The following is a 45183-nucleotide window of genomic DNA, read 5'->3' as shown; positions in this document are numbered from 1 at the left end:
GCCGGCCCGGGCCCGGGCCACCGCCGCGGCCGTCGCGTCCAGCACCGCCCGCGGGTCCGTCCCGTCCACCGCGTGCGCCGGGATGCCGAACGCCCGGGCCCGGCCCAGGATGCTGCCCGCCACCGCGTCCGCCGTCCGGGTCGAGGTCGCGAACCCGTTGTTCTCGCACACCAGCACCACCGGCGCCCGCCACAGCGCCGCCAGGTTGAACGCCTCCAGCACCACGCCCTGGCTCACCGCGCCGTCCCCGAAGTACGCCACCGCGACCCGGTCCGAGCCCGCCCGGCGCAGCGCCCAGGCCGCACCCGCCGCGATCGGCACCGCCGCGCCCACCATCGCGTTCGCGCCCAGCACCCCCAGCGAGAAGTCCGCCGCGTGCATCGAACCGCCCCGGCCCCGGTTCAACCCCGGCTCCCGGCCCGCCAGTTCGGCCATCGTCCGGGCCGGGTCGGCCCCCTTCGCCAGCACGTGCCCGTGCCCCCGGTGGGTCGAGGTGATCACGTCGTCCGGCCGCAGCGCCGCGCAACTTCCCGCCGCGATCGCCTCCTGCCCGGTGTACGGGTGGACGCCGCCCGGCACCACCCCCGCCCGGACCAGTTCCACCGCCCGCCGCTCGAAGCCCCGGATCAGCGCCACCGTCCGGTACAGGTCCGCGTCAGCAGCCATCACGGCCCGCCCCGGCGGAACGCCACAGCACCGGGCAGAACTCCGGGTCCGCGTAGTCCGGCCGCCCGTCCGGCAGCCGGCGCACCAGCACGTCGTGGTTGTACACCGCCGCGCCGCCGTCCGAGAGCGGGAAGCGCCGGTACTCGTTCGCCCCGTCCTGCAGGTGGAAGGAGACCGCCCGGCGCGGCCGCCCGCTGACGTTCGGCCCCGAGCCGTGGTACGTGCGGCAGTGGTGGAAGGACACGTGACCCTTCGGGATCACCAGCGGCACCTTCCGCACCTCCGCGCCGTTGTGCGCCGCGTTCAGCGCCAGCAGCCGCTCCAGGTCGCCCCGGTCGCGGTCCGCGAAGTGCCGGGTCACCGAGTCCTCCCGGCCCACCTCCCGCCAGCGGTGGCTGCCGTCCACCACCGTCAGCGTGCCCATCTCCTCGTCGCAGTCGTGGAACGGCACGAACGCCGTCAGCATCCGCTCCGAACTCGACGTCGACCAGTAGTGCTTGTCGATGTGCCAGGGCACCACGTTGCTCGGCTCGCCCGCCACCGCCGGTTTCAGGATCAGCGTCGACTGGAACACCCGGATCTCCGACACCCCCGCCAGCAGCGCCGCCACCGCCCCCAGCAGCGGCTTGCGCAGCACCCGCGCGATCGGGTCGCTCTCGTAGTGCACGTAGTCGTTGTGCCGCTGCACCGGCCCGTCCGCCGGCTTCCAGGCCGCCAGCCGGGGCGGGCGCACCGGCAGCTCCCGGCTGCGCGCGCCCGCGTAGTACGCCTCGGCGGCCGCCGCCAGGGCGTCCACCTCGGCCTCCGAGAACACCGGCCGGCTCAGGTACCAGCCGTGCTCCGCGTAGAACGCGACGTCCGCCTCGTCCGGCAGCAACTCCAGCTCCCCGGCGGTCAGTTCGAACCGCAGCTCACCCGTCCCGGTGCTCACTTCGCCACCACCCCGCCGCGCGCCGCCGGAACCCGCAGGGCCGCCAGCTCGCGCTCCTTGGCCGCGTACAGCGCCGGAATGTTCGCGGTGCCGAAGGTGCGGGCGCCGTGCCGCTCGATCAGCTCCCAGAAGAACGTCCGCCGCACGTGCAGCGAGGTCGCGAAGATCTGGTACAGCTCGCCCCAGTGGTCCCGGTCCAGCAGGATCCCCCGGCTGCGCAGCCGCTCCGCCGGGCGCACCGGCAGGGTGTCGTAGTAGGCGTCCGGCGTCGGGGCGAACCCGACCCCGCGCGCCGCCATCGCGTCCACCGCCCCGGCCACGTCGGCGCAGGACAGCGCCAGGTGCTGCACGCCCGGGCCGCCGTGCCAGGCCAGGAAGTCGTCCACCTGCCCCGGCTCGCGCGCCCCGTCCGGCTGGATCAGCGTCAGGGTGATCCCGCCCGACGGGCTCTGCACCACCCGGGAGAACATGCCCTGCCCGCCGACCTCGATGTACTCCTCGAAGACCACCTCGAACCCGAACGCCGCCCGGTAGTACGCCACCGTGTCGTCCAGGCGCCCGTCCGGCACGCACACCGCCGCGTGGTCGATCGCCCGCACCCACTCCGGCGCCGGCCCCTGCTCCTGCTCCTGAGCTCTCGGCCCCGGCGAGCCGGACGCCTGCGGCACCGCGACCAGGCCCGGCAGGAACCCCCCGCCCGCGCCCCGCCGCTCCACCAGCCGGTGCACCACGTCACCGAAGCCCGACACCACCGCCGTCACCACCCCGCCGCGCTCCCGCGGCGGCTCCAGCCCGAGCGCCCCGCCGGCCACCGCGCCCGCGTACGCGGCCGTCACGTCCGGCGTGCCGAACGCCAGCACGGCCACCCCGTCCCCGTGCCGGGCGACGTACCGCGCCGCCGGGTGCCCCGGCTCCAGGCCCGAGGTCAGCAGCACCCGGCAGTCGCCCTGCCCCAGCAGCAGACTGCGCTGCCCGGGCAGGCCGGTCTCCGGACCGCCCTGCGCCAGCAGGCGGAAGCCGAGCCCCGCGGACAGCACGTACGCCGCCTGGCGCGCGTCCCCCACGTGGAACTCGACGTGGTCGAGATCGAGGAAATCCATCGCGTGCAGTTCCTTCTCTTCTCCGACGGAGCATCAGTTCGCTTGTCATTGGCGGAAGTTGCTCAGACCTGGCGGGCCAGCACCGTGCTCGGCGGGCCCAGCACCAGGCTGACGTTGTGGCCACCGAACCCGAACGAGTTCGCCAGCACGTGCCGGACCCCCGGCGCCGGACGCGGCCCCCCGCGGACGTGGTCCAGCGCGCACTCCGGATCCGGGTCGTCCAGGTTGTGCGTCGGCGGCAGCAGCCCGCGCCGCAGCGCCAGCACCGACACCGCCGTCTCCACCACCCCCGAGGCGCCCAACAGGTGCCCGGTGACCGCCTTGGTCGCGCTCACCGGCGGCCCGTCCGCCCCGAACACCTGCCGGAGGGCCGACGCCTCCGCCCGGTCACCCAGCCGGGTGCCGGTGCCGTGCGCGTTCACGTAGCCCACGTCCCCCGGCGCCAGACCCGCGCAGCGCAGCGCCAGCCGCATGCAGGCCGCCGCGCCCTCCCCGTCCGGGCGCGGCGTGGTCGGGTGGTGCGCGTCGTTGGTCGCCCCCCAGCCCAGCACGTCCGCGTACCCCGCCGCGCCCCGGCCGTCCGCGTGCGCGGCCCGCTCCAGCACCAGCACGCCCGCGCCCTCGCCCAGCACCAGACCACTGCGCCGCCGGTCGAACGGCCGGCTCGCCCCCGCCGGATCGTCGGCCCAACCACGGGCCAGCGCACGGGCGTTGGCGAAGGTGTCGGCCAGCGTCGGAAACAGCGGCGCCTCCGCACAACCCGCCACTACCACGTCCGCCAACCCCTCGCGCAGCAGCCGCCACCCCTCCGCGACCGACTGCGCCCCCGCCGCGCACGCCGTCCCCACCGAGGAGCTGTAGCCCCGGATGCCGTGCCCGATCGCCACCCGGGCCGCCGCCATGTTCGGCAGCATCCCCGGCAGCAGGTACGGGCTCACCCCCAGCCGCCCGCGCTCGGTGCGCGCCACCACCTGCGACTCCAGCGTCGCCAGCCCGCCCGTCCCCGACAGCACCACCGCGATCCGGTACGGGTCCACGTCCCGGCCCGCCACGATCCCGGCGTCCGCCAGCGCGTCCGCCGCCGCCCGCAGCGCCAGCACGATGTACCGGTCCACCACCCGGGTCTCCGGCGCCGGCAGCACCGACACCGGATCGATCGGCGGAGCGAACCCCGCCACCTCCAGCGACCCGGCCAACGGCCCGTCCGGATCCGGCCGGCGCAGCCCCGACCGGCCCGCGCACATCGCGTCGAACACCGCCCCGGCGCTGCCGCCGACCGGCGTCACCAGACCCATCCCGGTGACCGTGACGTCCGTGCCCATGCCCGTGCTCCCTCCAGCTGACGACGTGTTGCGCACCAGCGCCCGGCGGGCCCGGTGTCTCTCCTGCGCGAGCCGGTGCGAGCCGGTGCGGCGCCCCGGCGGGGCCCGGTGACCCCGCCCCGGTCAGTACGCGTCCGGCGGCGCGAGCAGCACGGCGGCGGCGCGCTCCGCCCCGCCCGGTACGGCCGACTGCTCGACCAGCACCAGCAGGACGAGCCCGGCGTCCCCGTCCGCGAGCAGCCCCTCGGCGACCGCCACCCCGGAGCGGGCGTCACCGACGCACACCACCGGACCGGTCAGGTCCCGGCGCGCCGCCAGGTGCCCGGCCACCGCGTTCGGCACGGCCTGGAAGAACAGCAGCGGCCCGAGCCGCTCCCCGCCGTCCACCGCCCCCGCCACCCGCACCGCCCCCGCCAGATCACCCAGCGCACTGGCCACCACCACCGCGGTCACCGGCCCCCCGGCACCGGACCCGGACGGGTGCGCGTCCAAGCAGCGCCGGGCGGCCTCGGCGGCCAGCGGGCTGAACGAGGACGCCACGAACCCCGGCAGCACCGGCAGCACGACGTCCGCCGCCGACTCCGGCCACCGCCCGGCCGCCACCACCCGCAACCCGGCCGCCACCGCCAGCTCCCGCAGCCCGTCGGCGCTCACCGGACACCCACCAGCAGCGCCGTGTTCGCGCCGCCGAACGCCGTGCTGAGACTGAGCGCGTACGCACCCGGCGGCGGTGCCGGGGTGTCGAAGGCCCGCACCAGGTTCAGCGGGCAGTCCGGGTCCGGGCCCAGCAGCCCGGCGTTCACCGGCAGCCGGCCGGCCCGCAGCGCGGCCACCGTCAGCACCAGTTCGAGCAGCGCCCCGGCCTCCAGGGCCTGGCCGTGCACCGACTTGGTCGAGGAGACCGGCACCCGCGCGCCCGCCGGTCCGAGCGCCCGCAGCAGCGCCGCCGCCTCGGCCCGGTCGCCGAGCACGCTGCCCGCGCCGTGCGCGTTCACGTACCCGACCCGCTCCGGTCCCACCCCGCCCCGGTGCAGCGCCGCCCCGATCGCCCGGGCCAGCCCCGCCCCGTCCGGCCGGGGCCGGCAGACGTGGTACGCATCGCCCGCGCGGCCCCAACCCGCCAGCACGGCGGGCGGATCGACGCCCCGGGCCCGGGCCGCGTCCGCCGCCTCGACCACCACCGCCGCCACCCCGTCCCCGAGCAGCAGCCCCGTCCGGCCCGCGCTGAACGGGCGCACCCGCCCGTCCCGGGCCAGCGCCCCGCCCGCGTCGAACACCGCGAACTGGTCCGCCTCCACCAGGTACCCGGCCGCCACCACCACCCGCTCCACCCGGCCGCGCGCCACCGCCGAGGCGGCGTCCGCGACCGCGTCGGCCGAGGCCGTGCAGCCCGAGGTGTACGCCCGGCCGCCGTGGCCCGACAGGCCGGTCCGCCGGGCCACGGCGGCCGCGAACGCGCCCACCGCGTGCTCCGCGCGCCGCTCGGGCACCGCCCGGGCCAGCGCCGGATCGCCGTGCACCGCCAGGTACAGCGGACAGTCGGCCCGCTCCGCCCCGGACAGCCCCGCCGCCCCGCACGCCTCCTCGACCACCCGGTCCAACTCCGCCTCCAGGCGCAGCGGTTCGGGATGCACGGCGGCCCGGTCGGTCCGCCGCCCGGCCACCTCGAACCGCCCCACCGGGCCGAACGCCGCCCGCCCCTCCAGCGCCGCCCCGAGCAGCGGCCCCACGCCCCGCCCGAACGCGCTCAGCACCCCCGTCCCGCCGAGCACCACGGACCGGGGGCCCCGACGGACGGCCGTCAGTACGGTGTCGGTCATCCTCGGTCACCTCCCCTTCGTGCGTCTCGCCCTGTCATCGACTCTTCCGCGTGCGTTCCGTGCGTTCCGTGCGTTCCGTGCGTCCCGCGCCGTCCGGCGGCCCGGCCGTACGGGGCCGCCCACCGGGTCCGGTCGCTCTCCCGCTCCGTCCCGTCCCCCCGCTGCCGCTGTGTCCCGTCCTGCTCTGTCCCGTCCCGCCGCTACCGCTGCGTCCCGGTCCGGAGCCCGTCCAGCAGCAGTGCGGCGTCGGACACCGTGGCGATCCGGGCCAGCGTGTCGTCGTCCAGCCGCTGTCCGTGCCGCTGCTCGATCACGTGCGCCAGCCAGGCCAGCTCCATCGAGTCGATCCGCTCCGGCACCTCCTGCGGCGTCCGCCCGCCGAACTCCGCGAGCAGCGCGAGCACTTCCTCCCTGGCCGTCACCGCCACGGTCAGTGCCCCGCCGTCGCGGACGCGAGCCGGGCGGCCACCGCCGCACCGAACTCGCCGACCGTCATGGTGCCCAGCAGCTCCGCCTCGTCGTCGTCGAACCGGACGCCGAACCGTTCCTCCACCCGGACGCCCAGCTCGGCCAGCGCCAGCGACTCCAGGTCCGCGCCGGCCGGGCCGAGCCGGGTGTCGTCGTCGATGTCGGTGGTGTCGTAGTTCATCTCGCCCAGCGCGGACAGCACGAACGCGCGGATCTCGTCGAGGGTGATCGCCTCGGTGGACATCGCCGCTCCTTCCTCTTCTTCTTCGGTTGCTTCGACTTCTCGGGTCCCGGCCGCCGGGGCCGGGCCGTTCAGGACCATGCCATTGACGCTCAAACGCTCAGGGCGCTCAGGGCCGCCGGACGGCCGCCGCCAGCGCGGCCCGGTCGCGCACCGGCTTCCCGGTGGCGGTCCGCGGCAGCCGCTCCAGCACGTGCAGCAGCCGGGGCCGCTTGTACGCCGCCAACCGCTCGGCCAGCCGTTCCTCGACCGCGGCCGCGGTGCCGCCGGGGGCGAGCACCAGGTACGCCTCGATCGCGGAGCCGTGCAGGACGACCGCGGACTCGACCTCGGGCAGCGCGGCCACGGTGTGCTCGACCTCGGTCAGGTCGACCTTCAGCCCGCCGACCGACACCTGCGAGTCGAGCCGCCCGCGGACCCGGACCCGCCCGGTCCCGGGATCGACCGACCCGCCGTCCCGGGTGCGCAGCCAGCCGTCGGCCCAGCGCTCCGCGCCGGCCGGGTCCAGGTAGGGCGAGCGCTCGGCGGCGACCAGCAGTTCGCCGTCCGCCTCGCGCAGGCCGAGGCCCGGCGCGGGGGTCAGTTCGGGGCGGTGCGCCCCGAACAGGTCGGTGGCGATCACGCCGACCTCGGTCATCCCGTACATGCTGCCCAGCCGGACGCCGTACCGGTCGACGAAGGCCCGGTGGACCTCGGCGCGGACCGGCTCGCCGCCGGTGGTCATGCCGGTCAGCTGGGGGAGCCGGGGCGGATCGGCCGCCCAGCCCAGCAGTTCCAGGTGGAACGGCACGCCCAGCAGGGTGGTCGGTTCGGGGCCGGCCGCCACCGCGGCCAGCACGCCCTCGGCCGTGATCCGTTCGGGGAAGGCCAGCCGCACCCCCGCGTGCAGGCAGTGCAGCAGACCGCCGACCAGGCCCAGCACGTGCACCGGCGAGGCCAGCGAGACCATCCGCTCGCCCGCCCGGGGGACCCCGTCGATCCGCTCGTACCGGCCGAGTTCGGCGACCAGGTCGGCCGCCGTCCGCCCGATCACCTTCGCCGGGCCGGTCGATCCCGAGCTGAGCTGGACCAGCGCGTGCGGCCCCCCGGCCGGCCGGCCCGGCCGGGCGGTGACCCGGGCGAGCTGCCGGTAGTGGCCGCGGGCCGGACCGCCCGGCACCGGGTGCTCCGCGTCGACCAGCACCTGCGGCGCCAGCCGCTCCAGCGCCCGGTCGGTCTCGAACGGGGTCAGCCGGTGGTCGAGCAGCGCCACCCGGGCCCCGGTCCGCCAGCCGGCCAGCAGCTGGACGACCAGTTCGAGCGAGGGCGCCAACCGGATCGCCACCGACCCGCCCCGGCGCAGCCCGGCCGCGCCCAGCGCGGCCTGCCGCTCCCGGACCAGCCGGCGCAGCCCGTCCCGGGTGACCGGTCCGTCGAAGAAGAGGCAGGGCTCGGCGCCCGGGCCGCGCAGGAGCACCTCGTCGACCCATTCGGGTGCCAACGGCCCGGACGGGGCCTGTGGGAGCGCTCCCACGCTATGCGCCGGAGCTGCCGAAACGTCTTTCATGGAGAACCCGAACCTCTTCCTGGCACGGTCGTGGGGAACCTGTGAAATTCCCACGCCGAACTTTCAACGCTGAATTGACCGGGTGTCAAGACCTGTTACCGGAATCCGCGCCCCGGCCGAATTCCGCCGCCCCGAACCCGCCCCGGGCCCGCCGCCGGCCCGCCCCGGCCCCGCTCCCGCCGGTCGCCCCCGTCGGTCGCGTCCGCTGCGTTGACGGGGGAGCACCCCCTCGCTAGTGTGACCGCCGGTTGGCCAACTCGCCTGGTACGGCAGCCTGTTGCCAGCTCCTGACGGATCGTCCGCTGACGACCGGTCAGCTCCACCGCCGCCCCCGCCCGGCATGCCCCGCTGCCGCCGCCGCTGCGGCCGGAGTGTCATCCGCATGCCCACGGGTCGTTTCCCCGGCGGGTCGATCTTGCGATGGACCAGACCAATCCGACGTTATCGCGCGCATTTCCGCGGCATTTCCGGCCGCCATTTATGGGCGCATCCATGTCAACTTTTTGAGGACCGGCCCAGTGGACCCTGCAGTGGAACCAGCCCGCGAACCCGCGACCGACTCCGGCCTGAACACGGCCGTGGAGCGCTACTACGACATCACCCTCGACCTGTACGAGGAGCTGTGGGGCGAACACGTCCACCACGGCTTCTGGGACGAGGGCCAGAGCCCCGCCCTGGACGGCGCCGACCGGCACGCCGCCACCGACCGGCTGGTGCGCGAACTGGTCGAACACGCCGCCGTCCCGGCCGGCTCCCGGATCCTCGACGTCGGCTGCGGCATCGGCGGCCCCGCCCTCCAACTGGCCGGCCCGCTCGGCTGCACCGTCGAAGGCGTCACGCTCAGCGCCCGCCAGGCCGCCCGCGCCAACGAGAAGGCCCGCGCCGCCGGCCTCGACCACCGCGCCCGCTTCCACCAGCAGGACGCCCTCTCCACCGGACACCCCGATGCCGCCTTCGACGTGGTCTGGGCGATGGAGAGCCTCATGCACCTCCCCGACCGTCCCGCCTTCTTCGCCGAGGCCCACCGCCTGCTCCGCCCCGGCGGCACCCTCGCCGTCGCCACCTGGGCCGTCCGCGACGGCGCGCTCGACGCCGACGAGCGCGCACTCGTCCGGCAGATCCTGCAGCACCAGGTGATGCCCGACTTCTCCTCCCTGGAGGAGCACGAAGGACTCGCCCGCGCCGCCGGCTTCACCGACGTCGCCGTCGCCGACTGGAGCGCCGCCGTCGCCAACTCCTGGGACCCCGCCTTCGCCCGCATCCCGCAGATCGACCGCGGCCCCGCCGCGATGCGCGACCTGGCCCGGACCCGGGGCGTCGACGTCCTCGGCTTCTTCCACGCCGGGCCCCTGATGAAGAAGGGCTTCGACACCGGCGTCATCACCTACGGCGCCCTGCGCGCCGTCAAACCCCGGCCATGACCGCGCACCCCCCGCTCCGCGAGGTCGCCGACCTCCTGCGCACCGTCCTCGGCCGACCCGCCGACTGGACCGACACCCTCCGCCCCGACACCCTCCTCGACGGCGAACTCCACCTGGAGAGCCACGACCTGGCCGCCTGGAGCCTCGCCCTCCGCACCCGCTACGGCCCCGCCGCCGACCTCGCCACCCACCTCACCACCCTCGACCTCGACGCCCTCACCACCCTCACCCTCGCGGACGTCGCCACCCTCGCCGCCGGCTCGACGCCCGGCGCTTCGGCAGAAACTGACGGAAAATCAACTCCCGCCAGTAGCACGGCCCCCGCCTCCCCGCCCGGCACCGGGGCCGCGCCCCCCGCGCCCGCCCCGTCCCGGGGCCGACCCCCGCGCGGGCGGTTCCTCTTCGTCTCGCTGCCGCTGTTCGGACACGTGCACCCGCTCGCCGCCGTCTCCCGCGAACTGCTCGCGCGCGGCCACCAGGTGCTGTGGGCCGGCTCCGAAGCGTTCCTGCGGCCGCTGCTCGGGCCGGACACGCCGATCGCCCCGATCCCGCTGCGCGCGCACCGGGGGCAGGCCGACCGGGGGCTGGCGGCAGCCAGGTCGCGCTGGGACGGCTACATCGTCCCGCACGCCCGGCACACCCTGCCCGGCATCGAGCGCGCGGTGGCCGCCTTCCGCCCGGACGTCCTGGCCGTCGACCAGCACGCCGTGGCCGGCGCCCTCGCCGCGCACCGCGCCGGCCTGCCCTGGGCGTCGCTCGCGCCCACCACGATGGAGCTGACCCGCCCGTACCGCACCGCCGTCCCCCGGGTGGAGGAGTGGATCGAGGGGCGGATGGCCGCGATGTGGACCGCCGCCGGACTGCCCGGCGCGCCCGCGCACGACCTGCGCTTCTCCCCGCACCTGCTGATCGGCTTCACCGGCACCGCCCTGACCGGCCCGCTGGCCCGGCCGGACAACGCGGTGCTGGTCGGCCCGGCCCTGGCCGCGCGGGAACCCGACCGGGCCTTCCCCTGGGAGTGGCTCGACCCGGCCCGCCGCCAGGTGCTGGTCACCGTCGGCACGCTGTCCCTGGACCTCGCCGCCGACTTCCACGCCCGGATGGTCGAGGCGCTGCGCCCGCTCGGCGACCGCCTGCAGGCGGTGATCGCCGCCCCGGACGGCACGGTGGCCGACCCGCCCGCGCACGTCCTGGTCCGGCCCCGGGTCCCGGTCCTCGAACTGATGCCGAGGCTGGACGCGGTGGTCAGCCACGGCGGCCTGAACACCGTCTGCGAGGCGCTCGCCCACGGCGTGCCGCTGCTGGTCGCCCCGATCAAGGGCGACCAGCCGATCAACGCCGCCCAGGTCGCCGCCGCCGGGGCCGGCCGCCGGGTCCGGTTCGCGCACGCGAGCCCGCAGCAACTGCGCGCGGAACTGCTCGCCGTCCTGGACGACCCCGCCCACGCCGCCGCGGCCCGCCGGGTCCAGGAGTCCTTCGCCGCCGCCGGCGGCGCACCCGCGGCCGCCGACCACCTGGAGACCCTGCTCCCGGCCCGCCCCCGATTTCCCCGCCCCGCCCCGCCGCCCTCCCCGTCCCGAACAGGAAACGCCCACCCGTGAAGACCCCCAAGCCCCTCCGCGACACCTGGCTGGTGTTCCAGCGGCACCTGCTGCTGATGTCCCGCTCCCCGCTGCAGATCTTCCTCGGCGTCGCCCAACCCGTCGTCTACCTCGCCCTGTTCGCGCCGCTGCTCAAGCCCGCCCTGGCCCCGATGGGCGCGGGCACGATGGCCGACGCCTACCGGATCTACGTGCCCGGCATGCTCGTCGCGCTCGCCCTGGGCGGCGGCCTGTACGTCGGCTTCGGCCTGCTGGCCGAACTCGGCTCCGGCGTGATCGAGCGGGCCCGGGTCACCCCGGTCAGCCGGGTCGCGCTGCTGCTCGGCCGCTCGCTGCGGGACGTGGTGGTGCTGGCCGTCCAGGCGGCCGTGCTCATCGTGCTGGCGACCCCGCTCGGCCTGCTGGTGCGGGTCCCCGACCTGCTGCTGGCCTACCTGCTGCTCGCGCTGATCTCGCTGACCAGTTCCGCGGTCTCCTACGGCCTGGCGCTCAAGGTCGGCAACCCGGACGTGCTGGGCCAACTGGTCAACAACCTCGCCCAGCCGCTGATGCTGCTCTCCGGCACCCTGCTGCCGCTCGCGCTGGCCCCGCTGTGGCTGCGCCGGGTCTCCGACTGGAACCCGTTCAGCTGGGCCGTGACCGGCATGCGCGCGCTGTTCACCGGCCACCCGGACGACCCGGCGGTCTGGCGCAGCCTCGCCCTGATGGCGGTCGTCGCCCTCGCCGCGCTGCTCTGGTCCGCCCGCCGCTTCGCCCGCACCGTCCGCTGAACCCCTCCCCGACCCCCCAGCAGAAGGACCCCGATGATCGAGACCAGCGCACTGCGCAAGTCCTACCGGACCGGCCGCCGCGGCCGGACCACCACCGTGGACGCCGTGGCCGGACTGGACCTGCAGGTGGCCGAGGGCGAGATCTTCGGACTCCTCGGCCCCAACGGCGCCGGCAAGACCACCACCCTGCGGATGCTCGCCACCCTGCTCCCGCCCGACGGCGGCCGGGCCACCGTGGCGGGCGCCGACCTGATGGCCCGCCCCGCCGACGTCCGGCGCGCCATCGGCTACGTCGCCCAGGGCGGCGGCACCTGGGACGAGGTGACGGCCCGTGAGGAACTCGTGCTGCAGGCCAGGATGCACGGCCTGGACAAGACCGAGGCGCAGGCCCGGGCCGCCGCCGCCGTCGACTCCTTCGACCTCGCCGAGTACGCCGACCGCCCCTGCCGCGGCTACTCGGGCGGCCAGCGCCGCCGGCTCGACATCGCCCTCGGCGTGGTCCACCGCCCCACCGTGCTGTTCCTGGACGAGCCCACCTCCGGCCTCGACCCCGCCGCCCGGGCCCGGCTGTGGGCCGAGGTCCGCCGGCTGCGCGACGCGGGCATGACGGTGTTCCTGACCACCCACTACCTGGACGAGGCCGACGCGCTCTGCGACCGGATCGCCATCGTCGACGGCGGCGCCAAGGTCGCCGAGGGCACCCCGGCCGAGCTCAAGCGCTCCATCGCCGGCGAGGTGGTCACCGTCACCGTCGCCGAACCCCACCTGGCCCCCAAGGCCGTCGAGGTGCTCGCCGCCCAGGAGTGCGTCCGCACCGCCGAGGAGCGCGGGGACGGCGCCCTGCGGCTGTCCGTCGACGCCGGGGAGAGCGCGATGCCGCAGATCATGCGGGCACTGGCCGGGGCGGACATCGCCACCGCCACCATCGCCCTGCACCGCCCCACCCTGGACGACGTCTTCCTCGCCCGCACCGGCCGCTCGATCGAGGAGTCCTGACCATGGCACCCGCACCCGACTCCCGGCCCCTGCCCCACGTCCGCCGCGCGGTGGTCACCGGCGGCGCGGGCTTCGTCGGCTCGCACCTGTGCGACCGGCTGCGCGCCGCCGGCACCGAGGTGGTGTGCGTCGACAACCTGCTCACCGGCAGCCTCGACAACCTCGCCGACCGCGCCGACGACCCCGGTTTCACCTTCCGCCGGCACGACGTCTGCGAGCCCTTCGACGTCGAAGGGCCGGTGGACCTGGTCGTCCACCTCGCCTCGCCCGCCTCCCCGCACGACTACGCCCGCCACCCCGTCGAGACCCTCCGGGCCGGCTCCCACGGCACCCAGCACGCGCTCGAACTCGCCCGCCGCAAGGGCGCCCGCTTCCTGCTCACCTCCACCTCCGAGGTCTACGGCGACCCGCTGGTCCACCCGCAGCCCGAGACGTACTGGGGCAACGTCAACCCGATCGGCCCGCGCAGCCAGTACGACGAGGCCAAGCGCTACGCCGAGGCGCTCACCACCGCCTACCGCACCGCCCGCGGCACCGACACCGTCATCGTCCGGCTGTTCAACACCTACGGCCCGCGGATGCGCCCCACCGACGGGCGCGCCGTGCCCGCCTTCATCACCCAGGCGCTGGCGGGCCGGCCGCTCACCGTCGCCGGGGACGGCAGCCAGACCCGCTCGCTGTGCCACGTCGACGACACCGTCGCCGGCATCCTGGCCGCGGCCGCCACCGGGCACCCCGGCCCGATCAACCTCGGCAACCCCGCGGAGCTGACCATCCTCGAACTCGCCCACCGGATCCGGGACCTGTGCGACTCCGCCTCCCCGGTCGAGTTCGTCGGCCGCCCCGGCGACGACCCCGCCAGGCGCCGCCCCGACATCACCCTGGCCCGCACCGCCCTCGGCTGGCAGCCCGCCGTCGACACCGACCGCGGCCTGGCGCAGACCATCGACTGGTTCGCCCGCCGCCCGGTCGGCGCCCGGGCCTGAACCTCCGACGGCCACCCGGCTCCCGACCTCCCGCCCGGCCGCTGCCACCGGCCGCGAACCGCTCGGCCGGGCGGAGGGGAGCACGTCCCGTGCGCCGTCGAGGATCCGGACGACTGCTGCACGCCCGCCCGCTCCCACCCCCCCACCGGCCGGGGCGTCCACCGCCCGGGGGCAGTGGTTCCGCGCACCGGAGCGGACCCGGCAGCCGGGGGAGCGCGGGCGGCACACCGACACGCCCGCCGCGCCCGCGCCGTACCCGGACACCGGCCGGCCGACCGCGGTGAACGCCACGGCCGAACCGCCGGAGCGGTGGAGCCGGTCCGCGCAGGCGCCCGCCCCGCTCCGCCCGCCCGCCGCGCACTGCCTCACTCGCCGCAGTCGCGGCCGCTCACCCCCGGTGGAGCGCGTCGAGCCGGCCGAGCTCGGCCGCGGACAGCCGCAGCGCGCCGGCCGCGACGTTGGCCACCAGGTGCTCCGGGTCCCCGGTGCCCGGGATGGCCAGCACGTGCGGACCGCGGTGCAGCGTCCAGGCCAGGCGGACCTGCGCGGGAGAGACCCCGTGCGCCCGGGCCACCTCCAGCACCCCGGCAGGCCCACCACCACCCGCCCCCGGCCGCCCGTCCGCCCCCGGCCGGCCGCCTGCCTCCTGCGGCCCGTCCGCCGCCCGCCCGCCCACCCCGTACTGCCCGTCCCGGCCCGCGAGCGCGTAGAACGGGACGAAGGCCACGCCCTGCTCGCCGCACAGGTCGACGAACGCGTCCTGCTCGGGCCGCACCCCCAGGCCGTACATGTTCTGCACGCACACCACCGGCGCGACGGCCCGGGCCTCGGCCAGCTGGTGCGGCAGGACGTTGGACAGGCCCAGCTGCCGGACCAACCCGGCGGTGCGCAGCTCAGCCAGCGCGCCGAACCGCTCGGCGACCGAACCGCCACCCACCACCCGGAGGTTGACCAGGTCCAGGTGGTCGCGGCCGAGCTGGCGCAGGTTCTCCTCGACCAGGCCGCGCAGCTGCTCCGGGCGGGCGTGCGGCAGCCACGCCCCCGACGGGTCCCGGGGCTGCCCGACCTTGGTGGCGATCACCAGGTCGTCGGGGTACGGGGACAGCGCCCGGTTGATCAGTTCGTTGGCCGAGCGGAGCGGCGAGAAGTAGAAGGCGGCGGTGTCGATGTGGTTCACGCCGAGCTCGACGGCCCGGCGCAGCACGCCGACCGCCTGGGCGCGGTCGCGGGGCAGCGCGCCGGGCACCAGCGCCGGGCCGCGCTGGGCCAGCCGCATCGCGCCGAAGCCGACCCGGTTGACGGTCAGGTCGCCCAGGGTCCAGGTGCCCGCCGCGGCGGCGTCGACCACCCGCGCGGCCGGGGACGGCGGGACGGGGGAGGGGAGAGAGTCCATGCCGGGAATGGTCGTCCGCCCGCTACAGTGGCGGCCATCGATTCGGGAATGCCCGAATCCGGTCCGGTCCGGTCCGGAGCGGGGAGGGGTGCGGTGGCCGAACTGCTCTTCCCGGCCCGGGACGTGGCCCGGGTCCGGTTCGCGGTCTCGCCGATGTGGCAGCTCACCACCGGCCACCGCCTGTCGGCCTCCGGCACGGCGGACCGGGTGCACCGCAGCTGGCTGGCGCAGGTGCGCCCCCGGACGGCCGCCGCCGGACTCGACCGCGGCTGGCTGGCCGAGCTGCTCCCGCCCGACAGCGGGTACGTGCCGGACTTCCTCAACCCCGCGCCCGCCGGACCGGCCCCGACCCTGGCGGAGGAACTGGCGGCGATCGCCGCCACCCCCGCCGAGCGGATCCGCGCCGACCTCGACCACCTGCGCCACCACCGGGGCGGCGCCGGCCCCCGGGCGCGCGCCCTGCACGCCGACCCGGCCGCCCGGCTGCCGCACCTGCTGCGGGAGGCCGAGCGGTACTGGGAACTGGCGCTCGCCCCGTACTGGCCGCGGATCCGGGCGCTGCTGGAGGCGGACGTCTTCCACCGGGCCCGGCAGGCCGCCCGGCACGGCACCGACCGCCTGCTCAACACCCTGCACCCGCAGGTCAGTTGGGACGGAACCGGGCTGCACCTGGCCCGCCGGGCCCGGACCCTGGCCCGGCACGCCGCCGGGGGCGGACTGCTGCTGGTCCCCACCGCCTTCAAGGGCCCGGGCCTGTCCACCCGGATCGCCCCGCCCGACCCGCCGCAACTGGCCTACCGGGCCCGCGGCACCGGCCGGCTCTGGGAGCCGCGCACCGCCCCCGCCACCGACGCGCTGGCCGCCGTCCTGGGCCGGGCCCGCACCCGGCTGCTGGTCGAGCTGGACATCCCCGCCGCCACCGCCGAACTGGCCCGCCGCACCGGCTTCTCCCCGGCCCACGTCTCCGAGAACCTCACCGCCCTGCGCGAGGCCGGGTTCGTCACCTCGCACCGGGCCGGGCGCACCGTCCTGCACGCCCGCACCGAGGTCGCCGAAACCGTCCTCCGGGCAGCCCGCTGACCCCGGCCGGGAGCGGGGCCGCTCCGGACCGGCCTCAGCGGCGGACCAGCACGCCCTCCTCGACGGCGGCCAGGACGTCCTTGAGGACGGTGTTGAGCAGTTCCGCCGTCGCCGCGGGGATCCGGGCGACGATGCCGGCGTGCGCGGCGGTGACCGCGCGCACGGCCGCCTCGGCGCTCTCCACGCCCCGGGGCGTCAGGCGGACCCAGGAGCTGCGGCCGTCACCGGTGTCGGCCTCGCGGGAGACCAGCCCGGCGGCGCCGAGCCGCTTGAGGACGTTGCTGGTGCCGCCGGAGGACAGCAGCAGGGCGCCGGTCAGCTCGGTGGGCCTGAGCCGGTAGGGCTCGCCCGCCCGGCGCAGCACCGCGAGCATCCCGTACTCGGCCTGGGTCAGCCCCAGCCGCTCCAGCTCCCGGGCGGCGACCTCGTCGAAGGCGGCGGTCAGCAGCGCGCTGCGCTTGGCCAACTCCAGGGGCAGGCCCGCGATCTCGGGCAGCTGGACGTGCCAGGCGGTGATGATCTCGTCGACGTGGTCCGGTCCGGACACGGCCGCCCCCTCCTTCCGTCGCCACGGCGCGCTCGCCGAGTCGGGCCCTCCAGGGTAGCCCAGCGCACGGCCGCGCCGAGGGGCCGGACGCGCCCCGGCCTCCGCTGTTGCCCGTCCGGCGGGGGAGGGGCTATGTTCAATCTCAGCGGAAAGCTTTCTGGATAGCTTTCTTGTGACTCACTTGGGGAGTGATCATGCAGGCTCGAATCGCCGTCGCCTACCACAGCGGGTACGGCCACACCGCCAAGCAGGCCGAGGCGGTCGCCGCGGGCGCGGGCAAGGTCGAGGGCACCGAGGTGCGGCTGCTCCCGCTGACCGAACTGGACGACGAACTGTGGCGCGCCCTCGACGAGGCCGACGCGATCGTCTTCGGCTCGCCCACCTACATGGGCGGCTCCAGCGCCGTCTTCCGGACCTTCGTCGAGGCCACCTCGCAGGTCTGGGGCGACGGCATGCGCTGGAAGGACAAGATCGGCGCCGGCTTCACCAACAGCGGCAACATGGCTGGCGACAAGCTGCACACGCTGACCGACATCGCGCTGTTCGCCGCCCAGCACGGCATGATCTGGGTCGGCCTGGCCGAGTACGGCGGCTGGAACACCTCCACCGGCAGCGCCGAGGACCTCAACCGCCTCGGCAGCTGGCTCGGAGCCATGTCCCAGTCCAACAACGACCAGAGCCCCGAACTCACCCCCACCGCCTCCGACCTGCGCACCGCCGAAGCCCTCGGCCGCCGCGTCGCCGAGATCACCCGGGTCCAGCTCCGCGGCCGCACCACCACCGAGCCCGCCCCGGCCGCGGCCTGACCCCGCTCCGACCCGGCGGGGGCCGGGTGCGCCGGCACCCGGTCCCCGCCGCCCCGGCCGTTCCGACCCGCCCCACGAAGATCATCTGTCCGTGGTTCGGGCAACCCGGCGGCCCCCGCGCGCTTTGGAGGATGATCCGGGGATCGAGCTGATGATCGGTGAGAAGGACTGAAGACCCACCATGACCTCCCCTGCTGACGCCCCCACCGGGCAGCCCGCCCTGCCCGGTGCCATCGACGGCCCCTGCCTCGCGGCCCTCGCCGCCGAACACGGCACCCCGCTGTGGGCGTACGACGCGCAGACCATCCGCGACCAGATCGCCAAACTGCGCTCCTTCGACGTGATCCGCTTCGCGCAGAAGGCGTGCTCCAACATCCACATCCTGCGCCTCATGCGCGAGGAGGGCGTCCTGGTCGACGCCGTCTCCGAAGGAGAACTCGAACGGGCCCTGCTGGCCGGCTACCAGGTCGGCGGCCCGGACGAACCCGTCGTCCTCACCGCCGACCTGCTCAGCCGCAGCGCCCTGCGCCGCGTCGTCGAACTCGGCGTCCCGGTCAACGCCGGCTCCCCGCAGATGCTCGACCAGATCGGCCGCCTCTCGCCCGGCCACCCCGTCTGGATCCGGGTCAACCCCGGCTTCGGCCACGGCCACAGCCGCAAGACCAACACCGGCGGCGAGCACAGCAAGCACGGCATCTGGCACGAGCACCTGGACGAGAGCCTCGAACTCGTCGACCGCCACGGCCTGGACCTGATCGGCCTGCACATGCACATCGGCTCCGGCGTGGACTACGGCCACCTGGAGAACGTCTGCGAAACCATGGTCAAGCAGGTCCTGGTCACCGGCCGCGACGTGCGCGCCATCTCCGCCGGCGGCGGCCTCTCCGTCCCCTACGGCCCCGGCGAGCAGGAAGTCGACACCGACCGCTACTTCCGGCTCTGGGACTCCGCCCGCCGCGAACTCGCCGACCGCCTCGGCCACCCCGTCCGGCTGGAGATCGAACCCGGCCGCTTCCTGGTCGCCGGCTCCGGCGTGCTGACCGCCGAGGTCCGCGCCCAGAAGGCGGTCGGCAGCAACTGGTTCGTCCTCTCCGACGCCGGTTTCAACGACCTGATGCGGCCCGCCATGTACGGCAGCAACCACCGGATCTCCGTCCTCGACGGCGACAGCGGCGAACCCCGCACCACCGACCCGGTGGACACCGTCGTGGCCGGTCCGCTCTGCGAGTCCGGCGACGTCTTCACCCAGTCCGAGGGCGGCCTGGTCCACTCCGTCCCGCTGCCGCGCACCGAAACCGGCGACCTCCTGGTCTTCCACGACGCGGGCGCCTACGGCGCGAGCATGTCCTCCACCTACAACTCCCGCCCGCTGATCCCCGAGGTCCTCGTCGACGGCCCCGAGGCCCGCCTCGTCCGCCGCCGCCAGAGCATCGCCGACATGCTCGCCACCGAGACCGACCTCCCGGCCTGACCCGGCCCCCGCCCCTCCCTCCCCGACCGACCGGCCCGGGGGAGGGGCGACGGCGGCAACCGGCCCGGCACCGGTCCCGGTACGTCCCGGCCACCGTCCCCGCGGTCCTCCGCCGGACCGTCCAAGTGACCGAAGACAAGATCACCAACCCCGTCATCGTCCCCGGCGGGCGGCCCCACGGGCTACACGGCCGCCCCGCCGCTGCATGCCCTCGCCGCCCTGACCCGCCTGCCCTTGCCACCGCGCCGGGCCCGCACCCGAAACAAGCCGCAGCATCACCCCACACCCCGCCGTCACAGCCCTCCCGCAGGGCCCGCTCTGGGCCGCCCTGCTCGTCGCCCGCGTTCCGTGTCGCCCGCGTTCCGTGTCGCCCGCGTTCCGCCTGTCCTGCAGACCATCGCTCTGCTGTCTGCTGTCTGCTGTCTGCTGTCTGCTGTCTGCTGTCTGCTCTCCGCTCGCCCACGCTCTCCCGCAGGGGCGCGCCTGGGCCCTCACCTTGCTAGCCGCTCAACTGCCGGCCGTCGCCGCCATCCGGACGTCCCGCCCGCCGCGCTGACCGTGTTCCGCCGTCGCGGCTGTCCTGCAGGCCGTCGTTCTGTTGCCCGCTCTCCTGCTCGCCCTCGGCCTCCCGCAGGGTCCCGCCCTGCTCGTCGCCGCCCAGCTGCCCGCCGCCGTCGTCCGGACGACCGGCGCCCCGCGTCTCGCGCTGACCGCGTCCCGGGGGCGTCATGCGTCGGGCGCTCCGCCGGGGGAGCAGTCAGCCCGCGGCCCGGCCGTCCCGCTGCCGGGCCGCCCACTCCCGCATCCGCCCGACCGCCTCCGGACTGTTCGCCGCCGCGGTGTCCAGCACGGTCAGCGCGCCGTCGCCGAGATCGACCAACTGGTGCTCCAGCGTGCCGGTCGCCACGATCGACAGCACCGCCAGCAACTCGTCGCGCACCTGCGGGGTCAGCAACGCCCGGTCCGCCTCCCCGACCTCGATGACGTACTCCACCTCGGGCGCCGCCAGCGAGGCCACCGCACCGCGCAGCAGCCGGCCCAGCACCCGGAACTCCTCGGGATCCATCCGGGCCCGCAGCGTGTCGAGGTACAACCGGACCCGGTCGGCCCGGGAGGGAGCGGTGATGTCGTCCATCCGGCCATCCTGCCAGCAGCCCGGACCCGCCCCGACTCCCGGGGGCCCGGTGGCCTGGTGGCCCGTCCCGGGGCGATGGACCACGACACCGACGAGGCACCCTCCCACCGGCCCCGCCACGCCCTGCTCCGCTCCCCGGGGGAGGACGCCACCGACGGCCGGTCGCCCCGGACGCCCCGGCCCCGACGTCCTCGAAGCCCCCGCTCGCCGTCCCCCTCCGGGCCCCCGTTCAGGCCCACCCGACGCCCTGCTCGGCGAGCCGCGCCCGCTGCTCCGCGCCCAACTTCGCCCTCCTGGCCCGGACGTTGCTCAACCAGGCCCCGAGCCCGACCTCGGCCCGCTCCACCACCTCCGCGCCGTCCGCCCCGACCACCATCCGCTCCACCACCTCCCGGTGCTGCCGGGGCACCCGCACGTGCCCCTCCCGGGCCGCGAAGGCGGCCAACGCCGCCAGGTGCCGGGCGAACCGGTCCGCCTGCGACAGCCGCGGGCCCGCCGCCCGCCCCGACCCCACCGCCCCGACCGCCCCCGGATCCCCGGCCACGCCCAGCGCGGCCAGCAACTCCCGCTGCTCCTGCGCCAACTCCGACCAGGCACCGCGCTGCGCCGCGACCCACCGACCCAGGCGCTCGCCCTCGAACACCGTCCCCACCGGCAGCGCCGCCCAGTCGACCCGCCCGTCCGACGCCAGCCACCACATCCGGGCCGCCGCGTACGCCCGCTGCCAGGCGATCGGCCAGACCGGCGCCCACCACGGGTCGATCGCCTCCAGCAGCGCCCGCCGCTCAGCGGCCAGCGCCCCGCCCGCCCCCGCCGGCAGCGCCGCCCGCGCCCGCAGCGACGCCAGCCAGGACCCGATCGGGTAGCCGCCGATCGACGCCCGCACCGGCGCCGCCAGCGACCCGCCGTGCTCCGCGGCCCACCGCCGGGCCCACGCGAGCCCGGCCCCGAACCTGGCGTCCGGCACCGACCAGACCATCCCCAAGGCGTCCAGCAGCGCCACCCGGTGCTCCGGCATGGCACCCGAGGCCCGCTCGTGACGCCGGTCGGAGACCCACTTCCCGAGCGGGAACGCACCCCGCTCACCCACCGTCCGGTCGTAGGGAACGTCCAGCGCGCCCGTCTCCTCGAACCACTCCCGGCAGTGCAGCAGCCCCTCCTGCCACCGCGCGCCCTCGCTCCGGAACACCTGGGTGGAGACGAACAGCGCCAACACGTCGTCATCCACCTTGCTCCGGAACCGCACCGGCAGCGTGAACGCCCCCACCCCACCCGGCCCCGAACCACCCGCACCCACGCCCGACCCCGCACCCGCCGCTCCCGCCGCAACGACCGCCTCCGCGCTGCGCCCGCCCGTGCGCCGGCCACCGCGCTGCGGCACCGCCAGGGCCTCCAGCATCCGGGCGTCGTACGAGCGGATCGCGGTCAGCACCCGCACCAGCGGCCCGTAGGAGTTCGACCCGAGGACGTCGCCCGGCTCCTCCTCGGGGCCGAGGAAGACCGGCACCACCAGCCGCGCGAGCTTCCCCCCGCCCGGCTCCATCCGCAGCACCCGGCCGATCTGCTGAACGACCTTCACCATGCTGCCGCTGCCGTTCACCAGCGCCACCGAAGCGTCCGGCATGTCGACGCCCTCACCCAGCACCAGGCAGTTGGAGATCACCCGGATCCGCAGCCCGTCCGCCGCGAGCCCGCCCCCGTAGTCGCTCAGCACCTCCTTCCGGTACTCCACCGGGTGCTCCCCGGAGAGCCACTGCGCCCACACCTCCGCCGGGTAGTCACCGGGCGCCCCGGCGTGCAGCCGCTCACAGGTCTGGTTCAGCGTCTCGGAGAAGAACCGCGCCTCCAGCGTCCGGTGGTGGAAGGTGATCACCCGCTCCAGGCCCTCCTCCACGCATACTTTCAACAACCCCGCCTGGATCGCCGCCAGGCGCTCCACCGGCACCTCGTCCTCCGACCCGTCCGGCGACTCGCCCGCACCCGGCCCCCACGGCACCGGCTGCGCCCCCGCGGCCTCGCGGTCCGCCAGCGGGTCGCGCAACTCCAGCACGACCACCTCGAACGGCGCGACCAGCCCCCGCTCGATCGCCTCCGCCAACCCCAGCGTGAACACCTGCGGCCCGAACACCCGCCGGTCGTCCATGGAGACGGCCAACTCCTCCGGCAACGGCCGGAACGCCCCCCGGCCCTCCCCGGGCCCCGCGCTGCCGCCGCGCCGCTCCTTCGGCGGCAGCCAGATCCGCGGCGTGGCCGTCATGTAGAGCCGGCCCGCCGCAGGGATCTCCTCCTGGTGGTGCACCACCGTCCACGACTTCTCCGCCGACCCGGACGACCGGTGCGCCTCGTCGCACACCATCAAGCCCAGCTCCGGCAGCACCTCGCCCACCACCTCCGCCCACAACGCGTACGCGTCCGCCACCACCCCCGCCGACGCGTACGTGCAGAACAGCGTCAACGGCCGGCGCCCGGCCCCGGCCGCACCGATCCACCGCCCCACCCGCAACGGCGAAGTGCTGCCCGGCACCCCCGGCGGCAACTCGCCGTCCGCCAGCGAACACACCGCCGCCATCCGCCCCCGGCGCCCCGCCCGGCGCCACGCCCCGACCGTCTGCACCAGCAGGTCCAGCGTCGGCACCACCACCAGCACCACCCCGTGCGGCGCCAACCGCTGACCGGCCACCGCACCCACGTACGACTTCCCCGTACCGGTCGCCATCTGCACGGTCACCCGGAGTCCCGCCGCGGCCACCTGCCCCGGACGCGGCGTCAGACCTCGCACGACCGCCGCCACCGCCTCCTCCTGGTGCCCCCGCAACCGCACCGGCTCCGGCGACTCCCCGACCACGCTTCCCACCGCACACCCCGGACTTCCATCGCTCGGGGACCACCGGGACCGGGCGTCCCCACCCGGCGCCCCACCCGCGGAAGGCGCCCGTCGAGAAGGCTAGCGCGGAACGGCACCCCGCCCCCGCCCCCGACGCGGCCGCCCGAGCGCCCGCGGCCCGGCCGTCACATCCGCCGCACCTCGGCCGACACCGCGAACCCCTCGCGGCGGCAGGCGTCGAGGACCTCCGCGCCGGCACCCGTCCAGAAGTAGTAGCGCTCGCCCCCGGCGGTCCGCAGCCCGACCCCGGACGTCCCCAGCCGACCGCGGCACGGGAAGACCTCCACCACCTCCGCCGGCGTGCCCTCCAGCGGCCGCGCCCCGAAGACCCGCCCGAACACGCCGAACGGACGGATCCTCAGCCGCACCCGCCCGGCCTCCACCACGAGCACACCGAACGGCCACGTCGCGTTGAGCCGCGCCCCACCGCCGAGACCCCCGACCGGAAAATTCGCCCCACCCGTCTTCTGCACCCACCCAGCACGCCCCGGCCCGATCCGCCCCCCACACCGGGGGCCGCCCCGCCCGGCGCCCCCTACCCGAAGCGGCGCCGACCAGAGACCCGACGCCGCCCGGAAACCCGGTCCGTCCCGCTCCAGGAGCGGAGAACCGGTTGTCAGGACGGCCGCATGTGATCATCGCTCGTCAGCGGAGAGCGCGCGTCGCGGGGAGACGATCGTCGTGGGTTTCGCTCTCGGGGTGCGGTCGGAAGAGGCGCGCCCCTCGCGCCCGCGTCCCCCACCCACACCCGGACCAACGACAGTCACACGATCGGCCGGGCGGCTCCCCAGGGCTGTCCCGGCATCCGGCTCCGCCGAGTCGGCTGGAGCATCGCGTCCACATCGAGCCTTCAGCCCACCCGTACCTGGCGCTCGGGCCGTCCGCTCTCCGGGTCGAGGGCCACCACGAACACCTCGCCGCCCTCGGTGGCCAGCTTGATCCGGTCGGGTCCGTCCCACTGCACCGAGGCCAGCGCGTTGTCGGGGGCGTCGCCGTTGAAGTAGCCGACCGGCCACCGCCGTGCGGTCAGGCCGGAGCCGGCGTCCACCGAGACCCACCAGAGCGGATCGATCACCGCGGTGCCCTCGTGGACCACCAGGCTGCGGTCGGACCGACCGGGAGCCGGCCGGTCCGCGGTCTTGTGCGGCATGCTGCCGAAGGCGAGCAGCGCGAAGGGCGAGACCAGCAGCGCGCAGCCGAGGATCGGGACCAGCAGCAGCGTCCTGGTCCCCCGGGAACGGAACCCGATCAGGACGGCGAGGACGATCAGCACCAGCACCGCGGCGCCGTACGACAGCGGATGGTGGAAGACCTCGATGAGCGCCACCGATCCGCCGTCCCGAGCAGCTTGAGCCGCGGCGTAAGCCAACGCGATGAGCAGCATCGCCAGCGTGAGCAGTCCGGCCGCGACGGCCCGTCGCCTGCGCCGCCACCAGCGCGGCCGGCCCGGAGGCATGCGCACCTGCGGAGCCGAAGGCGAAGGAGCTGCGGGCCGTGGAGGGTGGAGCGGCGCCAACCGCAGGGGAGGGGGCGGCGGACCTGCCGCCACCCGTGCCGCATCGCCCCCGGACACCGGTTGTTCGGAGACAGGACCCCTTGCCGCCCGACCGCTCTCGTCCATAGCCCTCCCCCCGGTCACGGCACCCCCGCCGAGCCGATCAACCCAGAGGGACAGGCTACGGCCCAGACACGCCGATCCAACAGCGAACCGTCGACCTACCCGGCCCAGGTTGAACTCGCCTTGTCTCAGGTGCTGGTGGGCCTTGCCCCCTTCGGTACGGCATCGAACCGCAATACGCGCAGGGGAGCAAGTTCACCGCCCAGTCGCCTCCTGTCGACGGTCAGCCGATTCGACCCTGGCCGGATTTTGGTGAATCCCAGGGCAGGGCGGGCGCGGAGGTGAGCCTACCCGGGAGAAATGGGCCGGCTGGCGCGTTGGTCCGCGCCCCGGCCTCACGGCCATGGGCACCGACATCCACGGCTGTATCGAGATCAGGGATCCGCATGCCGACGAGGACTGGTTCGAGTGGGAACCGTGGCAGCGGTGCATGGACCTGCATCCGCAGCTCTCCGAGCCCGTCCAGGCGGTGGTGACCAGTGTCAGCTGGGTGCCTGACCAGGCAGCGGCGATCCGGCCGCCGGGTTGGGCACTGGCCGGGCTGCTGATCGCGAACGGCGCGGAGATCGGGTAGTCCGCGCAGTACTCGTACAGTGAGCCGTCCGACGCGGAGCTCCACAGGCCGCCGTCGGCTCCGATGTGGAACGCGTCCGCCTCGCTGCCGACCGCCGCAGCGGTGGACACCGGACCTGCCAGCAGCGCGGTGGCGGCCAAGATCAGCAGAGTGAGCAGAGCCCGGAGCCCCCCGGCCGGCGACCGGTCCGCGTGGCGCGCGTGTCGGCAGGACGCTTTTCTCTCCAACTAGCCTGTGGAGCAAGTAGTTTGACGGGGCATCAACATGGCCTCCAGGGGTTGGGAGGGATGGGACTCGCCGAGTCGCGGGGGGATGTGCACGCCCGTCGCGGCCGGCGGCCATCGGCCCCCTGACCCTCGTTCGCGCGGGGACGACCTCGCGACCTGCGATGTTGCGACGGCTCTGCCATTCCTCTGCCCTGTTCGGCCGTGCAAGGAATGCAGAAGTCAAGGAGCGCTGTGGGTGCATCCGGGCACGGTGGTACGGCGGTGTGAGGCGGTGTCCGCCGCCGGGCGGCCCGAAGTACGCGGAGTCGGCGTCAACTCACTGATCCGTCATACGTTCTGACGCGTACTACCGTCCGGTGTGCGGCGGAGGGAGGATGGGGACGGTGAGCGGCCGGGTCGTCCGACCGCTGTCAAGGGAGGGGGAGTGCGATGGGCGAGCACGAGAAGCCGACGCCGGATCCGGGGCAGGGGACCCCTCCGCCGGGGAACTCCGACGGTCAGGTTCCCCCGCCGCCGCCCGGCGACGGCAAGCACAAGAAGTAAAGGGGCCTCAAGTGGTCACGGCCGATGGCGCCGCTGCCAAGGCGGCCGCCGAGGCCCGACGGCGACTGGACGAGGAGATGGCGGCCGACGGACTGTGGCCGCAGCGTTCGCCGTGGATCCGCGACGCGGTCGCCCGCCTCCCGTGCGACGAATTCGCCCCGGAGCGGCTGTGGGACTGGGACGGCCACGCCTGGCAGCCGGTCGACCGCGGCTCGAACCCGGACCGCTGGCTGGAACTGCTGTACGGCGACCCGCACCAAGCCGCAGTCACCCAGATCACCGACGGCCTGCCCACTTCCAGCCTCTCCGCCCAGGCCCTGGTCGTCGACATGCTCGACTCCCTCCGCCTCGAACCCGGCCGGCGCGTCCTCGAACTCGGCACCAGCCCCTCCGCCTGGAACGCCGCCCTACTCGCCCACCGGGCCGGACCGGGCCGGGTGACCACCGTCGAAGTCGACCCCGACCTCGCCACCGCCGGCGCCACCCGACTCAAGGCCGCCGACCTGGACGTCGAAGCGATTGCCGGGGACGGCAGCCACGGCCACCCGGTCGGCGCCCCGTACGACCGGGTCATCGCCACCTACGCTGTCGAACGGGTGCCCTGGGCCTGGATCGAGCAGACCCGCCCGGGCGGACGCCTCGTCGTCCCCTGGGGCCGCCTCGGCCACACCGCCCTCACCGTCGCCCCCGGCCACACCCACGCCACCGGCTGGATGCAAGGCCTCGCCCAGTTCATGCCCGACCGCACCACCACCCCGGCAGGCCCCCACGATTTCACCGCCATCCGCACCCACACCCCGCCCTCAGGCCCCGAACAGCACACCACCCGCAACCCCGAACACCTGCGCACCGACTGGGGCCTGCTCTTCCACCTGCGCGTCGCCCTGCCCGAACTGACGATCACCACCGCCGTCGACCAGGACGGCACCAGCGCCTGGATCCACGACAACGCCGCATCCTGGACCACCCTGTCCGCCACCCCCGACGGTGTCTACCGCACCCAGGGCGGCCCCCGGTACCTCGCCGACCTGCTGGACAACGCCTGGACACACTGGGAGCAGCTCGGCCGGCCGACGGTCTACGACTACGGCATGACGGTCACCCCGGACCGGCAGTGGATCTGGCACGGCGACCCCGACCACGGCCCGCGCTGGCCCACCCCGACCTGATCGCCCCTCAACAACTGCTCGCCCCGAGCTCACACACCGGCACCATGTTGTCCGCGGACAACACAGCTCAACCCGATTCCCTTCCAACGCCGGAAAGGCCCCGACCCCCGAGTGCGCACCGCCGCAGCCACCGCAACTGCCCCGCGCTGGCGGAGAGGACCCTTTCGCGACCTGCGGCGTCGTGACGGCTCTGCAGTTTCTCTGCGAGCTACTGGACGCTCCAGCGGTGTGGATGGTTGGGATCGGTGGGGCAGGCGAAGACGTTGAGTTCGCCGGAGCGGCCCACGGTGACCCCGGTGGGTGTGGCGTGCCGGTGGGCGGGAAGGTCTCGGTCCTCCGTCGGCTTCCAGCTGCCGCTGCCGCCGTCCCACTCCGAGCTGTCGATGGTCAGCAGCAGCTGCATCGGTGTCCTGCAGGTCTGGCAGTCCATGGGGGACGGGTCTGTGGCGTGCCAGGAGGCGAAGCCGCCGACGCGCCAGCCGGGCGGGACGGACAGGTCGTACTGGTAGCCGACCGGCTCGGGCGTGTTCTCGTCCGCCGACTGCTCGGCCTCTTCTTCAAGGGCTTCCTCCCAGGCATCGATCCGGGCACAGAGGGCCTCGGGCAGGAGGCCGGCGAACGGGTACGTGGCCACCTGCTCCGGGTGCAGGACACAGGGCTCGGGTACGAACCCGTCGTACCCGACGACCAGCGGCTGCGGGGGCACCGCCAACACCACGCCGACCTCCCAGGACCGCCGCCAGCGCAGGTGCAGCTCCAGGTCGTACCGGCCCGGCCCGTGCGCGTTGAAAGGGCACCAGAACACCTGGAGCAGGTCGCAGTCGCCCTGCCCCGACGGCAGGTCCGGAACATCCCGCCGGTACAGCTGGGCAAGGCCGATCATCGGCAGCGGATCCGTCTCCGACACCTCGTGGAACCGGCGCTCCAGCCGCAGCTCACCGAGCAGTTCGCGTTCCTCCTGCGTGGGGCCCGGGTTCTCCTCCCGGGCCCATGCGGCGGACAGGACCCGCCGGTAGCGGTGGATGTCGGCCGGGCGGCGCCCTCGCCCGCGGCCGTGGGCCTCGCCGCACACCGGCCACGATTCGTCCGCCGGCCACAGCATCGGACCGCCCACCGAGCTGTCCGACACCCCCGGCCTGCCCGGCCGCGGGTGCAGGCGCGTCGTCGTACCGCGGTAGGCGGCCAGTTCCGGGAAGAGCCCCTCGACATCGAGTGGGCGCGGGGGCGTGGTCCTCGTCATGGAACGCGACCCTAGACACCCGACGCCCTCGGCCGGCGAGCACCCCCCGACAGCAAACCCTCCACGGCGGTGCTGCTGTCGAAACCCGTGAACATTTCGAATCCCGCATGGGCCTCCCCTGCTTCCCAAACCGGTGTACATTCGCTGCCCGTTCTCGGGTTCTGGCTCAACTTCCGTGAAACGACGCCAGCCACGACTGCGCCGTCCTGGGAACAGGCCGCTGACTTGCCGACTGCCCGATGCTAATGAGCCTGGCTGCTGGGCCACCACGGAAGTTGAGCCAGAACCCGTTCTCGTGGACAGAGCCATGCGCCGGCCTGGCGAAGCCGGCTGACCTCCGCGGCCGCGAGAGCAGCTGGCCGGTCGAGACGTCCAGGCCGAACTCCACGGGACCATCCCCGCGGGCGCGGGGAGCAGCCAACTGGACGATGGGCGGCTGCCTGGCCGTCGGGACCATCCCCGCGCGGGCGGGGAGCAGGATTCCGCATCTCCTCAAGGTCACGCATTGTGAGGACCATCCCCGCGCGGGCGGGGAGCAGAGGCCGGCCAGCACCGCCAGGGCGAAGCGCTCGGGAACATCCCCGCGGGCGCGGGGAGCAGGCTTCGATCGCCTCCCGCACCACCTGGGCGGGGACCATCCCCGCGGGCGCGGGGCGCAGCGATGCGTCGTCAGGACCTGGCACACGCCGTCGGGACCATTCCCGCGCGGGCGGGGAGCAGGCCACGGCGGCGAGGAGCAGGCGGGCCGCGGTGGGACCATCCCCGCGCGGGCGGGGAGCAGACCGCGTCCGCCCGCAGCCGGGAGCGGTACAGGGGACCATCCCCGCGCGGGCGGGGAGCAGTCCTCGACCTTCGCCTTGGCCGCCCGGATGCCGGGACCATCCCCGCGCGGGCGGGGAGCAGACGACGAGTACAGATGGCTTCATGCGGGTTCCGGGACCATCCCCGCGCGGGCGGGGAGCAGCGGCGCTCCACCGAGCGGCGCGGCGACCGCGAGGGACCATCCCCGCGCGGGCGGGGAGCAGGCCGAGCCGAGCGTGAACAGCTCGGGGCCGTCGGGACCATCCCCGCGCGGGCGGGGAGCAGAGCGTCCTGCTGATCCAGCGCGGCAAGGCCCCGGGACCATCCCCGCGCGGGCGGGGAGCAGGATGCCGATCGGGACAGTTACCTATAAGGACAGGGACCATCCCCGCGCGGGCGGGGAGCAGCTCATCGACGAGTTCGGCCGGGTCCCCAGGCGGGGACCATCCCCGCGCGGGCGGGGAGCAGCCGGTGTGGGCGAACAGGGCTTCGCACCGGGCGGGACCATCCCCGCGCGGGCGGGGAGCAGGGGCCGTCGCTCCAGCCCAGGCGGCGGCTGGCGGGACCATCCCCGCGCGGGCGGGGAGCAGTCCAATCCCCAGGAATGCCAGCGCGAAAGCTAGGGACCATCCCCGCGCGGGCGGGGAGCAGCCGACCAGGCCGGGCGGCATGTGCTGGGTGAGGGGACCATCCCCGCGCGGGCGGGGAGCAGCTCCTTGGCTTTCGGCTTCGGCTTCTTGGCGAAGGACCATCCCCGCGCGGGCGGGGAGCAGTGGACCCGCGGCACCATCGTGCGCCGCCCCGGGGGACCATCCCCGCGCGGGCGGGGAGCAGTCCGTAGCGCCTGACCAGCAGCGACGGTGGCCGGGACCATCCCCGCGCGGGCGGGAAGCAGTTCGTCCGGGAGGCGAGCATGTCCCCGTAGTAGGGACCATCCCCGCGCGGGCGGGAAGCAGCCTTGTTGAGCTGCGGTGTTATGCGCTGGTGGGCCGGGAATTCGCAAGCTTCAGGGATTCGGACATTAGCGACATCAAGTCACTTCCTTTCCTGGGACGGGCTGGTAACCCTTCGGCGTGTGGGCGAGGCGGGGTTCCGGGGTTGCCTGGTTGGTTCTGTACCGAGTGGCCGGCGTTCGCCATGGCGGTGGTCGGCTGTTGTTCGGTGCTGCTGGGGAGGTGTCAAGGAGCGTGGTGGTACGGGCGCATGCTCCCACGGCCCTCCGACACCACGACCGTCAGTTCCCCCGCGCGGGCGGGTAGCAGGTCATCCTCCGCTCCACCCAGGGCGCGACGAAGGGGCCATCCCCGCGCGGGCGGGGATGAGGCGGGCCTGACCTTGATCCGGCCGTTCTTCCTCAGGGGGCGGATCTCAGCGGGTCGCGGCGGCGAAGGAGGCGACGATGTCGCTGAGAGCTGTGCCCAGGGGTGTGGCGGCGATCAGGACGCCGAGGGTGACGGCGCTGACGACGGTGACCGTCTCGTCGAAGCGGGAACGGGCCTCGGTGCGGCGCCGCAGTCGAACGAAGACGATGATTGCGAGTAGCGCGGACGCGCTGACGGTGTATTGCACACCACACCCCTGGTGACTGGCCGAAAGCTCAGGGTGAACATGCCAGGGTGGAGGCGCCTCCGAGGCTGAATCGCGGGATCGCCCCGGGAAACCAGGCCCGTTCGGCCACCGACCGCCGCGATCCGGCCGGTTGGCCACGACCGCCTGCGGCGCTCGACCGCCTCCTCCTACGCTCACGGCCAGGAACCCGGCCCGAAGAAGGGGAGCACGTGGCACGCAGGCCAGTCCGGCGCCGCAGCAGCGCCAAGCGCCGCGCGCAGGCCCGCAACGACGGCGTTCTCCGGCTCGGCCTGGCCGTGGCCGTGATCATCGCGGTGCTGCTCGTGCTGACGTGGCTCCTGCAGCACCTGCTGCTCCTGCTCGGCCTGCTGGCCGCAACCCTGGCGGCCGCGCTGTTGGTGGTCCGCCACCGTGCGGCGGCCTCGCGCCGGGAACACGAGGCACGCGTCGCGCAACTGCGGCACATCGGCGCGTTCTTGACCATGGGCCCGAAGGACTTCGAGCACGCCCTGGCGACGCTGTGCCGCCGTGACGGCTGCACGAAGGTCACCGTCGTCGGCGGCGCCGGCGACCTCGCCGCCGACGTCCTGGCCACCACCCCCACCGGGCAGCGCATCCTCATCCAGGCCAAGCGCTACGGCCCCAGGACCCTGGTGGGCTCCCAGGACGTCCAGAAGGTCAACGGCACCTACCGCGACGTCCACCGCTGCGACCTCGCCCTGGTCGTCACCACCAGCACCTTTACCAAGGCCGCCGCCGCCTTCTGCACCCGGGTCGGTATCCGCACCGTCGACCAGCGCGCCCTGGCGCTGTGGGCCGAAGGCACCGTCCCACCGCCCTGGGCCTGAGCCGGACAGGTAGAGAAGCCGAGGGAGGGGACCACTTTCTCCTGGCAGGTTCCGTACGCTGATGTGCTCATGGTCCATTTTGGTGACTACGGGGTCCCCCGAAATGGACCATGAGTACATCAGTCCCGTACATGCTGGCCCCTCGTTCTCCCCAGCCGGACGGGTCCGATACTCGCCCTACCGGGCCGTCGGCTGCCGAGGGCGCTGAGCAAGCCGGCCGCGGCCCGTACCCACCTGGGTGCGGGCCGCTGTCGTTCTACTGCGCTGAACCTGCTGCTACGGCGGCTCGCCCAGGGGCCAGACGCGTTCGGCGAGCCGTCCGCGCAGTCGGCTGTCGGCGGTGTCGGCTTCGGTGAGCCGGTCGGCGGCGATCAGCAGGTCGGCGTGCTCGGCGAGGTACTCCGGCGGGACGGCGCAGAACGCGGCGGCAGCATCGAGGGAGATCGCGCCGTCCTGACCGTGGCCGAGGCGGCCGTCGGGGTGGGTGTGGCCGTCGGGGTGGCTGTGGGCGGCGGTGCACAGGGCGAGGAGGTGGGTGGCGGCGCCCGGCTTCTTCTTGCAGAGCTTGCGGCCGCCGATGGTTTTCTGGGCCCAGCCGGAGATCTTGGGGCGGGTGGTCATGCCGAAGGTGAGCAGGTAGGGGGTGTGGGGCAGCAGCGAGGGCACGGTGACCAGGGTGGGGTTCTCCGATCGCGAGGCCAGCGCGTCGGCGACAGTTGCAGCCGGTGCAGCCAGCCGGCTTCGACCAGCTGCTCCAGGACTCGTTCGGTGTCGCCTGGGGGCCAGCCGGTGAGGTCCTGGCCGGCGAAGAGGAGGACACGGGTGTCATGGTTGTCCGGTTTGAGGGTTGCGTGGGGGCAAGTGGGCGGGCGTGTTCCGGATGTTGTGGATGTGGCGGGCGTGGACGGACGTCTGAGCGGGATCGCTGCAGTTCGGTGGGTCGTTCTCGGCCATGGCGATGGCGTGTGCCGACGGGGCGGGCGCTGTGGCCGCGGGCGATTGGTGGTGTTTCGTCCGCCGGTCGGGGTCGGCTGGTTCTGGGTGTCTGGGGAGAAAGTTCGAGGGTAGACGGGGGCCTCTTTCCGGGGCGGTGCGTGTGGGAACGTTTGCGCGGCTCGTCGGCCGGCAGGGTCGACGGATGTCTTCCTTGGGGGAAGATGCGTTCTTCACATGCCCGGAGCAGGACGCTCCGGCATGCCCGTCCCAGCGCGGTGGCGGTCGCCGGAGCGCTGGTGCAGGGAGTCTCCTGGGCGGCGTCGGCGGCGACGCCGTCCGGCTGGGGATCGGGCGCGGCGGTGGCCCGCCCGGCCGTCCCGACCGGGGTGACCGAGGCACCGGCCTCGCAGCGTTCCAAGTCACCCCGGCCCGCCGCGCCCACGGCGAAGCCGCAGTCGGCGGCCTCGGCTTCGCCCTCGTCAGGGTCCGCGTCCGTGCAGGGGGTGGTGTCGCCACGGGTGTTCGTCCCCTTCGGCCAGGGCGAGATCCCGTGGAACAGCTCCACGACGGTGCGGCTGGACGACGCGCTGGTGGCGAAGGTCAACCTGTGGGACGGGAACCTGATGCTGGACGCCACGGACCTCGACCTGGCGGCGGTGGGGCAGCGCCTGCAGTTGACCCGCACCTTCAACTCGCTCAGCGGCGGCCCCTACGGGCCGCTAAAACACCACTGGTTCGGCGCCTACGACCGCTACCTGCAGGTCTTCTCCGACGAGGTCGTGGCCTACGGACCGTCCGGGGAGAACATCACCTTCGACGCCAACGCCGACGGCACCTACCAGGTGGCCACCGGCTACGACGAGTCCCTGACCGCGAACGCGGACGGCACCTGGACCCTGCTGCACCGCAAGGACGGTACGAAGGAGACCTACAACTCCTCCGGCAACCTGGCGGCGATCACCGACCGCAACGGCGACGCGATCAACGTCACCCAGCACACCGACTCCAACGGGTTCACCACCGGCTCCAAGGCGACCGACGCCCGCTCCGGCCGCTGGACCGACCTCACCGCAACCGGCACCGACACCTGGAAGGCCAGCGACAGCACCGGTCGCACCGTCTCCTATGCCTTCACCGGCCCCGACGACGCGCAGGTGCTGACCATCACCGACACCGAGGGCCACCCCACCGCCTACGCCTACGACTCCGACTACCGCATCGCGGAGGTCACCACCCCCGAGGGCCGGGCGACTTCCTTCACCTACGACAGCTACGACCGGGTCACCTCCGTCACCCGCGTCACCACCACCGGCGGCAGCACCGGCCTGACCACCCTCTACGCCTACAGCGACTTCCGGGCCGGCACGACGACGGTCACCGACCCGGCCGGCCACGCCACCGTCTACAGCTACGACGGCAACGGCCAGACCACCTCCGTCAAGGACGCCCTCGGCCACACCCGCTCCACCACCTGGGACGCCGCGCACAACCAGGCCACCGCCACCGACGCCCTCGGCACCGGCACCACGCCGGGCAACACCACCACCTTCGGCTGGAACGGCAACAACCCCACCTCCGCCAAGCTCCCGCTCGGCGCGAGCGCCCTGCTGGGCGGCTACGCGGCCCGCGGCGGCGCCCAACTGCCCGCCACCCTCACCGACCCGCAGGGCAACCAGAGCACCTACAGCTACGACACCTCGGGCAACCTCACCCAGGCCAAGGACACCACCACCGGCGGCAGCGCCACCCACCTCGACTACACCTACAACCCGGCCACCCCGACCTGCGGCGGCTTCCCCGGCCAGCGCTGCTCGGCCACCGACGCGGGCGGCAACAAGACCACCTTCGCCCACGACGCCCAGGGCAACCTGACCACCGTCACCCCGCCCGCCCCGCTCGGCCAGACCACCACCACCTACGACAGCGCCGGCCGCCCCGCCACCGTCACCGACGGACGCGGCGTCAAGACCACCTACACCTACGACAAGCACGACCGCCCCACCGCCCTCGACACCCCCACCATCCACATCGCCCTGACCTACGACACCGACGGCAACCTCACCACCCGCACCGACCCCACCGGCACCACGGCCTTCCACTACGACCCGCTGGGCCGCGAGGACTGGCGCAAACTCCCCACCGGTGACCAGGCCACCCTCGGCTACGACGCCGCCGGCAACGTGAAGACCTCCACCGACCCGTCCGGCACCGTCACCTACGGCTACGACGACGCCAACCGCCTCACCGCCCTCACCGAACCCGGCGGCGCCAAGACCACCTACACCTACGACGACAACAACCACCGCACCGGCGCCACCCTCCCCGGCGGCGCCAAGCAGACCACCACCTTCGACAACGACGGCCGCCCCACCACCATCACCGCCACCAGCGGCACCGGTGCGACCCTGTCGAAGCTCGCCTACACCTACACCACCGGGCCGAACGGCACCGACGGCACCAAGACCGCCACCCGCACCGACAACGCCGGCAACAAGACCACCTACACCTACACCACTCTCGGCCGCCTGACCCGCGCCGTCGAGACCAACACCGCCGGCACCCGCACCGCCGGTTGGCTCTACTGCTACGACAACGCCGGCAACCTCACCACCACCAACACCACCGCCACCTCCGCCAGCACCTGCACCGGCCAGAACGCCACCTACACCTACAACGCCGCCAACCAGCTGACCGGTTCGGGCGGCTCCACCACCGGCTGGTCCTACGACGCCGCGGGCAACGAGACCTCCGCCGCCTCCCCGACCGGCGCGCGCACCGCCGAAACCTGGACCGACTTCTCCCAACTCGCCGGCATCACCACGGGCGGCACCCACCTGGACGCCGTCTACGCGGGCACCGACAGCGCCGAACGCACCCGCCTGGGCACCACCGCCTTCGCCAACACCGCCCTCGGGGTGACGGCCCTTCGGACCGGCACCACCACCAGCAGCATGATCCGCGAACCCTCGGGCACCCTCACCGGTATGACCCGAGGCGGCGCCACCTACCACTACCTCACCGACGCCCAGGGCTCGGTGACCACCGTGGTCGACAACGCCGGCCAGCAGGTCGACGCCTACGCCTACACCCCCTACGGCACCGCCCGCACCACCACCGAAACCGTCCCCCAGCCCTGGCGCTACACCGGCGCCTACCTCGACCCCACCGGCCTCTACAAGCTGGGCGCCCGCTCCTACGACCCCGCCCTCGGCCGCTTCACCCAGTCCGACCCCTCGGGCCGCGAAACCAACACCTACGCCTACAGCAGCGGCGACCCCGTCAACCACACCGACCCCAACGGCCTTTGGTCGATCGGGGACACGATAAACACCGTCTTGTCCGGAGTCGGCCTCATCGCGGCAATCCCGACCGGGGGAGCTTCGCTGACTCTGTTGGGCGCTGTCGGCCTGGCGGCGGCACAAACGGCGCTGGTGTGGTCGGTAGCCTGCGGGTTCTCGGAGAACTGCTGACGATGCGAAGGAGGAAAATGAATCAGAGTAACGCGGCCAGGCGCTACGTGCCCATCGCCGTAATAGCCCTGGTGGCTGCCGTGGCAGTAAGCATCATCGCAGGAAGTTCCAACCCGACCCTCCGATTGGCAGCTATGATCGTTGGAGGAGCGATAGCACTAGGTCTGATCATTTACAAGGTGCGGGGAATTCGCGGAAATTGACCCAGAATTCCTGGGAAGCTTCCGGTGAAACCCTTCAGCCTCGATCTTTCGTGACGGTCCGTTGGTCTGTCCGGCGGGCCGTTTCGGCTTGCCGGGGTGCTGGCCGGCCGGGGCCGGGGCGTGGCTCCGGTCGGCTGGTGGTGTTGTCGTTGCTGGAACTGGACGGTCGGGCTCGGGTGCGGTTGTGAGGGGGTGGTTGAACGCCGGGACCGGGCGGTTGGCGGTGTTATCTCGGGTTGCTCAGATGGTTCAGGCGCGTTGGCTGAACCAAATTCGGCGCGAGCTGGAACTACCTCGACAGCACCCTCAATCCCGGCGACGACCAGGAGACCCCCTCATGACCGACCTCCACGATCTGCTGGAACACGAAGCCGCGCGCATCGACGAGGAACTGACGCACTATGACGCCGCCGCGGAAGACGCGTTCGTCCGGAAGTTCGCCGAGCGGGTCGCCACCGAACAAGCCGACCAGCGGCGAGCGTCCCCCGCCCGCGCCGTCGGGCACCGCTCCAGCGGGCCCCAAGGCGCCGCCGGGCCGACCCCGCTCACGACCGCCCCGACGGCCCGGACCACACCCGGCCGGACCGAAACCCCACTGAGCTCCGCCGCCTGCCGGGCGCAACTCCGCCTCCAACCGCACCACCTGTGCCGGTCGATCACCGCAGCCGGTTCCGGGAAAGTCCTCAAAGGCGACCGCGCCCTCGAAATCGGCTGCGTCTTCTACACCCGAGACAGCGAGGCCATGGCGGAACGGTGGTGGCGTGCTGCCGCCGACGGGGGCGACGAGAGCGCCCCGCACCTCCTGGCGGTGCTGCTCACCACGATCTGCCGGACGGACAACGCTGCCCAGCTCCACATCGACCCCCACCACGTCTGGGCCGGAACCGCGGACGACGACACCATCAGACTCGCCGCCGACCTGACCCTCGGATGGGATCCGACTAACGGCAACTTCGGAGGACAGACACTCAAGATCGACACCTCCGGGCACAGCGGCTACTGGGATCCCCACAGCGAGAGCCTGGCCAACCAAGGAAAGATCATCGCCGGACGGACGCCGAGCACCATCGACAACCACAAGGGCGACTCCGACGCCATCAACTACGTCGTGCCAGGCCTCTGATCCCTGAATACCACCCCGAAAGAGGCCCGCCGATGAACCGGCCGAGCAAACTCCCCAGGCACCGCGCCCTGGCAGGCGCTGCCGCCTTGTCCCTGTCACTTCTCCTGGGAGCATGCATGGACAGCCCCGATCCGAACGAGCCGCTGCCCGCCATGGCCAAGGGCGACGCCCAGGCATGGGCGCAGAAGGTGACCGAGTACATGGCCCAGAGTGCCGGCGTCACCCTGACCGCCGACACGGTCAAGCCCTTCTTCAGCAACTGCGAGGGCAAGAACGGCGAGGTCGCCGACGACGGCCGCTACACCCTTGCCTACCACGTGTCGAGCACCGTCCCCTTGGCCGAGCATCCCGGAGCCGTCCGCAAGATCAAAGCCGCACTGGAGAAGGACGGCTTCACCATCACCAGCTACCGCGAGACCGTGAACAACCAACCCGACGCGCTCCTGTACGCCAAGCACGATGAGGGCCGCTACTTCATCGACGTCAGCACCGACCGGCTCACCTTCACCGTCAACACCCGCTGCCTCATGCCGCCCTCCGCATCCTCCACGACGCAGCCCTAGCAAGCGGTACCCAGACGGACTTCACCACGGCAGCTCATCCGTCGGCACCAGCGACGACGGCCCGGCCCTCACGCTCGTCGACATGAGGGCCAGGCCGCCAGCGTACCTGCACCGGAACCGTCCACTGCCCCCGCTCTACGGGTTGACCCCGGCGGTCGCGGCCGCTGTGTTCCGCTGCTCCAGCACCGGCCGGCTGCTGGCCAAGCGCCGGATCGACGACGACGCGGCCGGCTACCGGCTGCTGCTCGACCTGCTCGACCTGCTCGCCGAGTACGGCGACAGCCCCGACGAACCGATCCCGGTCGCGATCGAGACCAGCCGCGGCCGCCGCCGGTCACGGCCAGGCGGGACAACCTGCCGAACAAGGCCGGTCGGGCCGGGGGTTCGCCGCGGTCGGCGGGCCGTGGACAGCTCCAGCAGCACGCCCCGCCGCCGGTGGACAGGCCCCGCGGAAGCCCCGGGCGGAGCCGACCGGCCAGTGCGTTTCCCCTGGACACCGGCGCGTTTCCCCTGGACAAGCCGCCCGGCCTACTCGTGCCCGGCCGTGCCGGAGCTCGTCATCGCGCTGGTCCACCTGCCGGTGGTTGTGGTGTCGGTCACGGACATACCGGGAGGACAAGGCCCTTGAACGCGGCAATTCGGGCGGGACAACCGGGGTGGACAAGGGGTCTGTCCAGACGGCGGACAAGGGGGCCGGTGCAGGGCCGGCCGGGTCCGGGCGCCGGGCCGGCCACCGTGCCCGCCCGGCCCGCCACCTGACGGAAGGCCACCTCGATGTCCACCACCCCGCCCGCCGCCCCCGTCCCGACGACGACGGCCAGGCCGAGCAGCCCGAACAACACCCCCGCCGACTGCTCCACCGCCACCTCCACCTGCCACTCCGCGACCCCGGGCAAGGGGGCCTCGGGCGGGCGACAACCCCTTGGTCCCTGCTGTCGAAGACAGCGGGGACCGGTGGCGGGCCAACTCGACCGCGCCCGTGCGGTGCTCAGGACCGCGTACCGGTTGACCCTGCTGCTCCACCGCCCCACCGCTCCGCCGCCCGCGCCCTTGAGCACAACGGAGGTCCCGTCGGCTGGACCGAGCCGTATCAGGGCACCGGCGACTGGGTCACCCTGCTGCGCGGCCGCCAAGCCGTCGACGCCGCCGACGGCGAACCGCTGCTGTCCGCCCACCCTGACGACGCCCTCACCCCGCTGCGCCCGGCGCTCGACCAGGGACTCGCCGCCCCCACCGACGAGCGGCGGGTCGGGCCGGCGGGTCGGTGATCGGGGCGGTCGGGGGTAGAGTCTGTCAACTGTGTTGACACCGTCGTGATCCGGCGGTGCGCCCGCTGTGAGATTGGTGCGAGGACTCGTGGACCGCTTCGCCCGCTTGGCAGCCAGCGTGCTGGCCGCACCCGAGGCGGTCGTCGCGGTGACGGCCGGCCCGGTGGACGCCGAGGCGCTTGAGTGCTGGCCGCCGGAGCGTTCACCGGCACAGCCCTGGCACGCGGCGCTGCGTCGGCACGTGGCACGCACCGGTGAGCTGTTGATGGTGGACGACCTCACCCGATGGGCGGCCGACGGCCATGCGGCCGCGCTGGACGGCGCGCGGGGCGAGTGCCTGGGGGTCATGGCCGTCCACGACCCCCGCCCGCGGACCTGGACCGGGCACAACCGCCAGGATCTGGAAGACCTGGCCGGCGTGTGCGCGGCGGAGCTGCGGCTGCGGGTGAGCACACGGGGCGCCATCGAGGCGCATTACGCCGCGCAGGAGGCCCGTGAAGAGGCGCAGGCGTTCACCGGAGCGGCCAGGGCGAGCGAGCAGAGACTGCGCATCCAACTGGAGCGCTCCGAACTGCTGCTGCGGGCGGCCGAACTGCTCGGCAACACCTTGGGCCTGGACCAGGTGCGCACCACGGTGAGCGACCTGGTCAGCGGAGACCTGAAACCGGCGTACGTGGGGCTGATCCTGCTCGGGGACGACGACAAGCTGCGACGCGCCGTCGACACCACCAGCGGGCCGGTGCCCTTGGAGGAACAGGTCCCGCTGTACGCCCTGACCGACGGGTGGCCCACCGCGCAGGCCGCGCGGGACAACCGCGTGGTCAGCGTCCCCGACCGCCAGACACTCGTCGACCACTACGACCCGCACACCGTGGTCGTCTTCGACCAGATGGGCCTGCACTCGGCCGTGTGCGTGCCCCTGCCCGGCACCCGCCGCCCCACCCTGGGCACGCTGGTGGCCGCCTGGGACGAACCGCACGAGACCGACATCCACGAACGCGCCGTCCTGACGGTCATCGCCGGATACACCGCCCTGGCGGTCGAACGGGCCCTGCACCTGGACGAGCGCACCAGCGTCGCACGCCAACTCCAGCAGGCCATGCTCACCGACTTCCCCCCTACGCCGGGACTCGAACTCGCCGCCCTCTACCGGCCCGCCGCCCACCACGACATGGTCGGCGGGGACTGGTACGACGCCTACCCCGTCCTTCCGCACCGGAGCGCGGCCGACGGGCGCAGACCGCTGGCCGTCACCGTGGGCGACATCACCGGACACGACACGCACGCCACCACCCTGATGGGCCAGGCCCGCAGCATGCTGCGGCAGGCCGACGTGGACTGCGGGGGAAGCCCCGCGGACGCCCTCGCCTCCTTCGAACGCGCCAACGACCAACTGCACACCCGCATCAGCGGCACCCTCGTCCACGCCCACCTGCATCCCCGCCCCCACGGCGCGTGGCTGCTGCGCTGGACCAACGCTGGCCACCCCTCTCCGCTCCTCGCCCACCCCAACCGCGACACCGAACGCCTCACCGAGCACGGCCTGCTGCTCCACCCCGGCCTGGCCCCACCCGAAGGCCGCCCCGTCCACGAACGCCTGCTGGAGCCCGGCTCCCTCCTGCTCCTCTACACCGACGGCCTGGTCGAACACCGCGGCCGCGACTTGGAACAGGGCATCGACCGCGCCGCCGCCCTCCTGACCCGGGCCGCCGCCGACCACACCCCGCTGCCGCCGGCCCTCGACCTGCTGGCCGACACCCTGGCCGGCCCCGACCACGGTGACGACATCGTCCTGCTCGCCCTGCGCGTCACGGGCGAAGGCGTAGGGTAGGCAGGCCTGCGCGGGCGCGGCCCCCCTTCGCCCCCGGCACAACGGAAGGCCGCCCGTGCCCGACCCGACCCCCTGGAGCGCGGCCGTCGACCGCACCGCCCACCACCTCACCGATCTGTGCGACCAGCTCAAGGACGCCCCCGTCCACGACCGCCTGCACTCGCTGGCCACCCTCAACGCCGCCTTCGCCGACCTCCACCACTGCGCGCAGCGCGAAGCCGTCGCCGCCGCCCGCTCCCAGGGCTGGACCCTGCGCCGCATCGCCGCGGTCCTGAACTGCTCCCACGAACAGGTCCGCCTCCTGGCCCCCTGACCCCGCCCGCCGGGAACCGCCTCCCGCTCACGGGCCGACGCGGTACCCAAACGAAGATCAGCGCCTCATGGTCCGCGGCCGCCGCGTCAAAGCCGCCACCGAGGCCATCTGGTCACCCCTGCCCCACCGGGGGAGCCCGACACCCCCGCCGTCGACCACCACCACGCCCTGCCGGTCGCCACCACCGCCCCGCCGACGCCCTCACCCTGCTGAACCCGGCACTCAAGCAGGATCTCGCCACTCACCCCGCAGCGCACCGGCTCCCACCCGGGCGGGTGTGAACCGGCGGCACATGCGGTAAGACAGGAATTCTCGGATGCGGTCGCGGCCGCGGGGAGTGATCCTGAGAGCCACTGCTGACGAACCGGCTTTGAGGAGTGCTGACATGTCGGTCATGGACAAGCTGAAGCAAATGCTCAAGGGCCACGAGGACCAGGCTTCGCGAGGAATCGACAAGGCGGGGGACTTCGCTGACGAGAAGACCCAGGGCAAGTACAACGGCCAGGTGGACACGGCCCAGGACAAGCTCAAGGAACAACTGGGCAACGAGGGAACGCAGGACAACCCGCCGCAGTAGCCGAGACTCCTGGACGGCTTGCCGCTGAACGGTAGGCAAGCCGTCTCTTGGCATCCCATGCCTGGACCTCGCGGCCTGACATGCCGATCGGCTCGGCCGTACCGGGAGCGACGGGGCGGTCAGACAGCGGACAGCTTCCGCAATATCGGCGAACCCGCCCCTGCCGGGAGAGAAGCGCCGAAACTCCCGCCTCCGAGGCCCAGGGCCCGACGGCGCAGAGAAGACCCGGTCTTGGCACGCCAGCTGCGCGCAGGGCCGTCGGACAGCGCGGACAGACGCCCGTCAGGGACGGGCCGCGCGGTAACCGACGAGGGCGTCCAGGGCGGTGTTCGCAGCGGCACGCCACTCGGCGCTCGTCATCAGCCCGCACTCGCGGTACACGCCCTCGGGGCTCGCGCCCCGGCCGGCGCGGGCCAGGCGGCGAAACTCCGGACTGGCGGCGCCGGGCACGCCCGTGCCGCTCAGCTCCAGCGGCATCTCGCTCACTACTGAGCTTGAATTAGTGATGTCGGTCTGGCTCAGACCGGCTGATCGCTCAAGGGTCGACCAACGGGCGTCCGTTGACCAGACTGAGCCGAATGACGACACGACCCGCTCCTCACGAAGACCTCCGCGCTGTTCTCTTCGACTCCGGCGGCGTGCTGATGCAGCCGATCGGCGGCCGGTGGAACCCACGGGCGGACTTCGAGCAGACCGTTCTCTCCCACGTGCCTTCGATCACGTCGGAGCAGTTCGTGGCAGCCATCGCCGCGGGCGACCGCTTCCTCGCTGCCTCGTCGCCCGAGCCTGAGCCCGACGACTACCACCGGCTGATGCTTCGTCACGTGGGGGTGGAACCGACCTCGGAACTCCTCGCCGACTTGCGCCGAGAGGTCCCGCCGGCCACACTCCTGGAGACCTATCCGGAGGTCGTGGGCACCCTGGGAGAGCTCAGCCGCCGGGGCGTGCGGATGGCAGTGGTGTCTGATGCCTGGCCCAATCTGCCCGACCTTCATGCGGGACTGGGGATCGGGCGGTTCTTCGAGGCATATGCGATCTCCGCAGTGCTCGGCTGCAACAAGCCGGACCCGCGCATGTACCACCATGCCAGCGACGCGCTGGAGCTCGCGCCCGCGCAGTGCCTGTTCGTCGACGACGATCCGGACCTGGTCGCCGCTGCGATCGGACTCGGGTATGCGGGGCGCGCGGTCTGCCGGGGATCGCTCACAACGGAGGTGCCATCCATCGCGTCCCTCGCGGAATTGCTGGACCTCTTCTGACACGGGCGGAATGGGCTGCTGGCGGCCTGCCTGCCGCAGGGGCGATGGTGCCGCCAGCGGGCAGTCGGTCAACTGCCGAGGGTCAGGCCGGTACCGGCGAGGCAGCCGTCGACCGTGTCGGGGCGGTACTGGATTTGCTTGAGCCTGCGCTTCACAGCCCGGGTGATCTGGCCGAGGTCGGCTGCGGCAAGGTTGCCGAGGTCGCGCTTGACCAGCGACCAGATGCCCTCCTGCGGGTTCAGATCGGGGGCGTAGGTAGGCAGTCGGAACACCGTGAGCCAATGGGAGTTTGCCTCGATGAACGCCAGCAGCGGCTTGGCCAGGTGCAGGCGGAGGTTGTCCCAGACCAGCACGATCGGGCCGCCGAGCTGGGCGTGAACGCGGACCAACAGGTCGCGGAAGTCGCGCCAACCGAAGCCCTTGGGCTCTCCCTTACGGCCGCGGTACTCACGGACCGCATAGATCAGCCTGGACCGCTGCCCCGGCTTGTAGCAGGTCATGCCCACCATTGAGACACGCCCGGAGCCGCGTCCGCGGACCCGCACGACCGGGGTGCAGCCGCGGCGCCCCCATGCCCTGGCACGCGGCGGAGTCAGCGACTGCCCGACTTCGTCTTCGAAGACCAGCCACGCACCGAGCTCCGCCGCGGTCCTCTTACCCGCGGCCAGGTCTCCTTCTTCCACACCTCGACCGCCGCATCGTCGCGCTCGATCGCCCGCCGGGTGGGCTGCTGCCACGACCAGCCGTGCCGCTTCAACAGCCGCCAGGTGCCCTCCACTGTGTACGAGACGTGGAACAGCCGGCCGATCAGTGTCTTCACCCTCGCCAGCGTCCACCGCTGGTCCGCCCAGCCATGGACCAGCGCGCCGTGCTCCAACTCCCGCTCCAATCTGGCGGTCTGGGCCGGACTGAGCCTCGGGCGGCCCGGAGATCCCTTCGACCGGACCCCGACATCCCCGCACTCGCGCCAGGCCCGGCGCCACCGCTCCACCGACCGCTCGCTGACCCGAAGCGCGACAGCGATCTCCCGATTCTTCTTCCCGCCCTCGAAGTGTTCCACGGCCTGCAGCCGGATCCGCTCCCGTGCGGCCCTCTCGGCGTCGGTCAACCCGCCGCCCTGCGCGTACCTAACAGCCCAGGGCTACCGGAACCGACGGGCCGCCGTCAGGCGAACGGCTCCGACATCACCCAATCAAGTTCAGTAGCTTGATAATCGCCCCGCAAGCCGGCTCCACCAGCCGGGCCGTGGTCACCGCGTCCTTGACCAGTAGCGTCAGCGCCACGTCCCGACATGGCAGCCAGGCCGCGAAGGCCGCCCCGCTGACTTCCTCGAACAGCCGGTTGTCGGCCTGCCAGCCGCCCGGCTGCGGGATCGCCTCCAAGCCCCAACCGGGGTGCTCGTGCCCCGCCCCGGGCCACTGCCAACGCTCCCTACCCGGCTTCTGACCCCCTACGACGATCCTCCCCTTGCCCGCGGACCCGGCTGGTCCACCAGCACCGTAGCGGCCCGGAACGGCCCCCGGGGCGGCTACGGACAGGCCCACCCGATCGGGCGCCCCCGCCTGCGGTGCGCCGACACCTTGATGTCCGCCCCGAAGCCCGGGGGCGGCCATCAAGGCGCGCGCGGCCCGCGATCAGCCGGCGCGCCGGGCAGGGTGAGCTCGTGGAAGCCGGCCGGCTCGGCCTGACGGTCCGCCAGCGGGTACCAGACCTCCCCGCTCGGCCCGTACTGCTGGAGTTCCTCCAGACAGCGCGGCGACAGGCGGTACCGCGGTCCAGTCGGGCTACCTCCGCCGGTTTGACCTCCTGTTCGAACGACTCGGCTGCTTGTATCCGCGCCGACTCCCGACGCAGTCGTCCTGTGGCG

General features: G+C 73.8%; 40 protein-coding genes, 1 pseudogene and 1 CRISPR repeat array. Of the genes and pseudogenes, 19 read left to right on the top strand and 22 right to left on the bottom strand.

The genetic code is table 11. The features are described from left to right. The 9 genes from ACWEO5_RS20005 to ACWEO5_RS19965 form a co-directional block, all read right to left on the bottom strand. Window positions 1–666: thiamine pyrophosphate-dependent dehydrogenase E1 component subunit alpha (locus ACWEO5_RS20005; RefSeq protein WP_452163628.1), on the bottom strand; the 666-nt coding region annotated here is incomplete at its 3' end. Next, window positions 656–1597 carry a phytanoyl-CoA dioxygenase family protein gene (locus ACWEO5_RS20000; protein ID WP_452163627.1) on the bottom strand — a complete coding sequence of 314 codons (942 nt, stop codon included), beginning with the start codon at window positions 1595–1597 and terminating at the stop codon, window positions 656–658. The genes ACWEO5_RS20005 and ACWEO5_RS20000, both read right to left, overlap by 11 nt. Then, complete coding sequence (gene hppD, locus ACWEO5_RS19995; protein WP_452163626.1) at window positions 1594–2697, bottom strand: 4-hydroxyphenylpyruvate dioxygenase; 1104 nt, start codon at window positions 2695–2697, stop codon at window positions 1594–1596. Before hppD ends, ACWEO5_RS20000 begins: the two co-directional genes overlap by 4 nt. Window positions 2698–2759: 62 nt before the next feature. Then, window positions 2760–4019 (bottom strand): beta-ketoacyl-[acyl-carrier-protein] synthase family protein, encoded by a 1260-nt coding sequence (locus tag ACWEO5_RS19990; RefSeq protein WP_452163625.1) that lies wholly within the window; start codon window positions 4017–4019, stop codon window positions 2760–2762. 123 nt (window positions 4020–4142) lie between these two features. Beyond that, complete coding sequence (locus ACWEO5_RS19985) at window positions 4143–4673, bottom strand: beta-ketoacyl synthase chain length factor (protein WP_452163624.1); 531 nt, start codon at window positions 4671–4673, stop codon at window positions 4143–4145. Continuing rightward, window positions 4670–5839 (bottom strand): beta-ketoacyl synthase N-terminal-like domain-containing protein, encoded by a 1170-nt coding sequence (locus ACWEO5_RS19980; protein WP_452163623.1) that lies wholly within the window; start codon window positions 5837–5839, stop codon window positions 4670–4672. The genes ACWEO5_RS19985 and ACWEO5_RS19980 overlap by 4 nt, the downstream gene beginning before the upstream one ends. A gap of 200 nt (window positions 5840–6039) precedes the next feature. Further along, window positions 6040–6261: a hypothetical protein gene (locus tag ACWEO5_RS19975; protein ID WP_344554770.1), complete on the bottom strand. Its 222-nt coding sequence runs from the start codon at window positions 6259–6261 to the stop codon at window positions 6040–6042. Between the two features lie 8 nt (window positions 6262–6269). Next, a complete protein-coding gene (locus tag ACWEO5_RS19970; protein ID WP_452163622.1) occupies window positions 6270–6551 on the bottom strand; it encodes a phosphopantetheine-binding protein in 282 nt (93 codons plus the stop codon). A gap of 106 nt (window positions 6552–6657) precedes the next feature. Continuing rightward, window positions 6658–8028: a class I adenylate-forming enzyme family protein gene (locus ACWEO5_RS19965; RefSeq protein WP_452163621.1), complete on the bottom strand. Its 1371-nt coding sequence runs from the start codon at window positions 8026–8028 to the stop codon at window positions 6658–6660. A gap of 584 nt (window positions 8029–8612) precedes the next feature. On the opposite strand from ACWEO5_RS19965, the gene ACWEO5_RS19960 reads away from it, so the two are divergent. Genes ACWEO5_RS19960 through ACWEO5_RS19940 form a run of 5 tightly spaced genes read left to right on the top strand, consistent with a single transcriptional unit; the run spans window position 8613 to window position 13868 of the window. Beyond that, window positions 8613–9515 carry a methyltransferase domain-containing protein gene (locus tag ACWEO5_RS19960; RefSeq protein WP_452163619.1) on the top strand — a complete coding sequence of 301 codons (903 nt, stop codon included), beginning with the start codon at window positions 8613–8615 and terminating at the stop codon, window positions 9513–9515. Continuing rightward, window positions 9512–11116 carry a glycosyltransferase gene (locus tag ACWEO5_RS19955; RefSeq protein WP_452163618.1) on the top strand — a complete coding sequence of 535 codons (1605 nt, stop codon included), beginning with the start codon at window positions 9512–9514 and terminating at the stop codon, window positions 11114–11116. Before ACWEO5_RS19960 ends, ACWEO5_RS19955 begins: the two co-directional genes overlap by 4 nt. Further along, a complete protein-coding gene (locus ACWEO5_RS19950) occupies window positions 11113–11886 on the top strand; it encodes an ABC transporter permease (RefSeq protein ID WP_344554765.1) in 774 nt (257 codons plus the stop codon). The genes ACWEO5_RS19955 and ACWEO5_RS19950 overlap by 4 nt, the downstream gene beginning before the upstream one ends. A 33-nt stretch (window positions 11887–11919) precedes the next feature. Next, window positions 11920–12882 carry an ATP-binding cassette domain-containing protein gene (locus ACWEO5_RS19945; protein ID WP_452163617.1) on the top strand — a complete coding sequence of 321 codons (963 nt, stop codon included), beginning with the start codon at window positions 11920–11922 and terminating at the stop codon, window positions 12880–12882. A gap of 2 nt (window positions 12883–12884) precedes the next feature. Continuing rightward, window positions 12885–13868, top strand: coding sequence for a UDP-glucuronic acid decarboxylase family protein (locus tag ACWEO5_RS19940; protein WP_452163616.1), 984 nt, complete (start codon window positions 12885–12887; stop codon window positions 13866–13868). A 388-nt stretch (window positions 13869–14256) separates the two neighbouring features. Here ACWEO5_RS19940 and ACWEO5_RS19935 read toward each other — a convergent pair whose 3' ends face one another. Continuing rightward, a complete protein-coding gene (locus ACWEO5_RS19935; protein WP_452163615.1) occupies window positions 14257–15261 on the bottom strand; it encodes an aldo/keto reductase in 1005 nt (334 codons plus the stop codon). 93 nt (window positions 15262–15354) lie between these two features. On the opposite strand from ACWEO5_RS19935, the gene ACWEO5_RS19930 reads away from it, so the two are divergent. After that, window positions 15355–16341, top strand: a complete 987-nt coding sequence (locus ACWEO5_RS19930; RefSeq protein ID WP_452163614.1) for a DUF5937 family protein — start codon at window positions 15355–15357, stop codon at window positions 16339–16341. Window positions 16342–16375: 34 nt separating this feature from the next. Here ACWEO5_RS19930 and ACWEO5_RS19925 read toward each other — a convergent pair whose 3' ends face one another. Then, window positions 16376–16888 carry a MarR family winged helix-turn-helix transcriptional regulator gene (locus tag ACWEO5_RS19925; protein ID WP_452163613.1) on the bottom strand — a complete coding sequence of 171 codons (513 nt, stop codon included), beginning with the start codon at window positions 16886–16888 and terminating at the stop codon, window positions 16376–16378. Window positions 16889–17082: 194 nt separating this feature from the next. Here ACWEO5_RS19925 and ACWEO5_RS19920 point away from each other — a divergent pair, with 194 nt between their 5' ends. Next, a complete protein-coding gene (locus ACWEO5_RS19920) occupies window positions 17083–17694 on the top strand; it encodes a flavodoxin family protein (protein WP_452163612.1) in 612 nt (203 codons plus the stop codon). A 181-nt stretch (window positions 17695–17875) separates the two neighbouring features. Next, the gene (gene lysA / locus ACWEO5_RS19915; RefSeq protein ID WP_452163611.1) at window positions 17876–19165 is read left to right on the top strand and encodes a diaminopimelate decarboxylase; all 1290 of its coding nucleotides are present in this window, start codon (window positions 17876–17878) and stop codon (window positions 19163–19165) included. Between the two features lie 499 nt (window positions 19166–19664). Here lysA and ACWEO5_RS19910 read toward each other — a convergent pair whose 3' ends face one another. The 5 genes from ACWEO5_RS19910 to ACWEO5_RS19890 all read right to left on the bottom strand — a co-directional run bounded on the left by ACWEO5_RS19910 (window position 19665) and on the right by ACWEO5_RS19890 (window position 24646). Further along, window positions 19665–19895, bottom strand: a complete 231-nt coding sequence (locus tag ACWEO5_RS19910; RefSeq protein ID WP_452163610.1) for a hypothetical protein — start codon at window positions 19893–19895, stop codon at window positions 19665–19667. 27 nt (window positions 19896–19922) lie between these two features. Further along, window positions 19923–20300, bottom strand: a complete 378-nt coding sequence (locus ACWEO5_RS19905; RefSeq protein WP_452163609.1) for a hypothetical protein — start codon at window positions 20298–20300, stop codon at window positions 19923–19925. A gap of 229 nt (window positions 20301–20529) precedes the next feature. Continuing rightward, entirely contained in the window at window positions 20530–23121 is a 2592-nt protein-coding gene (locus tag ACWEO5_RS19900) for a Helicase associated domain protein (RefSeq protein WP_452163629.1), read from the bottom strand. A 188-nt stretch (window positions 23122–23309) separates the two neighbouring features. Continuing rightward, entirely contained in the window at window positions 23310–23552 is a 243-nt protein-coding gene (locus ACWEO5_RS19895; RefSeq protein WP_452163608.1) for a hypothetical protein, read from the bottom strand. Between the two features lie 482 nt (window positions 23553–24034). Further along, window positions 24035–24646, bottom strand: coding sequence for a hypothetical protein (locus ACWEO5_RS19890; protein ID WP_452163607.1), 612 nt, complete (start codon window positions 24644–24646; stop codon window positions 24035–24037). A 499-nt stretch (window positions 24647–25145) separates the two neighbouring features. Between ACWEO5_RS19890 and ACWEO5_RS19885 the strand changes: the two genes are divergently transcribed. Both ACWEO5_RS19885 and ACWEO5_RS19880 read left to right on the top strand, forming a co-directional pair. Further along, on the top strand, window positions 25146–25376 hold the full coding sequence (locus tag ACWEO5_RS19885) for a hypothetical protein (RefSeq protein ID WP_452163606.1): 231 nt from the start codon (window positions 25146–25148) through the stop codon (window positions 25374–25376). A 781-nt stretch (window positions 25377–26157) separates the two neighbouring features. Beyond that, entirely contained in the window at window positions 26158–27315 is a 1158-nt protein-coding gene (locus ACWEO5_RS19880; RefSeq protein WP_452163605.1) for a protein-L-isoaspartate O-methyltransferase, read from the top strand. Between the two features lie 208 nt (window positions 27316–27523). Here ACWEO5_RS19880 and ACWEO5_RS19875 read toward each other — a convergent pair whose 3' ends face one another. Both ACWEO5_RS19875 and ACWEO5_RS19870 read right to left on the bottom strand, forming a co-directional pair. Next, window positions 27524–28555 carry a hypothetical protein gene (locus tag ACWEO5_RS19875; RefSeq protein WP_452163604.1) on the bottom strand — a complete coding sequence of 344 codons (1032 nt, stop codon included), beginning with the start codon at window positions 28553–28555 and terminating at the stop codon, window positions 27524–27526. Between the two features lie 388 nt (window positions 28556–28943). Next, a CRISPR array of direct repeats spans window positions 28944–30312; the repeat unit is 29 nt; unit sequence GGGACCATCCCCGCGCGGGCGGGGAGCAG. A 412-nt stretch (window positions 30313–30724) separates the two neighbouring features. Next, window positions 30725–30925, bottom strand: coding sequence for a hypothetical protein (locus tag ACWEO5_RS19870; RefSeq protein ID WP_452163603.1), 201 nt, complete (start codon window positions 30923–30925; stop codon window positions 30725–30727). Between the two features lie 209 nt (window positions 30926–31134). Between ACWEO5_RS19870 and ACWEO5_RS19865 the strand changes: the two genes are divergently transcribed. After that, entirely contained in the window at window positions 31135–31773 is a 639-nt protein-coding gene (locus tag ACWEO5_RS19865; protein WP_452163602.1) for a restriction endonuclease, read from the top strand. A 276-nt stretch (window positions 31774–32049) separates the two neighbouring features. Here the strand turns inward: ACWEO5_RS19865 and ACWEO5_RS19860 are convergent, their stop codons facing one another. After that, the gene (locus tag ACWEO5_RS19860) at window positions 32050–32439 is read right to left on the bottom strand and encodes a hypothetical protein (protein WP_452163601.1); all 390 of its coding nucleotides are present in this window, start codon (window positions 32437–32439) and stop codon (window positions 32050–32052) included. 788 nt (window positions 32440–33227) lie between these two features. Here ACWEO5_RS19860 and ACWEO5_RS19855 point away from each other — a divergent pair. The 7 genes and pseudogenes from ACWEO5_RS19855 (at window position 33228) to ACWEO5_RS19825 (ending at window position 42057) form a co-directional block, all read left to right on the top strand. Further along, window positions 33228–36179, top strand: coding sequence for an RHS repeat-associated core domain-containing protein (locus ACWEO5_RS19855; protein WP_452163600.1), 2952 nt, complete (start codon window positions 33228–33230; stop codon window positions 36177–36179). A gap of 540 nt (window positions 36180–36719) precedes the next feature. After that, on the top strand, window positions 36720–37505 hold the full coding sequence (locus ACWEO5_RS19850; RefSeq protein WP_452163599.1) for a hypothetical protein: 786 nt from the start codon (window positions 36720–36722) through the stop codon (window positions 37503–37505). An 86-nt stretch (window positions 37506–37591) separates the two neighbouring features. Continuing rightward, window positions 37592–38068: a hypothetical protein gene (locus ACWEO5_RS19845; RefSeq protein ID WP_452163598.1), complete on the top strand. Its 477-nt coding sequence runs from the start codon at window positions 37592–37594 to the stop codon at window positions 38066–38068. 142 nt (window positions 38069–38210) lie between these two features. After that, window positions 38211–38393 (top strand): annotated as a pseudogene (locus tag ACWEO5_RS19840) (hypothetical protein); the annotation flags it as partial. A 1031-nt stretch (window positions 38394–39424) separates the two neighbouring features. Further along, on the top strand, window positions 39425–41167 hold the full coding sequence (locus tag ACWEO5_RS19835) for a PP2C family protein-serine/threonine phosphatase (protein ID WP_452163597.1): 1743 nt from the start codon (window positions 39425–39427) through the stop codon (window positions 41165–41167). 55 nt (window positions 41168–41222) lie between these two features. Then, complete coding sequence (locus ACWEO5_RS19830; RefSeq protein ID WP_452163596.1) at window positions 41223–41480, top strand: hypothetical protein; 258 nt, start codon at window positions 41223–41225, stop codon at window positions 41478–41480. A gap of 385 nt (window positions 41481–41865) precedes the next feature. Further along, a complete protein-coding gene (locus ACWEO5_RS19825) occupies window positions 41866–42057 on the top strand; it encodes an antitoxin (RefSeq protein ID WP_033254893.1) in 192 nt (63 codons plus the stop codon). 282 nt (window positions 42058–42339) lie between these two features. Here ACWEO5_RS19825 and ACWEO5_RS19820 read toward each other — a convergent pair whose 3' ends face one another. After that, on the bottom strand, window positions 42340–42543 hold the full coding sequence (locus tag ACWEO5_RS19820) for a hypothetical protein (RefSeq protein WP_452163595.1): 204 nt from the start codon (window positions 42541–42543) through the stop codon (window positions 42340–42342). Window positions 42544–42635: 92 nt separating this feature from the next. Here ACWEO5_RS19820 and ACWEO5_RS19815 point away from each other — a divergent pair, with 92 nt between their 5' ends. Beyond that, on the top strand, window positions 42636–43316 hold the full coding sequence (locus tag ACWEO5_RS19815; protein ID WP_452163594.1) for an HAD family hydrolase: 681 nt from the start codon (window positions 42636–42638) through the stop codon (window positions 43314–43316). Window positions 43317–43384: 68 nt separating this feature from the next. Here the strand turns inward: ACWEO5_RS19815 and ACWEO5_RS19810 are convergent. Next, a protein-coding gene (locus ACWEO5_RS19810) for an IS630 family transposase (protein WP_452163593.1) occupies window positions 43385–44424 on the bottom strand; the annotation gives its coding sequence in 2 pieces (ribosomal slippage) (window positions 43385–43999 and window positions 44002–44424; 1038 coding nt in all). Between the two features lie 76 nt (window positions 44425–44500). Next, complete coding sequence (locus tag ACWEO5_RS19805) at window positions 44501–44698, bottom strand: hypothetical protein (RefSeq protein ID WP_452163592.1); 198 nt, start codon at window positions 44696–44698, stop codon at window positions 44501–44503. Window positions 44699–45183: the final 485 nt, after the last annotated feature.

It is taken from the genome of Kitasatospora sp. NPDC004272 (assembly GCF_053603035.1).
Note: the sequence above shows the minus strand (reverse complement) of the source record. Positions and strands in the feature narration are given on the sequence as shown.

What these genes read in the sequence shown, in the direction of transcription:
- hppD (WP_452163626.1), bottom strand. Translation starts at nt 2,697, where the DNA reads ATGGATTTCCTCGATCTCGACCACGTCGAGTTCCACGTGGGGGACGCG.
- ACWEO5_RS19990 (WP_452163625.1), bottom strand. Translation starts at nt 4,019, where the DNA reads ATGGGCACGGACGTCACGGTCACCGGGATGGGTCTGGTGACGCCGGTC.
- ACWEO5_RS19980 (WP_452163623.1), bottom strand. Translation starts at nt 5,839, where the DNA reads ATGACCGACACCGTACTGACGGCCGTCCGTCGGGGCCCCCGGTCCGTG.
- ACWEO5_RS19970 (WP_452163622.1), bottom strand. Translation starts at nt 6,551, where the DNA reads ATGTCCACCGAGGCGATCACCCTCGACGAGATCCGCGCGTTCGTGCTG.
- ACWEO5_RS19955 (WP_452163618.1), top strand. Translation starts at nt 9,512, where the DNA reads ATGACCGCGCACCCCCCGCTCCGCGAGGTCGCCGACCTCCTGCGCACC.
- ACWEO5_RS19945 (WP_452163617.1), top strand. Translation starts at nt 11,920, where the DNA reads ATGATCGAGACCAGCGCACTGCGCAAGTCCTACCGGACCGGCCGCCGC.
- ACWEO5_RS19940 (WP_452163616.1), top strand. Translation starts at nt 12,885, where the DNA reads ATGGCACCCGCACCCGACTCCCGGCCCCTGCCCCACGTCCGCCGCGCG.
- ACWEO5_RS19935 (WP_452163615.1), bottom strand. Translation starts at nt 15,261, where the DNA reads ATGGACTCTCTCCCCTCCCCCGTCCCGCCGTCCCCGGCCGCGCGGGTG.
- ACWEO5_RS19920 (WP_452163612.1), top strand. Translation starts at nt 17,083, where the DNA reads ATGCAGGCTCGAATCGCCGTCGCCTACCACAGCGGGTACGGCCACACC.
- lysA (WP_452163611.1), top strand. Translation starts at nt 17,876, where the DNA reads ATGACCTCCCCTGCTGACGCCCCCACCGGGCAGCCCGCCCTGCCCGGT.
- ACWEO5_RS19910 (WP_452163610.1), bottom strand. Translation starts at nt 19,895, where the DNA reads ATGACGCCCCCGGGACGCGGTCAGCGCGAGACGCGGGGCGCCGGTCGT.
- ACWEO5_RS19905 (WP_452163609.1), bottom strand. Translation starts at nt 20,300, where the DNA reads ATGGACGACATCACCGCTCCCTCCCGGGCCGACCGGGTCCGGTTGTAC.
- ACWEO5_RS19885 (WP_452163606.1), top strand. Translation starts at nt 25,146, where the DNA reads ATGGGCACCGACATCCACGGCTGTATCGAGATCAGGGATCCGCATGCC.
- ACWEO5_RS19875 (WP_452163604.1), bottom strand. Translation starts at nt 28,555, where the DNA reads ATGACGAGGACCACGCCCCCGCGCCCACTCGATGTCGAGGGGCTCTTC.
- ACWEO5_RS19850 (WP_452163599.1), top strand. Translation starts at nt 36,720, where the DNA reads ATGACCGACCTCCACGATCTGCTGGAACACGAAGCCGCGCGCATCGAC.
- ACWEO5_RS19825 (WP_033254893.1), top strand. Translation starts at nt 41,866, where the DNA reads ATGTCGGTCATGGACAAGCTGAAGCAAATGCTCAAGGGCCACGAGGAC.
- ACWEO5_RS19815 (WP_452163594.1), top strand. Translation starts at nt 42,636, where the DNA reads ATGACGACACGACCCGCTCCTCACGAAGACCTCCGCGCTGTTCTCTTC.